We start from the raw sequence: 41,199 nt of genomic DNA, 5'->3' as shown, positions 1-41,199 counted from the left end.
TGCCTATCGGAACCCGGTGACAACACCCCCCGGATCATCAATGACTGGGGGCATAAGTCATGCCGGGCCCGACGGGCCAGCAGTCCTGATCCTGTCACGAACCAGGGCTACTAAAAAGGTAACGGGGGGGACTTGAACTGATCCGTTCCCCCTCGCACACGAAATCGTGAATCGGCGTTCTGCCGCATGATTCCGCGGTTTCTGCGAGGCCCACCTGTGGATAACTGCACCGCGATTCACAACCTAGCAGCGTCGGTAGCACATGAGTTAGCACATGAAAGCGGGCCGGATCACGAGAAGCGGCCTATCCGATGGCCACGCCAAAGAGTGCCCCAATGGCGTATGTGGCGATCATGGTCGCTGAGCCCATGACCACGTTCCGGAGAATTGCGCGACCGCGCGGCGCGCCACCGAGCGCAGCGCTGATCCAACCGGTGAGGAAGAGGCCGATCACAACTGCGATGGCTGCGATCCAAACTCGGTGTCCGCCGACGGGGAGCAAGATCATGATGAGTGGGATCAGCGCTCCAACGGCGAACGCAATGAACGATGACACGGCGGCTGCCCACGGGCTTGTGAACTCTTCATGGTCGATTCCGAGTTCGACCTCTGCGTGAGCGGCGAGAGCGTCCGTCTCGGTAAGCTGCACCGCGACCTGATGTGCGAGGTCATCTGAGAGGCCCCGCTGTCGATAGAGCTCGGTGAGTTCTTCAAGCTCCTCCTTGGGCATGGTTTCGAGCTCCCACCGTTCTTTTGCGATGAGCGCTTTCTCTGTGTCGCGTTGGGTGCTCACCGAAACATACTCTCCGCCAGCCATTGAGAACGCCCCGGCAACTACGGCGGCGATACCGGCCGTCGCGATTGCCAGTACGTTGTTTGGTGTAGCGGCAGCGACACCGACGACGACACCCGCGGTAGAGACGATGCCGTCGTTTGCGCCGAGCACCCCTGCACGTAGCCAGTTCAAACGTTGGCCCACGTTCTGCAGGTGGGCTTCGCCGGGATGCGGCGTGGTGCTTGATCCGGATGCCATATTGTTCATTTCCTGTCTTGGGTCGTGCTGAAGTGAAGTTGTTCCGTCGATGCGACTGGTGATGATCGTGTGATTCGCTCAGATCGTGGGCCGACTGCACGGAGTGCGCCGAGGATGGCCACCAGGTCAACGACTTCTTGCAGCCACGCGCCGAGGAGTGCGGGGAGGAACCCGAAGGCGGCGATGAGCATGAGGCCGACGCTGATGATGATGCCGAGCCAGATGCTTTGCAATGCGATGCGCACGGTGTCTTTGCCGATGCTCACCGCGCGCGGCAGGGCCGAGAGTGTGTCGTAGCGGTTCACGATGTCCGCAGACTCCGATGCTGCGGTTGCACCGCGCGCCCCCATCGCAAAGCCAATATCCGCAGCAGCGAGCACTGGGGCATCGTTGAGGCCGTCACCGACCATGATGAGCGGGCGGGGCTGCACGCTACTGACAATGCGAACTTTGTCGCCGGGGCGGCACTCGGCGTGCACCTCGCCGATTCCAAGGTGCTGTGCGATGGGTTCGGCGGTGGCTGCAACGTCTCCGGTAACCATGAGCGTGCGCACGATGCCAAGTTCGCCCAGATCTTGGAGCGCTTGGCTTGCTTCTTCGCGCACTTGGTCGCGCATGACGATGGCTCCGGCGAAGCGGTCATCGACCGAGACGTAGATCGCGAGTTCCCCTGGAGCAAGGTCTGCCAGCACGAGGTCGGGCGCGGAATCGCGCACCCAGGAGGGCTTGCCGATACGAACCGTCACTGCCTCAGATGCGTCAGGAGTGCGGAGCACAGCCGCGACTCCGTTCGTCGCGATCTCCTCGGCATGTTCGGCTTCGATGAGCGACAGACCGTGCTGTTTCGCGGCCTGCACGACGGAGCCCGCGAGCACATGGGAGGAGTACACCTCCGCTGAGGCTGCGAAACGCAGCAGTTCGTCTTTGCCGGTGCGGGCGGCGGGCAGGATGCGTTCGAGCACCGGTTTGCCGGTAGTGATGGTGCCGGTCTTATCGAATGCCGCCGAGCGGGCTCGTGAAAGCTGTTCGAGAGTGCCGCCACCCTTCACGATCAGCCCGAACCTCGCGGCACGGCTCATGCCCCCGAGAAATGCGACCGGCGCGGCGATCAGCAGCGGGCATGGCGTCGCCACCACCAGCACCTCGGCAAACCGGACAGCCTCTCCACTGACCGCCCACGCGATCCCAGCGATCACGAGCGCGAGCACTGTGAACGGCACCGCGTACCGATCTGCGAGCCTCACGACTTTGGCTTTGCTGCCCGCGGCCTGTTCGACGAGCCGAACAATCTGCTGATACTCGCTCTCGGCGGCCGGAGCCGCGGCCCGCATGGTGACTGCGGCTTGTCCATTCACCGCACCGCTCGACACTTTCTCTCCCGCGTCACGCTCAACGGGCAGGCTTTCACCGGTCAATGACGACTCATCGAACACGGCGTGCTCGGAGACGAGGATCGAGTCCACAGGCACGAGTGCACCCGGCCGCACCAACAACAGATCACCCACCTCGACTTCTTCGACCGGTATGTCCTCGGTCGTGACCTCGGCAGTATGCCCGTGCATGTCCGCGCCGAGTGCGCTTGGGGCGAGAATGCGCGTGGCCTGCTGGGGTGCCTTACGCAGCAGCGCGGTCAGTTCCCGCTTCGAACGGTTCTCAGCGTAATCTTCGAGGGCCGCCCCGCCGGTGAGCATCAGCACCACCACGAGCGCCGCCCACGGCTCCCCAACGAGCACTGCAGCGGTGATTGCCGTCACCGCAAGAATGTCGAGCCCGGCGTGCCCTCGGATGAGCTGCCGGATCATCCCGACCGCCTCCCACCCGGCAATCACGAGCGCATACGCACCCACAATCCAGCTGGCCGACTCACTGGCCGGAGTCGCTAAGAGAACCAACCCGATCATAGCCACCAACAGTGTTGCGATCACGAGTGGATATGCCCTGACCAGAGATGAAAAACGGCTCATGCTTCAATCCTCCCAGGCGGGCACGCTTCTCGCATTGCAGGCCAGCCTCGTCTGAGTATCCGCGTAGCGCATTCAGAGCAGCAATGCCCCGGCTCCTGCGGCCCCGAGCACTACCGCCCATGCCGGTGTTTTCCAGGACGTGAGTGCGACGAACGCGAGTGCCGCGACGACGAGTGATGCGGCGTTCGTGACACCCGCGGTGAATACGGGGTCGTACAGCGCGGCGGCAAGCAGCCCGACGACTCCGGAGTTCACGCCCGTCAGCACACGCTGCACTCTCGGCGCACGACGCAACCGCTCACAGAAGGGCAGCACCCCCATCACGAGCAGCGCAGACGGCAGAAAGATCGCGAGCAGCGCAATGGATGCGCCGAGCAGCCCACTCGGGCCGCTCGTGGTGACCGCTCCGAGAAACGCGGCGAAGGTGAACAGCGGCCCTGGCACCGCCTGCGCGGCACCATACCCCGCGAGGAACGCACCCGGCTCCACCAGTCCAGTCTGCACTGTCTCAGCCTGCAAAAGCGGGAGCACGACATGCCCGCCGCCGAACACGAGCGACCCCGCACGATAGAAGGTGTCAATCAGGCCTACCGTGGCGTTGCCGGTGAACGCAGCAAGAATCGGCAACCCTGCGAGCAGCATGACGAACACAGCCAGGCTCAACCATCCGACTGCGGGCCGCAGGCGCACCCGGAAACGCGGTTCATCGTTCTCGGCCGTGCTCGGGGATCGACAGACGAAGAACCCCGCGATCCCGGCCAAGGCCATCGCGCCGAACATCGTCAGCGGGCCGGGTACGAGCAGCACGACAGTGAGCACCCCGACAGCAATCGTCGCTCGTCGCGCATCAGGCGTGAGTGACTTTGCCATCCCGAGCACAGCATGACCCACGACCGCGACCGCCGCAGCCTTCAGGCCCAGCACCCATCCAGCCTGCGATACGTCGCCAAGGGTCGATACGCCGAGCGCGAACCCGAACAGCAATACCGCAGATGGCAGTGTGAACCCGAGCCATGCCGCGACAAGACCGAGTATTCCAGCTCTCTGCAAACCGATCGCCATGCCGACCTGGCTTGATGCCGGGCCGGGAAGAAACTGGCACAATGCGACAAGATCCGCATACGCGCGATCACCCAGCCACCTGCGTCGCTCGACGAACTCTGCTCGAAAATATCCAAGATGAGCGACCGGGCCACCGAACGACGTGCACCCTAACCTCAAGAACACCAGAAGGACCAGCAATGGCGCGCCAAAGTCGGTTCGACGGCCACCTTCTGCGGATAACATTTCTTACTCAGAATGGGGCACCGTCCGGGACTGGCGCTACTCGCCGCGCTGCATTCACGCAGTGTTCACTCGCGGCTCAGAAGCCGTCACCGACTTACGCGAACCTTCCGTGTCGCACAGTGCGATTCTAAGATCGCTCTGCTGACTTCTGAATGAACGTATGTTACCGTGGTAGGTAACACAGTTTCTGTATTAGAAACATCAGGTGGTGGTCCTCATGCATGGCGGCGTGATCCTGTTCCGGAGAACCGGAGCCGACGCGCGCCACTATGTCGAAGCTGACCGTTCCCGCGCTGACGATTACTACCTCGGGGACGACGCCTCTGTCGCGCAGTTCACGACCCTCGACAGTAAGGGCAACGTCACCGCTGCTCTCGGGCTCGACCCGGAGGCCTACGCCGGATGGGTGGACTGGGTGAACCCGGTCACGGGCGAGTCGATGGGAAAGCCGCGACTGCCTGGTCAGGGGCGGCAGGGATCGCCGCGGTTCGCGGAGATGGTCGTCAACGCCCCCAAGTCTTTGTCGATCGCCGCCGCACTCCACCCGGAGGTCTCCGATGCCCTCGACCTGGCGGAACAGGATGCCGTGGCGGAGATTCGGCGATGGATTGCCCAGCACTCCGTTACTCGCGTCGGCCCTCGCGGGAAGCAGGAGGTCGTGCCCGCCCGCGAGGTGCAGACGGTTGCCGTGTCGCACCGCACGAGCCGTGCGGGTGATCCGCATCGGCATATCCATTTCCAGATCGGCACCCGCGTGCAAGCGGCCGGGAAATGGCGCGCCTTGGATACGGCGGCGTTGTTCAAGCAGCAGGGAGCGATCCGTGCCCTCGGCACCGCCGTCATCGCCGCACACCCCGAGCTCGCCGAGGTGCTCGACCGGCACAGCCTCACCCTCGACACCATGACGGGTGAGGTGGTCGAGCTCGAACGGTTCAACCCCGTGATGAGCAAACGCGGCGAGCAGGTGCGCAAGCATCTGGAACGGTTCGAGGCCGAATGGGAGGCGGCGCATCCGGGCGAGACGATGGGGCCGGTCGTCTCCGCCCGCCTCGCGGCGAAAGCGTGGGCGCACGAGCGCCCCGCGAAGAAGACCACCACCCTGCACGAGGAACAGGCGTGGATCGCGGAGTTACGGGAGGCCGGCTACGACCCCGACACGTTGCAACGCCCCGCCCCACGTGCACGGGTATCGCTCGATGACCTCTCCGTGCAAGAGGTGGCGAGTCGTGCACTCGATCGCTGCGCGGCAGGCGGGTCGGCGTGGACGCGGCACAGCGTGCAGGGGCACGCGACTCGCGTCATGACCGACTACGGCGTGCACGCCACCCCTGCCGAGATACGCGAGTTCGTCAGTATCGCAACGGGGTTGGTGTTGGAGGATTGCTTATCGATCCTCCCGCCCGGCGCACCGACGCCCGAGCATGTTGCGCACCTCACGAGCGTGCGGGTGGTGCAGGCCGAGACCGAGCTGCGCGACCTCCTCACCCAGTGCGCACCGAAGCGCGAACCGCGTCACCCCGACCTGGACGAGACCGCGCACGCGCACGGTCTGGACGCCGGGCAGACGATCGCGGCTGCCGCGGTCGCGTCGCGTGATCCGCTTGTGGTCGTGGAGGGTGCGGCCGGTGCGGGCAAGACCACGATGCTCGGCGCTGCAATCGAGGTCGCAGCGCAGCACGGTCGGGCGGCTCGAGTCGTGGCGCCGACGTTGCGTGCCGCGCAGGTCGCGCACGACGAACTCGGCGTGCCCGCGACGAGTGTTGCAGCGCTCGTGCACGCCCACGGCTGGCGCTGGAACGACGACGGTGTTTGGACGCGCCTCACCCCCGGCGACACCGACCCCGAGACGGGCCGCACCTACAACGGCCCGAACATGGAGGCGCGGCTTGCGCGGGGTGAGCGGGTGATCGTGGACGAGGCCGGGATGCTCGACCAAGACACCGCCCTCGCCCTCCTCACCATCACCACCGAAGCGAAAGCGACGGTCGCGCTCGTTGGGGATCGTGCGCAGCTTCCCGCGGTCGGTCGTGGCGGGGTGCTCGACATGGCCGCGCAGATTCGGGGTCGCACGTTCGACATGGCCGAGGTGCACCGCTTCACCGACCCCGCCTACGCCGACCTCACCTTGCGCATGCGCGACGGCACCGACCCCGGCGATGTGTTCGACCGACTCAACGCCGAGGGGCTTGTACGGCTCCACGCCAGCGGCGAGGACGCGCACGCCCATGTCGCCCGGCAGCCGGAGGATGGTGAGGCGGTGACAGTGAGCACGAATGACGAGGCCCGCACCGTCAACGCCGCCATCCGCGAGGTGCGTGTCGCTCAGGGTGTCGTCGACGATACCCGCACCGTCTACGGCAGCGATGATCTCGCTATCGGGGCGGGTGATCTGATCCAGACGCGACAGAACGACTCCGGTATCGGGGTGGCGAACCGGCAGCAATGGATCGTGCAACACGTCGAGGACGACGGTGCGCTCCGCGTCCGCGAACACGGGAACGGGCGCAAACAGCAGCACACCGTCCGCCTACCCGCCGCATACGTGGCCGAGCACGCCCACCTCTCCTACGCGGCAACCTCCTACGGGGTCCAGGGCGCAACCGTGACGGGAGCGCACACGCTCCTCACCGACGCCACGAGCGCCGCGAGCGTCTACGTCGGCATGACCCGAGGCCGCGACCACAACCTGTTGCACGTGGTGGCGGAGAGCGAGGCGGATGCGCGGGCGCAGTTCATCGAGGCGATGGCACGCGACCGCGCCGACCGCGGCCTCACCACCGCCACACGGCGCGCCACGGAAGCCGTAGCTGGGCTGACCGACGACGGGCCGGTGAAGTTCGTCAACGAGAAGATCGCCGCGCTGATGCACCGCGCCCAGACCGCCGAGGTGCAGGCGGCACGGTGGCAGCAGGTCGGCACCGCCCTCGCCGACCTCCGCGAACGCGAGACGGCTAGCCGGGAAAGGGCACGCGCGGCCGAGGAGGCGGCAAGGCAGCGGGCCGTTGAGGTGCGTGCCGAGGTCGCCGCCCCGGTCGTATCAGCGGCAGAGGCGGCGCTGAGCGACTGGCAGGATGCCGACGCCGCCGAGCAGAGAGCAGCCGATCAAGTACAGGCGGTGTCGTGGTTCGGGAAGCGTCGTGCCCGCACCGACCACGAAACCGCGCAGGCTCGCGCCCAGCAGGCACGCCAGCATCTCACGGACGAGTGGGGCGGCCCGCCGAAGTGGATCGAGAACAGCGAGGCGTGGATGCAGCGCGTCACCGGGCCGTTGGTCGACGGCGACTCCCGCGTGACCGAGGCTGAGCGCGAGCACCGGGAAGCGCGCGACGCCCTGGTCGGTCGGCCCGAGCAGGCGCAGATGGCTCGGTTGGCAGCGTACGCGCGCGCGTTCGGCACTGAGAGAGTGCACCGCAATCGAGAGAACTACCTCAACGCCAATCCCGCGCAGCAGGCGGCGCGGGCGGCACAGGCGGCGAAACAGGCAAGGGAGGACGCCGAGCTGCTCGCCACCCTCACTCCTGCAGAGGCGACGGCGAGGATCGAGCAGAGCCAGTCTGAGCAGGCCGCGCGCGAGGCGCGGCGTGTCGAGCGGGAGCGCGCGCTTCTGCACGATGTCGAACAGGAGCACCGCACCACGCCCCGCCGCGAGGGACCGGGCCTGAGCTTCTAATCTGTCGTGAACGCGGCTACCGACGGTGGTCCTCGACTAGAGTTCCTTGTCTCTCAGCAGGAGGAAGCCGGGATTCCGGTTCCGAGTGTCCGCGGGTCTAGAGCTGCCGCGAGCATGGTCAGGATCTCGGGCACGATCGCGTAGTAGGCCCACTTGCCACGCTGCTCGCGGGTGACGAGACCGGCGTCGACGAGCTGCTTCATGTGATGGGAGACGGTGGGCTGGGAGAGGCCGACCGGCTCGGTCAGATCGCACACGCACGCCTCCCCGTCGGACTGCGCGGCGATCATCGACAACAACCGGACCCTGGTCGGATCACCCAGCGCCTTGAACATCCGCGCCAACCGCTGCGCGTCCTCGACCGCGAGCACACCGCCCGTCACCGGGGCGCAGCATCCTCCGGCATCAGTCGCGATCAGCGGTAATGAGGTCGTCATGATCCTGATCCTACGGCACGCATTGACAACTGTCGATACATCGAAGAGTATCAATGCGTAGAGATGCACGATCCCGAGGAGTAGATGATGAGCGAGAACACCGAGCTGCGCGAACAGATCCGCGCCCGCTATGCCCAGGCCGCGACCGCGGTCACCGGCGGCACCCGCAACGCCGACCTCCTGATCGAGGAGACGCCTGTCACCTCGTGCTGTTCGAGCGTGCCTGCTGCCGAGGGCACGGGCTCGGATTCGGGTTCGTGCTGCGCCCCGACCGAGCGGAGCTTCGGCGCGGGCCTCTACGACGAGGCCACCGCGGCCGGTCTGCCCCTCGAAGCTGTTGAGGCGAGCCTGGGCTGCGGCAACCCCACCGCGGTCGCCGAGCTCCACGAGGGTGAACGCGTCCTCGATCTCGGCTCCGGCGGCGGCATCGATGTGCTGCTGTCTGCCCGTCGTGTTGGGCCGACCGGGTTCGCCTACGGGGTGGACATGACTGACGAGATGCTCGCCCTGGCCGAGAAGAACAAGACCGAGGCCGGTGCGGAGAACGTCGAGTTCCTCAAGGGCACCATCGAGGAGGTGCCGCTTTCGGACGGGGCGGTGGATGTGGTGATCTCCAACTGCGTCATCAACCTCTCCACCGACAAGCCCGCCGTGCTCGCCGAGATGTTCCGCGTCCTCACCCCCGGCGGGCGGATCGGGGTCTCCGATGTCGTCGCCGAAGACCGCCTCACCCCCGGGCAGCGGGCCGAACGCGGCTCCTACGTCGGCTGCATCGCCGGAGCCCTCTCCCAGACCGAGTACCTCGACGGACTCGACAAGGCGGGGTTCACGGATGCGAGCGTGAAGTTCACCCACGAGGCCGCGGACGGGATGCACGCCGCGATCATCCGAGCCACCAAACCCACCAACTGAACTGACGAGGAGATAGAGCGTCCCGATGCCCGCACCCCAGAACACCACGAACACTCCAGCGCCTGCGGCTGCGGCGACGCGGCGGTTGTCGACGCTGGATAAGTGGCTGCCCGTCTGGATCGGGCTGGCCATGATCGCCGGCCTCCTCCTCGGACGCTTCATCCCCGCCCTGGCCGACGTGCTCGCCCGGATGGAGGTCGCGGGCATCTCGGTGCCGATCGGCCTGGGCCTGCTGGTGATGATGTACCCGGTGCTGGCAAAAGTCCGCTACGACAAGATCGCCGCCGTCACCGGCGACAAGAAGCTCTTGGCGTCGTCGCTGGTGCTGAACTGGCTGCTCGGCCCCGCGGTGATGTTCGCCCTCGCCTGGGTATTCCTGCCCGACCTGCCCGAGTACCGCACCGGCCTCATCATCGTCGGCCTCGCACGCTGCATCGCGATGGTCGTGATCTGGAACGACCTCGCCTGCGGCGACCGGGAAGCAACAGCGGTGCTGGTGGCGATCAACTCGATCTTCCAGGTCGTGATGTTTTCCGTGCTCGGCTGGTTCTACCTCACGATACTCCCCGGCTGGCTCGGCCTCGACACGCAGGGCTTGGACGTCTCGGTGGGGCAGATCGCCCTCAACGTGCTCGTCTTCCTTGGTGTGCCGCTGGTCGCGGGGTTCGCGACCCGGTGGATCGGCGAGAAGCACCGCAACCGCGAATGGTACGAAGAGAAGTTCATCCCGCGCATCGGGCCGTGGGCACTCTATGGACTGCTGCTCACGATCGTGCTGCTCTTCGCCCTCCAGGGCGAGGCGATCACGCAGAATCCCCTCGATGTGGCCCGGATCGCGCTGCCGCTGCTGGTGTACTTCGCGCTCATGTGGTTCGCGGGCCTCTTGCTCGGCAAGGGCATCGGCCTCGGCTACGCCCGCTCCACGACGCTGGCGTTCACCGCGGCGGGCAACAACTTCGAGCTCGCCATCGCCGTCGCCATCGGCACGTTCGGCGCCACCAGTGGACAGGCTCTCGCTGGGGTGGTCGGGCCGCTGATCGAGGTGCCCGTTCTTGTCGGTCTCGTCTACGTCTCCCTGTGGGCTGCACGCCGTTGGTTCCACACCGACCCCTACCAGACAGAAACGAGCCCCCGATGACCGCCGAAGCCATACCGTCCGTGTTGTTCGTCTGCGTCCATAACGCCGGACGCTCCCAGATGGCCGCCGCCTTCCTCACCCACATCGCCGCGGGACGCATCGAGGTTCGCTCCGCCGGGTCCGAACCCGCCGATCACCTCAATCCGGCTGTCGTGGAGGCGATGCGTGAGGTCGGCATCGACATCACGGCCGAGCGTCCGAAGCTGCTCACCATCGACGCCGTGGAGACCGCCGATGTGGTCATCACGATGGGCTGCGGCGACACGTGCCCGATCTTCCCCGGCAAACGCTACGAGGACTGGCAGCTCGACGATCCCGCCGGCCAAGGCCTCGACGCCGTGCGTGCTATACGCGACGACATCGCATCCCGCATCCGCGACCTCGTTTCTGAGCTCACCTGACACCAGATCGCGCCTATACAGAGGGCTCGTCTCTCGGATGGGTTGTCCTACCGTCCGAGGGTCGGCGGTTCGCGGCGGCTGGTCGGGCCAGGGTGTTCCGGCCAGTCTGGCAGTTCAGGCGGCGCTGCGAGCCGTCTTTGGGGCGGCAGTAGCCCGGTCGGTAGCACCCGTTCCAGAGGCTTCCGCCGTGCCCGCTGTTCCCGTTCCAGTTGACCGAGCGGCGCGCCGGGCGTCTGACTCAGGGTGCGAATCATGGTCTGCGCGTCACGTTGGAGACCGATGTAGGCCGGAGCGGTCTCCCGTCCGAGGTAGCCGGGGCGTGCCTGGGCTTTGGCAAAGACGGCGGCGTAGCCCTGCAACCAGTCAAACGCCTCGCGCACCCTAAATGGGCGGTGCTGTTCCCGGCGAAGCACGGCTGCCGCCTCAGCGGGCCGTTCCCAGTCCCCGGCGTCGGTGCGCGTGTTGTCGAACAGGAGCTGTTCGCGGGAGAACACCTGCATCCGTTGGACGTGCGGGAGCGCTTCGAGCGCGGCCACAACGCCCGCCGACTCCAACAGCGCGCTTTCGTGAGCTTGGGGCGGTGTCCAGCGACCCACGGCCGGGTATCCGGCGTCGAGGGAACGCATCTCCGCCGACAGTCGGGAGACCGCCGCCGGGGTCGCCACCGCGACGACCTCGACCCGGTACCCGGCTTCGGCGAACCGGGTCGCGGTGGCGGTGACCATGCCCACGTCGCGGAACGTGCCCTCCAACAGCACCGAGTACCGATGTGCGAGCGCGTAGTCCAGGGCCAGGCTGACGAGGCCGCCCGAGACGGGGGCGGTCGCGGCGGGCATCTCCAATGGTGCGTGATCGGCCAGGCGCGCATAGTCGGGGTGGTACTCGCGCAGATCATCTCCGGTGATCTCGACCAGATCATCGGCGGCGTGCTCGCGGAGGATCACTCGCTGTGCCCGTGTCTTTCCCGGCGCCGGTTGCCCGCCGAGGAGCACCAGAACGGGAGCTGCTTGGTCGGGAGCGTGCCCGGTAAAGAGTTCGTCGCGAACGTCAGCGTCGAAGGCCTGGGCGAGCCAGGCGTGGGAGCCGACCGGTTCGGTCACTCGGTGCCAGTGAGGGCGAGCTTTTCCAGCCGCCACACTTCGTCTTGTGCGATGAGCCCGGCCCGGTCGTCCGCGTCCAGTGCCCGGACCTGCTTCTTGACCAGGCGGCGTCGCGCCGCCCAGTGATCGCGCTCAGTATCATCGGCGGCGTCGTTCTTGCGGGTGAGGAGGATCGAGGAGAGCACCGAAGCGGTGTGCCGAGCGATGTCGTAGACCATCGCGTCGGAGACATGCTCGAAGTCCGCCCGCGCCTGCGGCGGCTGGGTCAGGATCGTGTCACTCATGCGCTCCTCCGTTCCTCATCTACTAGGAGTTTACCGCGGTCGACTGACCGTGCCCAGGGCGGTGGTGCCGATTCGGCACGCCCGGCAACGTCTCATCCGTCCTCGGGGCGGACATCGGCGAACAGGGCGAGGAACTTCTCGCGCGGGATCACGACCCGGCGGCCGAGCCTGACCGAGGGGATCGTGCCCTCGTTGATGCTCGTTGTGATCGTGCGGGGATCGACCCCGAGGGCTTCGGCGGCTTCTTTCCGGGTGATGACCAGGCTGCGCCGCCTGCGCAAGTCTTCCATGTCGAGAGTGCTCTGCCGCATCATCACACCATCCGTTCCAGTTACGCGCGCGCGGGGTGCATACCAAGATAGAACGACCGGGCTTGCGCTGTCAAGCATCGCGTTGTAGATTTCTTACATGGAAACAGAACGAGTACGGGGCAACCCCGCAGGCATCACGAACACGCACGTCGCCAACAACATCCGCACCGCCCGGCAGGCGATCGGCATGGACTTGCGCACCCTCTCCGACGGCATGGCACAGGCCGGGCGGAAACTCTCCCCGTCGGGGATCAGCAAGCTAGAGGCCGGAGACCGCCGCGTCGACGTGGACGACCTCATCGTCATCGCCTACCTGCTGCGCACCAGCCCCGCCGCGCTCCTGACCCCGCCAGGGCAGGCGACGACGCTCACCGGCGTACCCGACGACTACGAGCCGGAGGAGATCGACCGGTGGATGCGCGGGGAACTCGTGCTCACCGACGAGGGCCTGTTCAACTACTGGCAGCAGGAATGGGTCATCTGCACCGACCGCATCCACTACCTCGAAACCACGCTCGCGGGCATGACTGCACCGAGTCAGGACGATCCTGAGAAGCCGCAGGCGCATCCCAAGACGATTGCCGCCTACCAGGAGCGCTTGGAGACAGCGCGGGCGCGAGCGCGGGCGATCCGGGAACGCGGCGTGCAACTCGATCCCGAGGGGCGCGTGTTCAACGCCGCCGACTACATCGACAACTACGCCCAGACCCACCAGCCCGGACAGACGACAGCAAGGAGCACCCTGTCATGACCATTAAGACCCCATCCGGTGCCGATGAGCGCGGCGGGGGTGAGAAAAAGCAGCGGCGTTCCAGGTCGCGGCATCGGGGATCGCTGGGCGACTACCAGACCCGCAAGGGCAAGCGGTGGAAGTTCCAGATCTATGTGCTCATCGACCCCGAGAAGCCCGAGCTGGGCGAGAAGCGAGTCACCCGTGGCGGGTTCACCGACCTCGAAGAAGCCCAGGCCGCCCTCACCGAGGCATTGAAGAAGAAAGCGAAGAACGAGAAGTTCCTCGGCAAGGTGCCCACCCTCGCCGTCTACGCCGATCACTGGGCCGACAGCCTCCGGTTGGCGGACTCCACGATCAAGGGGTACCGGAAGATCATCCGCAACCACATCACCCCCGATCTCGGCAAGATCAAGCTCGACAAGCTCACCGCAACCCGCATCGGCTCCCACTACCGAGAGCTGGAGAAGCACGGCCGCAAGGACGAGCATGGCAAGGGCAAGCCCCTCTCAGCCAACAGCGTCCACAAGGTGCATGTCGTGCTCGGAGCGATCCTCGATGCCGCGATCGACGACGGGCTGATCTCGGTGAACCCGTCGAAGAAGCGCCGCACCGTCAACGCGCCGAAATCGAGCGAGGTGCGGGCGCAGAAGCCCGAGATCGTCACCTGGACAGGCGAGCAGTTGCACACGTTCCTCACCTGGAACCGCGACGACCGGCAAGACGAGATGTTCCCGCTGTGGCGGCTCATCGCCTACACCGGTATGCGACGCAGCGAAGCCCTCGCGCTGAAGTGGAACGACATCAACACCAGAACAGGTCGTGTCAGCATCCGTCGCGCGGTCAACACCGAGGACTGGACGGAGACGAAGACCACGAAGACGGGCAACGCCCGCGTGATCGACGTGGACGCCGCGACCCTTAAGGTGCTCGCCTCGTACAAGGTCGCACGCGCCGAGGTGTCGTTCGAGCTGGCGAAAGCCGACGCCTATGTCTTCGGTGACGATGACGGGAAGCTGCGCTCACCCGACGCGATGACGAGCCGCTGGGATCGCCGCATGAAGTGGCTGAGCAAGCAGCACCCGAGCCTCCCGCGGGTCACGATCAAGGGGCTTCGCCATACGCACGCCACGCTCCTGCTGGAGCTGGGCGAGCATCCCAAGGTGGTGCAGGAGCGCCTCGGGCACTCCACCATCACCACCACGATGAACATCTACAGCCATGTCACCCCGACGATGCAGAAAGCCGCAGCCGACCGCTTCGCACAGCACCTCGGGAACGCTTAGCACATATTTCAGCACATGGCATGAAAATGACCCCCGGCCCGGTTTTCAAAACCCCAGGTCAGAGGCCATTTTCCATTCGTGCGCGAGGGGGGACTTGAACCCCCACGACCTTGCGATCACTGGCACCTGAAGCCAGCGCGTCTACCAATTCCGCCACTCGCGCGAACTCGTCCAACATTACACGACTCCAGCGCCCATGCAAAATCGGGTTCCGGCAACATCTTCCGTGCCGAATCATCCCTCATAAACGCCCCGCCCTCGAGCACAGCTCCACCGATTTTCGGCGCACGTTCAGGCCCAACACATATTCTGAGGTTATGAGTACGCCGCCTACCCCACAGGAACCATCAGCAGAGCAGCCTTCAGAGCAGCCGCCAGAACAATCCCCGGCTCAGCCCGTGGCACCGGCCTCCACTCCAGCCCCCTCGGTCGTTTCAGTCGCCCCGACCGCCCAGGACATCGACCCGGCACGCATCCACGCTGCACCGGAGAAGAACGCCTTCCGCCGCGCCTTCGCCAAACTGCATCCGTCCCTGCAGCTGGTACTCCTGCAGTTCTGGATGCCCGCCTTCATGGCGATCATGTTCGTCCTGTGTTACGTGGGCGGCTTCCAGCACCTGTCCCCACACGATGTCCCGGTGGCCGTCGTGGGCGACTCCGTCTCCGATTCGCGCAGCACCGCCGCGCAGTTCCAGGAGATCACCGATAAGGCGATGCCCGGCGGCTGGGACTTCAGCGTTGCGAAGTCCGAGGCCGCGGCCAGGGAGGACGTACGCACCGGCGAGGTGGCGGCGGCCTATGACGCCCAGAAGAACACCCTCATCATGGCCTCGGCCCATCAGGCGCAGTTGACCACGCTGATGCCCAAGTACCTGGACACCCTGCTGTTCTCCAAGGCCCCGGCCACCATCGAGGACATCGCTCCCCTGCCGGCCGGCGATATGGGCATGACGCCCATGTACCTCATGCTCACCTGGTGCATCACCGGTTATCTGGCCGCCATGTTCATCGGCCTGATGGGCGCGCCCCTGCGGCGTATGACCCGCTTCGCCATCATCGTCGGCGGATCGGTCTTCCTCACCGGGATCTCCTGCATCCTGGTCGACCCGGTGCTGGGCGCCATCACCGGACACTTCTGGGCCCTGTGGGGCCTGGGCGCCTGCTGGGCGATTGCGATCGGCACCGCGGTCAACGGTCTGAGCTACTTCTTCGGCAGGTTCATCGCTGCACCCGCCATGATCCTGTTCATCTTCCTATCGATCCCCGCATCCGGGGCCGCCATGCCGCAGTGGTTCATCGGCCAGCCCTTCAACTGGCTCAACCACGTGGTGGTGGGCTCGGGGATCACGGAGATGCTCAAGCGCCTGGTCTACGACGTGGGCCCCGGCTACAACCGCGGCTGGATCATGCTGGCCTGCTATCTGGTGATCGGCGTCCTGCTGACCATAGTGGGCAAGCCCTACTGGGAGGCCCGCCGCGTCCGCCATATGCTGCGGGGCCGGACCACGATGTTCCAGGACGCACAGCGCGCCAACGGCCGCCTGCACGAGGCGGAGCGCAAGGCGATCCTGGGCCGCTACAATCTGGAACCCGGCCCCGAGGGCACCGTCATCAAGCAGGAAGCCGACGATGAGGAGCTCTACGATCAGCCCTCCGACGCCTTCGGCTTCGGATCCGCGCTCGAACCGGACATCGACGAGTCCCCGCGGGCGGGCCATCCGCGTCACTGAGACGGCGGTGTCCATGCCCCGCGCTAGGCTGGCGGCACGATGAACACCACATCCGGACTCCCGTTCGCGCGCGCCACCAGGGACTGGTTCGCCGCGGCCTTCGCAGCGCCCACGCCCGTGCAGCTGCAGGCCTGGCGCGCCATCGACGCGGGCGAGAACGCCCTGGTCATCGCCCCGACCGGCTCCGGCAAGACCCTGGCGGCCTTCCTCCACGCGATCGACCGACTGGCCGCCGGCGGAACCGAGGCCGCAGCGGCTACCGCTGCCACCGCATGTGCCGCCTTGGACGAGTCCGGCGCCGCGGCCTCGGCCACCGCCGCGGGCGCGCGGAATGCCGGCACCCGCGTCCTCTACATTTCCCCGGTCAAGGCGCTGGCCGCCGATGTGCGCAAGAACCTGGGTATCCCCCTGGCCGGGATCGACGCCCGGCGGGCGGAACTGGGCCTGGACCCGCACGGCATCTCCGTGGGGATGCGCACCGGCGACACTCCGCCGAACGAGCGCGCGCGGCTGGTCCGCCGGCCCCCTGACATGCTGGTGACCACCCCGGAGTCCCTGTACCTGATGCTCAGTTCGCGGGCACGGGAGACTCTGCGCGGGGTCGACACCGTCATCGTCGACGAGGTGCACTCGGTCGCAGGGACCAAGCGCGGAGCCCACCTGGCTGTATCACTGGAGCGCCTGGACGATCTGGTCGGATCGCCCGTGCAGCGCATCGGCCTGTCGGCCACGGTCAGTCCCGAGGCCGAGGTCGCCGCTTTCCTGGGCGGGCCCCATCCGGTGCGGATCGTGCATCCCCAGGGCTCGAAGGCCCCGCAGCTGGACATCATCGTCGCGGTCGAGGACTTAGGCGACATCGCAGCCGGCAGCGGTTCAACCGGCGGCACATCCGAGCTGTCCGAGTCCGCGGCGGCCAGAGCCGGCTCGATCTGGCCGCATATCGAGGCCCAGGTGCTGGATCGCGTGTTGGACCACGGTTCGACCATCGTGTTCGTGAATTCCCGCGGCCTGGCCGAACGCCTGGCCGCCCGGCTCAACGAGCTGCACGCCGAGAGGCTGGGACTGCCATTCCCCGAGGCGCGCCATTCCGCCTCGGGACCGACCACCGGCAGAACCGAGGACGGAGACCGACCCCGGGCCGGCCGGACCTCGGACCCGCCGGCCGAACGCGATTCTGTGGCGGCCAGTGCAACGGCTGCGGCGACTTCGACAACTGCGGCCGAATCGCCCATCATCGCCCGGGCCCACCACGGCTCCATATCCAGGGAACAGCGTCTGCTGGTGGAGAACCAGTTGAAGTCCGGGGAGCTGCGCTGCGTCGTGGCGACCGGTTCCCTGGAGCTGGGCATCGACATGGGCGCGGTCGACCTGGTCATCCAGATCGCCCCTCCGCCGGATGTGGCCAGCGGCCTGCAACGGGTAGGCCGGGCGAACCACCGGGTCGACGGAGTGGCCCGTGGGCTGATCTTCCCCCGCACCAGGCGCGATCTGGTCCAGGCCCAGGTGATCGCCGAGCGAATGTCCGAGGGACTGCTCGAGCCACTGTCCCCGCCCCGCAATCCCCTTGACGTGTTGGCGCAGCACACGGTGTCAGCCGTGGCGATCGCGGACGCGGACTCCGCTGCGTCGCTGACCGCGGACTCCTGGTTCACCACGGTGCGCCGGGCCCATCCCTTCACCGCCCTGTCCCGCAGGTCCTTCGACAGTGTGCTCGCGATGCTCTCCGGCGCGTGGACCACCAGGGAATTCGCGGGGCTGCGGCCGTCCATCGTGTTCAATCGCTCCACCGGAGAACTCCACGGACGTCCCGGCGCCCAGCGCCTGGCCGTGACGAACGCCGGAACGATCCCCGACCGCGGCGCGTATTCGGTGGTGTTGCCCGCCGGCGTCGAGGACACCGACAACCGGCGCGTCGGTGAGCTGGACGAGGAGATGGTCCACGAATCGCGGGTCGGCGACATCATCACCCTGGGGGCCTCGGCCTGGCGGATCCAGGAGATCGCGACGAATCAGGTGGTCGTCGTGCCCGCGCCCGGCAGGTCCTCGCGCCTGCCGTTCTGGCATGGCGATGGGCCCGGCCGGCCCCTGGCGCTGGGCCGGGCGATGGGCGCCTTCGTCCGCACGGCCTCGACGCAGCCCGCCACGCAGTCCGAGGCCGGCGCCGAGCGGGTCCGGGAGAACCGGGTCAGGGCGAACACCGTGCGCTTCCTCGACGAGCAGCGCGAGGCCACGGACGTGGTGCCCGGCGATACCGATCTGGTACTGGAGGTCTGCCCCGACGAGACCGGTGATCAGCGCCTGGTGTTGCATTCGCCGTTCGGCCGAAGGGTCCACGCGCCGTGGGCCCTTGCCCTGTCGGAACGCCTGCTGGCCGCCTACGGATCGGATGCCTCGGTCATGGCCGCAGACGACGGGATCGTCGCCCGGATACCCGCGGATGCCGCCGTGCCGGACGCGCGGTTCTTCCAGTTCGATCCCGAATCGCTCTCCCCGCGCATCGAACGGCTGGTGGGCGGATCCGCATTGTTCGCCGCGCGGTTCCGCGAATGCGCCTCGCGCGCCCTCTTGCTGCCGCGCCGGGATCCCGGCAAGCGGACTCCACTGTGGCAGCAGCGCCAGCGGGCCGGACAGCTCCTGGAGGCGTTGGCGGAGTTTCCCGATTTCCCAATACTGACGGAGACCGCGCGCGAATGCCTGCACGATGTCTACGATCTGCCGGGCCTGCAGGATCTGATGCGGGAATTGGGCTCCGGACACATCCTGTTTCACGTGAAACACACGCGCGTGCCCTCGCCCTTCGCCGGCGATCTACTGTTCGGCTATGTGGGCGAGTTCCTCTACGATTCGGACCGCCCGCTGGCCGAACGCCGCGCCGGGGCCCTCGCCCTGGACCCGGCCCTACTGGCCGAACTCCTGGGCTCCCCCGATGCCGAAATGCTCCTGGACCCCAGGATCCTGGCCCGTATCGAGGCCGAGCTCCAACGCCTGGCTCCCGACCGGCGAGCGCGCGGCATGGAGGGCGTCGCCGATCTGCTGCGCGACTTGGGGCCCCTGGACACCGCGCAGCTCGCCGCCCGGCTACGGGTTGAGGAGGGGACGGAGGTCTTCGGGTACGTGCGTGAACTGGCCTCCACCGGACGAGCGATTCCGGTGCGGATCGCCGGGCAGACCGCCTGGGCCGCAGCCGAGGACGCGGGGCGTCTGCGCGCGGCACTGGGCGAGGACACCGTACCGAGTACTCCTGGGGCCGGCGGTGCCGGAGCGAATGTCGCCGGGGTGGACTGCGTCGATCGACCCACACTGCCCACAGAATTCCTGAACCAGGGCCCTGACCCCATGGGCGATCTCGTGGCCCGCTTCGCGCGCACCCACGGCACCTTCACGACCTCGGCCCTGGCGCGGGCGTTCGGACTCGGACCCGCCGTTGTCGAACCTGTCCTGCGCGGATTCCGCGACTCCGGCACACTCATCGCGATCGGGGCGCACGGCCAAGTCCCGGACACGGTCCCCCATGCGGCACCCGGCGAGGCGCGCAAGCAGGCCGGCGGGCCCTCGGCGGTGTGGATCGATGCCGAGGTCTTCGCCCGGGTGAGACGGTCCGCCCTGCGCGCCGCGCGGGAGGCCACACGGCCGGCCCCGGCCCCGGCCTTCACCTCCCTGCTACTCGAACGCCAGTTCATCACCCACCCCTTGCACGGTGCCGATGGCCTGGCCAGGGTGATCGAGCAGTTGGACGGCCTGGCTCTGCCCGCATCCCTGTGGGAGTCGCAGATCCTGCCCGCGCGAGTTGCGGACTATGGACCGCACCTGCTCGACGAGCTGCTGGCAGAGGGCTCGGTCACCTGGGTCCCCGTCTTCGCCGGCGGCGCGGCGGTGGGCGCCCGGGCCTCCGGAACCGGTGCTGCCGAGCCGCTCATCTCGCTGCGCCTACAGGATCTGGGACCGGTGCAGGCCGTCGACCCTGCACCACTGACTCCGCTGCAGGAGGCGATCCTCGATGTGTTGGCCAGCGGCGGCGCCTGGAGTGCCGCCGAACTGGGCCGGCGGGCAGATACCGGGGCCGATGCCGTGAACGCTGGAGCCGACCCTGGGGCCGGACCCGGCGCCAGGGCCGGTTCGGCCTCGGCCACTGCTGCCGAACCGCTCGACGCCGACGCCCTGTTCCGGGCCCTGTGGGGCCTGGCCGCGCGCGGAGCAGTGGTGACGGAGTCCTTCGCCCCGGTGCGGGGCCTGGCTGAGTTCGCAGCGGACGGCAGTGGGCGGGGCGCCCATGGTTCAGCGGCGGGTGGAACCGCCGGTCGCGGTGCACGGCGCTCGGGTCGCCGGGGACGCTCCGGCCGGGCCGCGGGCCGCTATGGCGCATCCGCGTACGGCTCCGCATACCGGTCCCTGCCGGGGGTCGGTGGTGCCGGTCCAGGTCACGAAGCCGATGGGAGCGGCCGGATACCGCGCAATCCGTTCATAACCTCGGCCGATCCCAGGCTGCGGGGCCGCTGGGCCCTATCACCGTGGTTCGGCGATGAGCCCAACGGGGACGGTATCGCCTCTGCCGGCGCCGGTCCGACCGCAGAGTCGAGTCCAGACGGCAGTGCCGAACAGCGCATCGTGGAGCGGGCCGAGGCCATGCTGGATCGCTACGGCGTCGTCACCCGGGCCGCCGCCGTACACGAATCCGTACCCGGCGGATTCCCCGCCCTGGCCCGCGCGTTGACCGCCTTCGAGGATGCGGGCCGGGCCATCCGCGGGCGCTTCGTCGCGGGTTTGGGTGGCAGTCAGTACGCCGAGCACCAGACGGTGGACCGCCTGCGCGATCTGTGGCAGGGGCTCGAGGGCCCGGTGGAGTCCGCGGCAACCGCCGGTGCCGTCTATGTGTTGGCCGCCAACGACCCGGCTAATCCCTATGGTGTTGGGCTCGCCTGGCCGCAGGCGGGGACGTGGACCGAGTCCGAAACACGGGATGGGACCGGGCACTGCGCGCCCCCGTCGGAGGGCGAGGGGCGACATGTCCCCAAACCGAACCGGGCCGCGGGCGCATTGCTCGTCCTCGACCCGCACGCGGGCGCGGTCGCCTGGCTGGCCCGCGGCGGAAAGCACCTTGTGACCTTCACCGAACGGCAGGGACGTGCAGCCGAGGCCCTGCTTGCCGCATTCGACCGGTACCGGCTGCCGGGGTTCGTCTTGGAGACGATCGACGACAGGCCGGCCCTGGGCCATCCCTGGGCCGAGGCCCTACAACGGGCCGGCCTGCGCCTGGCCCCGCGTGGCCTACGCTACTACGGGAATTAAGGGCACGGACTGGGCACACCATCCTATATGTTGAGGAAGCAGCGCACGGCCAGGGCCAGGATGATCACGAGCTCGACGGCCAGGACCACCATCGTCTTCCTCGACAGGCCGCGCCGGGCACCGCCTAAACGGCTCGCCTTTGCCAGGCCCTCCCCCGCCGGACCAGTCCCTGCCGGACTCGCCGGGCCCGCGCCAATCGAAACCCCACCGGCGACCACCCGCCAGACGGCGATCCCGGCCAGGACCGCTGCGAGCAGCCAGACGACCAGCAGCAGGGTGCCGGCCGGCCACAGGATGCGCACCAGCAGCATGCCGATCAAATAGCTGCCGGCCATCCGCGCACCGGCCTCCGGGTTCAGGGTGCCGCGCCGCAACCGGATCAGGGCCAGCACCGGCGGGCCCAGCAGCAGCCAGGCGGACACCAGGAGCAGAATCAGACTCATGACCAGGGACAGTGTGCCGTTCATGGTTCGATCACCTTCTGTGCTTCGTCGACCGAGGTCGCGGTATCGCTAAGCACCACGATTCCCCTCGCGCCGTCCTTCTGCTTGCGGTCACCGGCGAAACCCAGATAGCAGGAGAAGCCCCCGGTGCCGCCGTTGTGCCAGACAGTCCCCGCGCCCGTGTGCATCCAGGCGTAGCCGATGCGCTGGCCGGACCCTGCGTCCGCCCGGGCTTTGACCGCCTTGACCCCCGGCGCCTTTCCGGTCGCCACGGCTTGCAGCCACAGTCCCATATCGTGTGCGGTCGAGCGCATCGACCCGGCAGGGGCCTGCGCGCGCATCGTCCACCTGCCGGTGGGCAGGCCCGCGGCGTCGAAGCCGCGCGGAGCATCGGTCCCCAGGTCCGAGGCCTCGGTCGGCACCGTCGTCTCGTCCATTCCCAGCGGTGCGAGGATACGGGTCCGGATCAGCTCGGGATATTCCATCCCCGCACGTTTCGCCACGGCCTGGCCCAGCAGGGCGAAGCCCAGATTGGAGTATCCATACTCCTTCTTCCCACCCTGGCCCGTGGATACCCTGCTCTCGGCGGCCTGCGTCAAGAACTCTTCCTTATCCAGGGTGTAGGGGTCGAATCCCAGTAGCCCGCGGACGGTCTGCACGCCCACACCCGCCGCGCCGGATTCCAGCAGGCGGGACAGTCCCGAATGCTGAGTGGCCAGCTCCGCCAGCGTCACACTTCCCGCCGGACGGTCGCGGAAGTCGGGGAAGACCTCGTCAAGCCGGGTATCGGGGTCGACTTCGCCGCGGTCGATCGCATCCGCGAAGGCGGCGGCCGTGAAGGTCTTGGTCACCGATCCGATCTCGAATTCCGTATGCTCGTCCGCGCCCCAGCCGGCAAACGAGGTCTTACCGTCCTCGTCCAGGCGCAAAGCAACCAGGTGGTGGCGGAATCCGGTGCCCAGCAATCCGTCGATCTGGGACACCAATTCGGAATCTCCGTTGGCCTGGCCGCGCAATCCCAGGGGTTTCGGGGCCACGAGGGCGATGAGCAGGGCGGCCAGGAGTCCGGCCGCAATGGCTATTGTGTGTCGTCTCATGATGTCCTTCCTCGCACCGGCCGGATGCCGGTGCCGTGGCGGCCACTTCCGATGCGGGCACTGCAGTGCTGACACTGCGGGCTCCGGGCCTCAGTCGGTGGCAGCCATGATGATGACCAGCAACGGCACCACCCGGTCCGCGGGCACCCGCCAGTGGCCCCGGCGCGGGGACTGCAGCCAGCCGGTGGCTGCCAGCTGGTGTAAATGGTGGTAGACCTGCCCCGATGTGCCCATCCCCGGCAGAGCCGTCAGGTCCGCCGAGGTCGAGGTGCCCGCGAGTACCGCCTGGACCAGCGCCAGCCGCACGGGGTGCGAGAGCGCGGCCAGGCGTTCGCCCGCATCGGCGAAGTCGCGGCCCAACAGCTCGGCGGTGGGTCGCCCCCACTGCCAGGCCACCGGGCCCTCCGGCAGTTGTGCGGTGCCAGCGAAGTGCACGGCGTCCATGCCCGGATAGCGCCGGGCAGATTCCGTGAGGATCCAGGCCGATTCCGAAACTGCGGCCGATGTGGCCGCCGTATCGGCTCTGAGGCCCGGGGAGTCGGCATCGGAGCCAGTCAAGTCGGTGAAACCGGCACCGGGCGATTTCCCGCCGCGTTCCAGCAGCGCGAGCCGTTCCTCAAGCGCTCCGATCCGGTCTTCGAGCACCTCGACCCGATCCCGCTCGACATCATCTGCATCCGTCATATTCTCACTATAACGTAATTACGTATTAATTGACTAGAGGCAGACGGCAACAACTCTGCAACATTCCAGACACTTATTTATATATCTATCTGATATTCTTGTTGGCACAAGCAGCCGACAGAAAGACCAGGGAAGTCACAGAAGTGAGCGCAGAGACAGAGAACCTAGCCACCGGGCAGACACCACCGGGCACGCACGCCACCGCCGCCGAGGTCGAGCCCGGCTGGTGGATCCAGCCCAAGACCGTATGGGCGGTGGCGCTGGCCGCCGCAGTGTCCTTCATGGGCATCGGCCTGGTCGACCCGATCCTGCCTGCGATCAGCGCGGACCTGCACGCCACCCCAGCCCAGACCTCGCTCCTGTTCACCTCGTACCTGCTCATCACCGCCGTGGCGATGTTCTTCACCAGCTGGGTCTCCGGGCGGATCGGCGCGCGCAACACCCTGCTGATCGGCCTCGGCCTGATCGTGGTGTTCTCACTGGCCTCCGGCCTGGCCCCCAGCGTTCCGTGGATCATCGCCTTCCGCGCGGTCTGGGGCCTGGGCAACGCCCTGTTCATCTCGACCGCACTGTCGACGATCATGAGCGAATCGCGCAATCCCGACGGCGCGATCGTCCTCTACGAATCCGCACTGGGCGTCGGCATGGCCCTGGGCCCGCTGGTCGGCGGCCTGCTGGGCATGATCTCCTGGAAAGCGCCCTTCATCGGCACGGCCGTCCTCATGGCCGCGGGCTTCGTCGCCATCCTGACCATGCTGGACAAGAGCGCCGTCGAGAAGAGGCACACCCCGGTCTTCGCCGCGTTCGGCGCCTTCAAGAAGCCGGCCCTACTGAGCTTCGGCCTCATCGCCATCTTCTACAACATGGCCTTCTTCGTCGTCCTCGCCGTCTCCCCCTATCCTCTGGGCTTCGGGGCGCTGGGCATCGGCCTGACCTTCACCGGCTGGGGCGTGGGTCTGGCTCTGACCTCGGTCTTCGGCGCACCGGCGCTGTCCGCCCGGTTCAAGCGCACCACGATCATCGCCTCGGGCCTGGTCGCCCTGTTCATCGTCGTGGCCCTGGCGATCTTCCTCGTCAACGTGGTCCCGGCCCTCATCGCCCTCATCGTGGTCTCCGGTTTGATCCTGGGCGTGATGAACACCGTCCTGACCGAATCGTCCATGGAGTCCACCGACCTGCCGCGGCCGGTCGCCTCGAGCGCGTATTCCGGCATCCGCTTCCTAGGCGGCGCCATCGCCCCTCCGCTGGCCACCAGCCTGGGCCATGCCTTCGGTTGGAGCGCCTCCTATGTGTTCGGCGCTGCGGCACTCATCGTGGCGATCGTGCTCGTGTTCTCGCTGCACGGTCCCCTGTCGGCGGCCAATAAGCCCCACGACCGCGAGGTCGTCGCCGGCTGAGGCCCGCCCCTCCCCAACCCTTCGCGCCGAACCGTCGATAATGTGTGCTCTGCCCCTGGTGGAATCGCACATTATCGACGGTTCGACGCGGTTATGGGGTTCCCCTTGACCCGACGCCTGGGTAGATTCAGACCATGAGCGTTGTACAGTCGGCGAATCCGGTCACGACACCGCCAGAGGTACCCGCGACCATGCGCGCCTGGACCGTCACGGACCCCGCCCCGGTCCTCGCCGCTGATGGCTCCTCCCCTGCACCGGTTCCACCCTTGGAATTGCGCGAGGTGCCCGTCCCCACTCCAGGCCCCGGCGAACTGCTGATCCACGTCCACACCTGCGGAGTCTGCCGCACCGATCTGCACGTGGTCGAGGGCGACCTGGCCGTGCACCGGCCCCATGTCACACCCGGGCACGAGGTCGTCGGCCGCGTCGTCGCCTGCGGCCCGGGGACGGCCGGCCCCGGTGCTGCCGATCCCGGGACTACCCGGATCGGCCGCAGAGTGGGCGTCGCCTGGCTGCGCGGCACCTGCGGCCACTGCCGGTGGTGCACCACCGGGCGCGAGAACCTCTGCCCGGAATCTACCTACACCGGTTGGGACGCCGACGGCGGCTACGCGGAATACACCACGGTCCCCGCCGCCTACGCCTATGAACTGCCCGAGGTCGACGACACCGCCCTGGCGCCCCTACTGTGCGCCGGCATCATCGGCTACCACGCCCTGCTCAAGGCCGAACTGCCGGCCGGCGGACGCCTCGGCCTGTACGGATTCGGCGGCAGTGCCCATCTGTGCGCCCAACTCGCCCTGGCCCAGGGCGCCCGCGTCCACGTGCTGACACGTGACCGGGCGGCCAGGGAACTGGCGCTGGAACTGGGCGCGGCCTCGGCCGCCGGGGCCTACGATATGCCTCCGGAGCCGCTGGATTCGGCGATCCTGTTCGCGCCGGTGGGCGATATCGTCAAGCCGGCGATGCGGGCGCTGGACCGTGGCGGCGTGCTGTCGATCGCGGGCATCCACCTGTCGGACACTCCGCCGCTGAACTACGAGGACGAGCTGTTCTATGAGAAACAGATCCGCAGCGTGACCTCGAATACGCGGGACCAGGGCCGGGAGTTCCTGGAACTGGCGGCGCGCCACCAGGTGCGGGCCACGACCCACGAGTACCCGATGAGCCGGGCGCTCAACGCGCTGGAGGATCTGCAGGCCGGACGGTTCGACGGTGCCGCGGTGCTGGTCAACGACCTCTGAGGCTGCCGAGCCGGAGCCGGGCGTGAAAGACTGAGACGGTGAGTGACGCAACTGAATTCGACAATGCCTTCGGCCACGGCTTCGCGCGGATCGCAGCCTGCACGGTCCCCCTTGCCATCGCGGACCCGGCGACGAACGCGCAGACGATCATCGACGCTACCCGTGACCTGGACGAACGCTCCGTCACCGTGGCGGTGTTCCCTGAGCTGTGCCTGTCCGGCTATGCGATCGACGACCTGGTACTCCAGGATGCGCTGCTCGACGGCGTGCTGGCGGCCTTCCACCGGATCGCCCGCGAGACCGCCACGTACTCGCCGCTGCTGCTGATCGGCGCACCCCTGGCCCACGGCAACCGCCTGTACAACTGTGCGGTGGCGATCAAAGCCGGCCGCGTCCTCGGCGTCGCCCCGAAGTCCTATCTGCCGACCTACCGCGAGTTCTACGAGCGCCGCTGGTACGCCCCGGGCGACGATCAGCGCGGCACGATCACCCTGCCCGACCCAGGCACGGCGGGGCCGGCTGCAGCTGCCGAGGCGGCGCCCGGTTCCACAGCGCCCGGCTCCGGATCCTCCGCGGCCGGGGCACCCGTTACCGTGCCCTTCGGCCCCGATCTGCTGTTCGCCGCCACGGACCTGCCCGGCCTGGTCGTCCACGCCGAAATCTGCGAGGACATGTGGGTGCCCGTGCCGCCCTCGTCGCTGGCGGCCCTGGCCGGCGCCACGGTGCTGACCAACCTGTCCGGCAGCCCCATCACCGTCGCCAGGGCGGACGACCGGCACCTGCTGGCGCGTGCGGCCTCGGCAAGGGGCCTGGCGGCCTATGCCTATGCTGCGGCCGGCCTGGGCGAGTCGACCAACGACGTGTCCTGGGACGGCATGACGATGATCTACGAGAACGGCGCACTACTGGCCGAGACCGAACGCTTCCCGCAGACCGCCGGGCATTCGATCGCGGACGTGGACCTGGACTCCCTGGTCCAGGACCGCCGCCGCCAGGGCACCTTCGACGACAACCGCCGGGCGCTGGGCGAGGCCTCGGCGTTCCGGACCGTGGAATTCCAGGCGAACCCGCCGCGCGGGGATGTGGGCCTGCTGCGCACGCTGCCGCGCTTCCCGTTCATCGCCACGGACGCCGCCAGGCTCGACCAGGACTGCTACGAGGCCTTCAACATCCAGGTCTCCGGGCTGGTGCAGCGGCTGCGCGCGATCGGCGGGCCCAAGCCGGTCATCGGCGTCTCCGGCGGGCTGGATTCCACGCACGCGCTGCTGGTCATCGCCCGCGCGATGGATCTGATGGGCAGGCCGCGCTCGGACATCCTGGCCTACACCATGCCCGGTTTCGCCACCAGCGACCATACGAAGTCCAATGCCCTGGCCCTGGCGCGGGCGATCGGCGCGAGTGTGGAGACGATCGACATCCGGCCGGCGGCCACGGAGATGCTGCGCCAGATGCACCACCCGGCAGGCGATGGCGAGCCCGTCTACGATGTCACCTTCGAGAACGTGCAGGCCGGTCTGCGCACCGACTACCTGTTCCGCCTGGCTAACCACCTGGGCGGGATCGTGGTGGGAACGGGCGATCTGTCCGAGATCGCGCTGGGCTGGTCGACCTACGGGGTGGGCGATCAGATGAGCCATTACGGGGTGAACTCGGGGATCCCCAAGACGCTCATCCAGCACATCATCCGCTGGGTGATCGCGCGCGGGGACGTGGTCGACGCCGAAGGCGCCCGGGTGCTGCAGTCGGTGTTGGACACGGAGATCAGCCCCGAACTGGTGCCGGCCGGGCCCGATGGCCAGGTGCAGTCGACCGAGGACACGATCGGGCCCTACGCCCTGCACGACTTCACGCTGTTCCACATCATGCATGGGGCCAGGCCCTCGAAGATCGCGTTCATGGCCCGGCACGCCTGGGCGGGCGATCCACATGCGGGGCTGTGGCCGGCGGGCTTCCCCGAACCCGACCGGTACTCCTATGACATGGCCACGATCCTGAAATGGGAGAAAGTGTTTTTGAAGCGCTTCTTCGGGTTCTCCCAGTTCAAGCGCTCGGCGATCCCCAATGGGCCCAAGGTCCTGGCCGCCGGGGCGTTGAGCCCGCGCGGGGACTGGCGGGCGCCCTCGGACGGCAACGCCCGCCTGTGGCTGGCCGAACTCGAGGCGATCGAAGCGGCCATCGCATAGCCCGCCCCCGCCAGTGGGCCTCAGGCGGTCTTGGTGAAGCGGCGGACCACCTGGTCCAGGGCATCGACGGTCAGGTACAGGTCCTCCACTGGCAGGTGCTCATCGTGCTGGTGCAGTTGCGCATTGATGAAGGCCTGCGTGGTCGACCGGCGGTGCAGACCGAAGCCATAACCCACCCCGCCGAGCTTCCGGGCGAAGCGCAGATCCGATCCGCCGCTGGCGATCGTCGGCACGATCGCGGCATCCGGGAAGTGCTCGGCCACGACCTGTTCCATGGTCTTAAACAGCTCCGAGTCCGTCGGGCTGGCCGAGGCCGGTTCGCTGATGAGCCGCTCGATGCGCACCTCGTCGGCCAGCTCCCCCAGTGCCCCGCGCAGCACCGCGTCCACCTCGTCGTCCGTCTGGCCGGGCAGGGTGCGGATGTCCAGCTCCAGATAGGCCGCGCTGGGGAAGACGTTGATCGCCTCGCCGGCGCGCAGCACGGTGGGCGAAACGGTCAGATGGGACACCGCATGGGCATAGGGCGCCAGTTCGCCGAAGGCCTCGTAGGCCGCCTGGTCCGTGCCCTCGAGCAGGGCCAGTTCGGTGTCCTCGTCGAAGCGGAAGGCCTTGACGTATCCCTCCCAGATGGAATCCTGGGCGACGGCCGGGGCGAACCGGCCGATCGCCTCGGCGACGCGGCCGATCTTGGCCACCGCGAAGTCCCGGCCATAGGGCAGGGAGCCGTGGCCGGCGTCGCCGGTGACGTGCAGGCGGCGCTGGGCCGCGCCCTTCTCCCCCACGCCCAGAATCACGGCATCCGAGCCGTCTGCCACTGGCAGGTGCGAGCCGCCGGTCTCCGACAGGCAGTTCTTCCAGGAGAACAGCTCGGGGTATTCCTCCGACAGCCATTTGGCGCCCAGCCCTCCGCGCGCCTCCTCATCGGCCACACCCACGAAGGTCAGCGTGCCGGCCGGGCCCGCCGCCGGATCCGCCTGGGCGGCACGCGCGATCTGCCGGGTCACGACGGCCATCGAGGCGGTCAGGCACAGCATGTCGACCGCGCCGCGGCCCCAGATCGCCCCATCCTCGACCACCGCGCCGAAGGGGTCCTTCGTCCACTTGTCCGCATCCACCGGCACCACGTCCGTGTGCCCCAGCAGAGTCAGCGGCTCCGCTGCCGGGTCGGTGCCCGGCAGGGTCACGATGATGGTCGTGCGCCCCGGCCGTGGCTCGACCTTCTGGATCGTCACATTGTCCACGCCGGCGAAGAACTCCTCGAGCGTTTCGGCGCTGCGCACCTCCTGCCCGGAATCCGGGGTCAGGTCGTTGGCGCAGGCATTGCGGATCAGTGCCTGGAGCAGTTCCAGGGTCTCGGAGTGGAGTTGTTCGGCCGCAGGCGAGGTGGCAGTGGTCATCGGGCGGTTCCCTTTCGTTGGTGGATGGGCTGGGGCCAGTGGCTCAGCGGACGCCCGTTGGGCTCAACTGTCGGCTGGGCTCAGCGGGCGCGGGCTGGGCTCAGCGGCCCAGCGACTTGTAGAAGACCAGGCCGTTGCCCTGGTTGTCGTAGGCGACGGTGCGGCGTTCGTGCGCGTCGTCGTACGGGCCCTTGACCACGGCGCCGCCCAGGGCCTCGATGTCCTTGGCGTCCTGATCCGGATCGTCGGACTTGATCGCGACGACGGTCTTGCCGGGCAGCGGGTGGTCGACCGAGGTGGCCAGGGCCAGGGCAATCGGGCCGCCGTCGAGCTGGGCGTAGTGGGCGCCGTCGCGGAATTTCAGGCTGTAGCCCAGCTTCTCGTAGAACTCGATCGAGGCGTCGAGGTCCTCGGTGCTCAGGATGATCTGGCGGATCAGGTGTTCGGCCATGTGCGTTTCCTCCTGTTGTGTGGGGCGGTTCTCCTTCGACTCTACCGCCGGGCCGCACACTGCGCGGGGCCCGCGTCACACTCCGACCCCTTTGTGCGCCGGCCCGCTGCAAGCCCTTTGTGCGATCCGCGCGTCCGAGGCCGGCAAGTCCGTCGATTCGCACAAGGCCGGCGCCCGGCACGGTGCCGATTCGTCTGCTTGACTGGAAACGAGCTCGACCGCAGCACCTGAACCGACCCCCCTCGAAGGAGCCCCATGTCCCAGCGGCGCACCGGCACCGTCATCACCTGCGCCACCGGAACCCTGACCGGCCAGCTCAACATCACCGGGCTCAACATCGCGCTGCCCGCCATCCGCGCCGATCTGGGGCTCAGCGAAACCCAGTCCCACTGGCTGGCCACCTGCTATCCCCTGGTCCTGGCGACGCTCGTCATGGTCAGCGGGGCCGTCGGCGACAGGTTCGACAAGCGCCGCGTGCTCATCGGCGCGCTCGGCGTGTATCTGCTGGGCAGTGTGCTGGCATGCCTGGCCCAGGGCCCCGAGATGCTCATCGCCGGACGGGCGATCTCCGCGGTGGGCGGCTGCGCGCTGGTGCCCGTTGGCCTGGCCGTGCTGCGCACCGTCGCCCGGACCCCCGGCGAACTCGCCCGGTCCATGTCCATCTGGGGCCTGGCGATCGGCGTCGGCATGGCCCTGGGCCCGGTGATCGCCGGTCTGGCCGTCGCCGCAGCGGGCTGGCGGCTGTACTTCGCGGTGATGGTCGTCCTCGGCCTGGCCTATCTGGCCGGCGTGCTGATCTTCGTCCCCCACACCCGGCCCCAGCCCGCCACCCGGGTGTTCACCCTGTCCTATCTGCTCATGGCACTGTGGATGGCCGGGCTGACCGCCGCGCTGATCGAGCTACCCGGCGGACTGCCCGGCCCGGCGAAGGCCGCACTGCTGGCCGCCGGGCTGGGCGTGCTGGCGGTCTGGGCCATCCGCGAGTTCCGATCCCCACACGCGGCGATCCCCCGCGCCGCCCTGGAGAATCGGAACTTCACGGTGTCGATCGCCCTGGCGGTGTGCAACTATCTGGCACTGGGCATCGCCCTGTACACCGTGGCCGTGCTCGTCCAGGACCGCCTGCACATCCCAGCCGGCCCCGCGGGGCTGATCAACCTGCCGCTGGCCGCGACCATCGCGGTGGGCGCGCAGTGGTCCGGCCGCGCCCTGACCCGCCGGGGTCCCGCGTTCATCATGCGGGCCTCCGCCGTGCTCATCGTCGCGGGACTCGCGGTGGCCGTCGCCGGTTCCGCCCTGGCCGAGGCCACCGCCGGCCCCGCGGCCGCGCACAGTGCCGCCGCTTCCGGGACAGCCGCCGGCCCGGTGGGCGCAGTCGGGTGGGCCGTGGCCGGCCTTCTGATCGGCACGGCCCTGGCCGGGTTCGGCTTCGGCGCGGCGAACACCCCGGTGAATTTCCTGTCGATGTCCACCCTGCCGGCCGAGGTGTCCGGTGCGGCCGGCTCCATGGCCTCGGCCGCCCGGCAGCTGGGGCAGTCGGTCGGCACGGCCCTGGCCGCCGTGCTCATCGGCCTGGGCGCGCAGGCGGCGGTCGCCGCCCGGTCGGCAGCGGCGTCCGCAGCAGGTTCGGCAGCCGGGGCCGAGGCGCCCCAGGGCTATCTGCTCGCCGCGGCGGCCGTCGGGGTCATCGCGGTGCTCATGTTCCTCATCCCCGGCCTGTATCCCCAGCAGGGGCCGGACCCGGATCCGAACGCGGATTCCCGATGAGCAGGAGTTCTGCGGCGAGCCGCTGGCCGGCGTCCCCGATGTCCAGACCGCTGATCTCCTGGATTCTGCGCAGCCGGTGGCGCAGCGTGTTCGGGTGCAGGTGCAGCCGGGCCGCGGCTCGGGAGACCTGGCCGAACTCCGCGAAGAAGACCCTGAGGGTGCCCGTGAAGTCGGTGGCCTCCTGCGCGTCATGGGCCGCCAGGACGTCGATCGGGGTCGGGGTGCGGGGCCTGAGCGGAGTCCGGTTCGCAGACGGGTTCCGGGGACGGGCTGCCCCATCCGCGAGCCCGGCCGTCCCATCCGTTGAGCAGCCGTTGAGACAGTCGCCGACCCGTGCCAGCAGCAGTGGGGCCCAATGATCGGCCTCGACGAACACCTGCTCGGTTCGGCCCTCGGGCTCGGCGTGGCCGCCATCCCCGGTGGCTCCGGGGTTTCCGAGGTCTCCGGTGCCGGCCGCACTCACGGAACCGGCCGCGCGGATGTGGATCCGCAGCAGATCCTCGACCACCGCGCGTCCATCCGGGGCTCCCGCTGCGGACCCGAGGTGTTCGGCCACGGCCACCGCGGCCTCCGGCAGGACCCGTCGCATCCGCCCGAGGATGGCGCGGCACACTCCGATGAGTTCGGCGCGCAGGCTCGGCGGGCCCGGCACCACGATCCACACCACCCCGTGGATCGCCGCGACCCGGACCTCGGGGCTCAGCGCCCGGAAGGACAGCGCGAGGTAGTGGACGATCTGCTCCATATCCGGTTCCGGCGCCACGCCGTGCGACACTGTGTGCGCTGCGCCCGGCGCAACTGTGGACACTCCACTCGGCGATACCGCGGCTGCCCCGCCCGCCGGAGCGAATGCGCAGACGAACATGCCCCGATCACGGCCGGAGAGTTCGGCGTCCTCACGGCCGTGCCACAGCAGCCCGCGCAACTGCTCCGTCCGCTCGGTGCGCTCCCGGTCCACCACCCGCTGGTGGGCGCGCAGTGCGGGCACCGCCAACCGGCCGGCCCTGGCCAGCGCCAGTTCCGCCGCGGCGCCCAAGGACACTGCATCCTCGGACACGGAGAGTTCGCCGACCACCTCGCCGTCGGCGGTCACCGCGATGCGCAGGCGCGGGACGATGTCTTCGTACTCGTCGACGCGCACCACGCGCCCGGGCAGTTCCCGGGTCCGATAGGCGGTGCGGTCTGCGGTGAAGCGGGCGATCCAGTCGTCCGGGGTCCGGCGGCCCAGGATGGTGTCACGGCGCACCGCGTCGATCGGGAAGTCGCCGACGGAATGCGCGAGCACCCGGTGCGCCCGGTCATAGACCACCACGGCGCCGCCCACGGTGGCCCGGGTGTAGTCGGCGATGGCCTGGATCGAGCCCGGCCGGCCGAGCTCGTCGCCGGCGTGCAGCGCCGCTTGGAGCAGTCCGAACAGTTCGGTCGCGGCGCTGCCGGGAGCGGGAACCACGACCGGGGACTCCGGGACCGGTGGTTCCGCGCCGAGCGCAGCCGGAGTGGGCGGGGCGGAGACCGGCTCCCCGCCGGGCCGTTGAGCGCCGAGCGCAGCCGCGTCCCCGCCCGCAGCGGCCCCGGTCCCCGGCAGCGCGAGGACCAGGATGCCGGGTCCGGTGGGGCTGAGCCCGTCGGCGAGCACGACCTCGACGATGTCCGGGTCCGCGTCCCCGCTGCTGCCTGCGAGGACGCGCAGGCGCCCGGGGCCCACTTCGCGGACCAGTTCGGAGAGCTTCATGATGGTCTCAGGTTAACCGTCCGCCTCAACCGCCCCGTCTACCGGCACAGAGAGTCCCACCGGCACAGTGGACCCGGCACGGAGAATCACAGAGAGGATGCACAGGATGAACGAGGATTTCCCGCCACCGGCCGAGCCGAGCGCAACCGTGCCGGCCGCGAGCACAACCGGCCCGACCCGCCGCTTCACCGTGACCACACCGGACGGGGCCACCCTGGCGGCACAGGTCATGGGTCCCGCGAGCGCACCGGAGTCCGCGCCGCCGCTGCTCTTGCTGCCGGGCCAGGCGAACTCCCACCACTGGTGGGATGCCGTGCGGCCGGGCTACGCCGCGGCCTTCCGCACGATCACCTTCGACTACCGCGGCACCGGTGACAGCACCGGGCCCGAGCAAACCGGTACCGGAGCGGGTGCCGTCGGCGAGCCCGGCCGCGCAGGCAGATCCGCGGGCCACAGCAGCAGACCCGCCTGGTCCATGCGCACCTTCGCCGAGGACGCGGCCTGTGTGTTGGCCGCCGCCGGGTATGCGGCCTCCCCGGTTGCGGTCTTCGGGACCTCCATGGGAGGGCGGGTCGCACAGGAGCTCGCGCTGCTCCGGCCCGAACTCGTGGGCGCCCTGGTGCTGGCCTGCACGGGGCCCGGCGGCGCACACGAGGTCCGCTCCCCGGCCGGAGTCGGGCACCGACTGTTGGAGGCCTCGGGCGCGGATAAGCGGCGGGTGCTGTTCGAGTTGTTCTACTCCCCCGTCTGGCCCGGGGAGCCCGCCGACAGCACCCTGTTGGGCGATCCGGGGATGACGGCTGCGGCCCGATCCGCGCATCTGCGCGCCAGCCGGCGGCACGATGCCTGGGAGCGGCTACCCCGGATCGGTGTGCCGACCCTGGTCCTGCACGGGGAGGCGGACCTCATGTGCCCGGTGGACAATGCGCGGGTGCTGGCCGAGCGGATCCCCGGCGCGCGGGTGCGCACCTATCCGCAGGGCCGCCACGGCTTCTTCGAGGAGTTCAGCGCACGGGTCACCCCGGATGTCGTGGAGTTCCTGGCCGGATGCAACCTGGCTGGATGCAACGCGGATGCACCGGCTCGGCGCTACCTTTGAGTCATCCGGCACCGCTTGAGTGCCGGGCCGGCGGATCGGCATCCGACCGGCGATACAACAGCACACCATCGAACCGGCAATGAAGGCGGTCAGCATGAACACTCCAGACACCTCAGCACACTCCGATACCACCGCCGTCGATTTCGCCGGCATCGCCGACCGCCTCGACGCGGTCGTCCAATTGGCCCCGTCTGTGGGCGGCACGGTGCCCGGGGTGGTCGCCGGGGCCACCGGGCGCGACGGCGACCTGTACCTGGGCGCGGCCGGGGTGCGGGACCTGGGCACGAAGGAGCCGATGACCGTCGACACAGTCCACGCGATCTTCTCCACGACCAAGGCGATCACCGCCACCGCTGCGATGCAGCTGTACGAACAGGGCGATCTGGACCTGCAGGCGCCGGCCTCGCAGTACGCGCCATGGCTGGCCGAGGTCCAGGTGCTCGACGGGTGGGACGGACCCGGCAAGCCGCGGCTGCGCGCGCCCAAACGGCCAGTGACCACCCACGATCTGCTCACCCACCAGGCGGGCTTCGCCTATAACTTCTTCGATCAGGACTATCTGCGCCTGACCGAGGAATGCGGCCAGCCACCGGTCACGGACGCCTCCATGGCCGCGCTGCAGACCCCGCTGGTCTTCGATCCGGGCGAGAACTGGGAGTACGGGACGAACCTCGACTGGGCCGGCCAGGTGGTCGAGGGGATCACGGGGAAGAAACTGGGCGAGGTGTTCGCCGAACGAATCTTCGCACCCCTGGGCATGGAGTCCTCGAGCTTCGAGCCGGGCACTGAGATGACCGAGCGGGTCGCGTCGATCCACCAGCGCGGGGAGGACGGATCGCTCACTCCGATCGACGGCTATGTCATCCCGATCCGACCCCAGGTGCACCTGGGCGGCGCGGGTCTGTACAGCACGGTGGGCGACTATCTGAAGTTCATCCGGATGTGGCTCAACGATGGCAGTGCCGACGACGGCACGCAGGTGCTCAAGCCGGAGACGGTCGATTTCGCCACCGCCAATCACCTGGGCGACCGGCTGATCACGCCGCTGCCCGGGGTCATCCCGAGCCTGTCGAACGACGCCGAGTTCTTCCCCGGGCAGCCGAAGTCCTGGTCCTACGGCTTCATGATCAACGACGAGGACGCGCCCACCGGCCGGCCCGCGGGCTCCCAGGGCTGGGCGGGGCTGGCGAACCTGTATTACTGGATCGACAGGAAGAACGGACTGGGCGGCTTCTGGGCCACCCAGATCCTGCCGTTCGCCGACGCCGATTCCTTCGGCGGCTATATGCGCTTCGAATCGGCGGCCTACGACAAGTAGGGAGTAGGGTCCGGGCTGCCGCCGGCTCAGAAGAGTGCCGGCTCGGTGGGTTCTCCAGGGGAGCCGGTGGGCCCTGTCACCGTGCTCCCCGGGGCCGAGGCCTCGGTCGCGCCATTCTGCGCGAGTTCGCGGGCGAAGCGCCTGGCCTCCGGGGTGTCGCCGTCGGGCAGCCAGTCCAGCCCGGCGCGTTCCAACAGCGGCTGCATCCGGGCGTCGAGCCAGTCCCTGTACTCCCGCGAGGCATAGGCCGAGTCCGCGTACATCCTGCGATAGCGCGGGTACAGATCCGGACGGGTGTGACCGATCCAGCGCATGAACCACTCCTTGGCGCCGGGGCGCAGGTGCAGTGCGCCATAGGTCACCCGGGTGGCCCCGGCCCGGGCGACCGCCTCGACCAGGGATTCCAGCTGGGCGCGCGAATCGGTCAGCGCCGGCATGATCGGCATGAGGAACACGGTGACGTTGAAGCCCAGATCCGCGGCGGCCCGCACGGTCGCCAGCCGGGCCGAGGTGCGCGGGGTGCCGGGCTCGATCTGCTGTTGCAGCTCGTCGTCGACGATCGCGATCGACATGCCCAGTTCCACGGGGACGCGTTCGCGCGCCCGGACCAGCAGTGGCAGGTCGCGGCGCAGCAGCGTGCCCTTGGTCAGGATGGAGAACGGGGTGTGGTGTTCGGCCAGGGTGGTGATGATGCCCGGCATCAGACGGTAGCGGCCCTCGGCGCGCTGATAGGGGTCGGTGTTCGTCCCCAGCGCCACGTGTTCGCGGCCCCAGGACGCCCGCGCCAGTTCCCGTTCCAACACCTGGGCCGCATTGACCTTGACGATGACCTGCGAATCGAAGTCCCGCCCGGCGTCTAAGTCCAGATAGGTGTGGGTATTGCGGGCGTAGCAGTAGACGCAGCCGTGTGAACAGCCGCGATAGGGGTTGATGGTCCACCTAAACGGCATCGAGGATGTCTCCGGCACCTTGTTCAACAGGGACTTGGCGGTGATCTCGTGGAAGGTCAGGCCTGCGAACTCCGGGGTCTGCACGGTGCGCAGCAGGCCCTTGACGCTCACCAGTCCGGGAGCTCCCTCTGCCTGTCCGCTCCACCTCATGCATGTATTCGAACACTTATTCGGACATGAGTCAAGCGCCGGGCCTACCCCGCGTACACCCCAGACACGGCGGCGACCAGTTCCGCCAACTGCGGCGGCGCCTGACCGCGCCACCACATGAGCCGCACCGCGATCGGCGGACCGTCCTTGACCGGCCGGAACGTGATCCCGGCGCGCCCATGATGGGCCTCCGTCGCCTCGGACGTGGTCCCGATGCCACGACCGGCGGCGATCGCATCGAGCCAGGCGTCGATATTGTGCGTCTCCCGCGTCTTGGGCCGCGGTCCCTCGGCCGGCCACAGTGCGGCACTCGTGGTTCCCGTGTGCGGATCGACCAGCACCGTGCGCTCGGCGAGCTCCGCCATGCTCAGCTTGCGCCGCCTGGCCCACTGCGCATCGTCGGAGGCGAAGGCCGCCATCCGCCGTTCCAGGCCGACCACCGTCGTATCGAAGCGGGGGTCATGGGGTTCCGCGCGCACGATCGCCACATCGCAGCGACCCTCGGCCAGCCCGGCCGAGGCGGAATCGTAGCGGACCAGCTCCAGGCCGATCCCGGGATGGGCCGACTCCCAGGCCCGGATGAAGGAGGCCGTGTGCCGCCCCAAGCCCGCCCAGGAATACCCCAGGCGCAGGGTCTGCCCGCGGGTGGCCAGGAAGTCGTCGAAGTGCTGGGCCTCCAGCAGTAATCGTCTGGCGTGCTCGAGCACCTCCAGACCCACCCCCGTCGGTTCGCAACCACGGGCCGTGCGCAGCAGGAGGCGTTGGCCGACCGCGGCCTCGAGCCCGGCGATGGTCCGCGAGACCGCAGCCTGGGAGATGTAGAGTTCCGCGGCCGCATCCGTGAATGAGCCCAGCTGTGCGGCGGTGGCGACGACGCGCAGATCCCGCAGCGTCCACCTCCGGTGCCGCCGTGCACCCGGGCCCGGTTTCGGACTCTGCGACGACGCCTGTTCCGGCTCCTGCTCCTCAGCCATAACCACAGCGTATAGCAGGAACACAATATGCACTGGACGAATGTTGTGCCCGGACCGATGCTGGATGCCATGAGAAGAGGACACGATATCCCCGGCAGCGCTGCCCCGCATGCCGTGGAGCCCACTCCGGCGAGTGCTCGCGCCTCGGGCATCGCCCTTGCCCTGGCCGGCTCCCTGTCGAACCAGACCGGGGCAGCGCTGGGCGCCAAGGCGTTCCCGGTGATCGGAGTGCCGGGGGTCGTCGTGGTCCGCCAGTTCGTCACGGCCGCAGTGCTGCTCCCCCTGGCCCGGCCCCGCCTGGCCCGCCTGCACGCCGGGGACTGGCTGCGGTGCACACTGCTGGCGGTAATGTTCGCGGTGATGAACCTGGCGCTGTACCTGTCCGTGCAGCGCATCGGCCTGGGACTGGCCGTCACCCTGGAGTTCCTGGGCCCCTTGGCCGTGGCAATCGGCGGGTCCAGGCGCGGGCGGGACCTGACCGGCGCCGGGCTGGCAGCCGTCGGGGTGGTCGTCCTGACCCGGCCGGGGCCGGCCACCGACTGGCTCGGAATCGCGCTGGCACTGTTGGCCGGCGCGGCCTGGGGCACCTATATTCTGCTCAACCGGTCCCTGGGCCGACGCCTGCCAGGGCTCACGGGGCCCGCCGTCGCCTCGCTCATCTCGGCGCTGGCCTGGGCCCCTGTGGCCCTCTACTGGTTCGGATTCCACCTGCCGCGGCATGCTTCCGACGGTCAGGGCGGCAGCGCCGCGGCACAGTTCGCCGACCCGGCCTTCCACCGCGCCCTCCTGCTGGCCCTGGCGTGTGGACTCGGGTCATCGGCGATCGTCTACGCCGTTGACCTGTTGGCCCTGCGGCGGATGCCGGCGAACGCCTTCGGCGTCCTCACCAGCGTGAACCCCGTCTGGGCGGCACTGGCCGGCTGGGTGCTCCTGGGCCAGGGCCTGCACGCGGCCGAGTGGACGGGGATCGCGCTCATCGTCGCGAGCAATGTGCTCATCACCTGGCCCGCCCGCCGCACAGCCTCACTCCCCCGCCGGCACACCCACGATCGTCCGGGCCACCCGGTCGGTCTCGACCAGGAAGTTCGCTCCTGAGCGCGGATGCGGGCTGACGAAGCTGTGTCCGCTGACATCGTCATTGGGCAGCCCCAGGCTGAACAGTCCCGGCACCGCGCGGCCCGCCGGCCCGATCACCCGGTTGTCTGCGGTGATGTCGATGCTGGTCGTCGGAATGCTGCCCCCGCTGGCCGACTCCAAGCTCGATGAGCGGACCAGGCCCGCCGCATATAGTCCGCGCACCAGCGGATCCGCCGATTGGACCAGCATCGGATTGGCCAGCCAGCCGTCGATCAGCACGTCCGCAGCCACCGGCGTGGCACTGTGCGCGGACTCGCAGACGAACACCGACCCCGTGAGCGCCTCCCCGCTCGGGTGGGACGCGGCTCCCGGCGCTGCCGGCGCTTGGTCCGAACCCGTCAGGGTCTCGTCCGAACCCCTCAGTGCCCCGTCCGAGTCGGTCAGCGCTCGCACGGTGGGACGGGCACCCAGGCCCGCCACGACCTCGGCGTCGATGAGGGCGGCCAGCTGCCGGTAGCGTTCCGGGGGCGGGCCGCCGCCCAGCCTGGCTCCCAGGGTGCGGAAGGGCTGGTAGGAGGTGCGGAAGGATTCCTCTGTGAGCACGCGGCCGCGGGTGAAGGCCGCAAGCGGGCCGCGCGCGGCGGACACCGAGCCGATGGCGGCGTTGAATGCCACGGCGGGTCCGGCCTCGGCGCGGGCGGCGTCGGCGGTGAAGAAGTCGCGCAGCCAGGCCGTGTAGTCCTGCCCGACCGGCAGTGGGTTGGGCACCCGGGGGCGCAGCCGCACCGGGTCGAAGCGCTCTGCGGGGTCAGGGCAGGCGGCGGCCAACAGTTCCTCGTCCACGGCGCCGGGATCCACCGCGCCGAGGTCTCCGCCGGCGGCGATGGCCGCGCACAGTTCCGCGGTCGCGGCCACCGGAGCGCCGTCGAGCCGGACACGGGCACGGTAGTAGGCGATGGCGGCATCGGCGAGCACCGCGGGGTACAGCTCGGCGGCGAAGTCGACGGGCTCGCCGGTGGCCGCGCGCCGGGCCCCCGCGCGGGCGATGGCGGCGTGCAGCAGGGTGTGGTCGGCGGCCTCGGGGCCGTAGTCGGCGGGTTTGCAGCGGTAGGGGTTGCCCGAGTTCGAGGCCAGCAGCACGATGGGTTCGCGGCCCGAGGCCCGGTAGACCAGGGGTCCGCGCGGCAGGTGCACCGAGTCTTCGGAGCCACCGGAACCTGCGGAGGCGGCCGTGTAGACGCCCCCGCGGCCCTCGGTCAGGCGGGCGATGATGTCCATCGCGGTCAGGCCCAGGCCGCGCACCACCACGCGCGCCCGGTCAGGAATCGCCTCCAGGTCGTGGCGCAGCACATGGCCCGGCGGCAGCCAGGCGATCCGGGGATCGTCCGGACGGGCGGGGCCCGGATCGTTGGACACCCAGCCCAGGGCCAGGACCACCTCGTTCACGTGCAGGGAAGGAGCCGCTGCAGCCCGCTGCGTTCGTCCAGCAGAGCCTTGCAGGCCCTCGGCCTCCTGCGAGCCCACAGAGTCCGGCGGACCTGCAACCTCCGGCGAGCCCGCGAATTCCACTTCCCAGCCGGCTTCCCCCGCCTTTGCGCGGGACTCCTCCGCGCAAGAATCCGCATCCGCGCGTGGCCCCGACACCGGGCGCAATCCCACAACCCTGG

The 41,199-nt window shown here is 68.8% G+C and carries 31 protein-coding genes and 1 tRNA gene (1 of these 32 cut by a window edge); 15 read left to right on the top strand and 17 right to left on the bottom strand.

Annotated elements, in window-relative coordinates:
* Positions 1-304 precede the first annotated feature (304 nt).
* From NQ034_RS11385 to chrA, 3 genes are all read right to left on the bottom strand, one after another.
* A complete protein-coding gene (locus tag NQ034_RS11385) occupies positions 305-1,042 on the bottom strand; it encodes a VIT1/CCC1 transporter family protein (protein WP_373456828.1) in 738 nt (245 codons plus the stop codon).
* The gene (locus NQ034_RS11380) at positions 1,039-2,997 is read right to left on the bottom strand and encodes a heavy metal translocating P-type ATPase (RefSeq protein ID WP_257048963.1); all 1,959 of its coding nucleotides are present in this window, start codon (positions 2,995-2,997) and stop codon (positions 1,039-1,041) included. Before NQ034_RS11380 ends, NQ034_RS11385 begins: the two co-directional genes overlap by 4 nt.
* 72 nt (positions 2,998-3,069) lie before the next feature.
* Positions 3,070-4,284, bottom strand: coding sequence for a chromate efflux transporter (gene chrA / locus NQ034_RS11375; protein WP_257048962.1), 1,215 nt, complete (start codon positions 4,282-4,284; stop codon positions 3,070-3,072).
* A gap of 205 nt (positions 4,285-4,489) precedes the next feature.
* Here chrA and mobF point away from each other — a divergent pair, with 205 nt between their 5' ends.
* Entirely contained in the window at positions 4,490-7,954 is a 3,465-nt protein-coding gene (gene mobF, locus NQ034_RS11370; protein WP_257048961.1) for a MobF family relaxase, read from the top strand.
* A gap of 53 nt (positions 7,955-8,007) precedes the next feature.
* On the opposite strand, the gene NQ034_RS11365 is transcribed toward mobF, so the two are convergent.
* Positions 8,008-8,391, bottom strand: coding sequence for an ArsR/SmtB family transcription factor (locus NQ034_RS11365; protein ID WP_257048960.1), 384 nt, complete (start codon positions 8,389-8,391; stop codon positions 8,008-8,010).
* Between the two features lie 87 nt (positions 8,392-8,478).
* Here NQ034_RS11365 and arsM point away from each other — a divergent pair, with 87 nt between their 5' ends.
* From arsM to NQ034_RS11350, 3 genes are read left to right on the top strand one after another with little or no spacing between them, the layout of a single operon-like run.
* The gene (arsM, locus tag NQ034_RS11360) at positions 8,479-9,303 is read left to right on the top strand and encodes an arsenite methyltransferase (protein WP_257048959.1); all 825 of its coding nucleotides are present in this window, start codon (positions 8,479-8,481) and stop codon (positions 9,301-9,303) included.
* A 25-nt stretch (positions 9,304-9,328) separates the two neighbouring features.
* Positions 9,329-10,441: an ACR3 family arsenite efflux transporter gene (gene arsB / locus NQ034_RS11355; RefSeq protein WP_257048958.1), complete on the top strand. Its 1,113-nt coding sequence runs from the start codon at positions 9,329-9,331 to the stop codon at positions 10,439-10,441.
* Complete coding sequence (locus NQ034_RS11350) at positions 10,438-10,842, top strand: arsenate reductase ArsC (protein ID WP_054682427.1); 405 nt, start codon at positions 10,438-10,440, stop codon at positions 10,840-10,842. The genes arsB and NQ034_RS11350 overlap by 4 nt, the downstream gene beginning before the upstream one ends.
* Before the next feature lie 47 nt (positions 10,843-10,889).
* On the opposite strand, the gene NQ034_RS11345 is transcribed toward NQ034_RS11350, so the two are convergent.
* The 3 genes from NQ034_RS11345 to NQ034_RS11335 form a co-directional block, all read right to left on the bottom strand.
* A complete protein-coding gene (locus NQ034_RS11345) occupies positions 10,890-11,942 on the bottom strand; it encodes a zeta toxin family protein (RefSeq protein WP_257048957.1) in 1,053 nt (350 codons plus the stop codon).
* The gene (locus NQ034_RS11340) at positions 11,939-12,226 is read right to left on the bottom strand and encodes a hypothetical protein (RefSeq protein ID WP_054682425.1); all 288 of its coding nucleotides are present in this window, start codon (positions 12,224-12,226) and stop codon (positions 11,939-11,941) included. Before NQ034_RS11340 ends, NQ034_RS11345 begins: the two co-directional genes overlap by 4 nt.
* Before the next feature lie 92 nt (positions 12,227-12,318).
* Entirely contained in the window at positions 12,319-12,540 is a 222-nt protein-coding gene (locus NQ034_RS11335; protein WP_197281108.1) for a helix-turn-helix domain-containing protein, read from the bottom strand.
* A 94-nt stretch (positions 12,541-12,634) separates the two neighbouring features.
* Here NQ034_RS11335 and NQ034_RS11330 point away from each other — a divergent pair, with 94 nt between their 5' ends.
* Together NQ034_RS11330 and NQ034_RS11325 are read left to right on the top strand one after the other, a co-directional pair.
* Entirely contained in the window at positions 12,635-13,288 is a 654-nt protein-coding gene (locus NQ034_RS11330; RefSeq protein ID WP_156366452.1) for a helix-turn-helix domain-containing protein, read from the top strand.
* On the top strand, positions 13,285-14,553 hold the full coding sequence (locus tag NQ034_RS11325) for a tyrosine-type recombinase/integrase (protein WP_257048954.1): 1,269 nt from the start codon (positions 13,285-13,287) through the stop codon (positions 14,551-14,553). Before NQ034_RS11330 ends, NQ034_RS11325 begins: the two co-directional genes overlap by 4 nt.
* A gap of 79 nt (positions 14,554-14,632) precedes the next feature.
* On the opposite strand, the gene NQ034_RS11320 is transcribed toward NQ034_RS11325, so the two are convergent.
* Positions 14,633-14,716, bottom strand: a tRNA-Leu gene (locus NQ034_RS11320).
* A 235-nt stretch (positions 14,717-14,951) separates the two neighbouring features.
* On the opposite strand from NQ034_RS11320, the gene NQ034_RS11315 reads away from it, so the two are divergent.
* Positions 14,952-16,283: an ABC transporter permease gene (locus NQ034_RS11315; RefSeq protein WP_257048952.1), complete on the top strand. Its 1,332-nt coding sequence runs from the start codon at positions 14,952-14,954 to the stop codon at positions 16,281-16,283.
* 39 nt (positions 16,284-16,322) lie between these two features.
* Complete coding sequence (locus NQ034_RS11310; protein ID WP_257048951.1) at positions 16,323-21,569, top strand: ATP-dependent helicase; 5,247 nt, start codon at positions 16,323-16,325, stop codon at positions 21,567-21,569.
* Positions 21,570-21,592: 23 nt separating this feature from the next.
* Here the strand turns inward: NQ034_RS11310 and NQ034_RS11305 are convergent, their stop codons facing one another.
* The 3 genes from NQ034_RS11305 to NQ034_RS11295 form a co-directional block, all read right to left on the bottom strand.
* Positions 21,593-22,036: a hypothetical protein gene (locus tag NQ034_RS11305; RefSeq protein WP_257048950.1), complete on the bottom strand. Its 444-nt coding sequence runs from the start codon at positions 22,034-22,036 to the stop codon at positions 21,593-21,595.
* Complete coding sequence (locus NQ034_RS11300) at positions 22,033-23,109, bottom strand: serine hydrolase domain-containing protein (RefSeq protein ID WP_257048949.1); 1,077 nt, start codon at positions 23,107-23,109, stop codon at positions 22,033-22,035. The genes NQ034_RS11305 and NQ034_RS11300 overlap by 4 nt, the downstream gene beginning before the upstream one ends.
* A gap of 90 nt (positions 23,110-23,199) precedes the next feature.
* Complete coding sequence (locus NQ034_RS11295) at positions 23,200-23,793, bottom strand: ArsR/SmtB family transcription factor (protein ID WP_257048948.1); 594 nt, start codon at positions 23,791-23,793, stop codon at positions 23,200-23,202.
* A gap of 143 nt (positions 23,794-23,936) precedes the next feature.
* Here NQ034_RS11295 and NQ034_RS11290 point away from each other — a divergent pair, with 143 nt between their 5' ends.
* The 3 genes from NQ034_RS11290 to NQ034_RS11280 all read left to right on the top strand — a co-directional run bounded on the left by NQ034_RS11290 (position 23,937) and on the right by NQ034_RS11280 (position 28,617).
* On the top strand, positions 23,937-25,190 hold the full coding sequence (locus NQ034_RS11290) for an MFS transporter (RefSeq protein ID WP_257048946.1): 1,254 nt from the start codon (positions 23,937-23,939) through the stop codon (positions 25,188-25,190).
* A 134-nt stretch (positions 25,191-25,324) separates the two neighbouring features.
* Positions 25,325-26,434, top strand: coding sequence for a zinc-binding alcohol dehydrogenase family protein (locus NQ034_RS11285; RefSeq protein WP_257048945.1), 1,110 nt, complete (start codon positions 25,325-25,327; stop codon positions 26,432-26,434).
* 38 nt (positions 26,435-26,472) lie between these two features.
* On the top strand, positions 26,473-28,617 hold the full coding sequence (locus tag NQ034_RS11280; RefSeq protein ID WP_257048944.1) for an NAD(+) synthase: 2,145 nt from the start codon (positions 26,473-26,475) through the stop codon (positions 28,615-28,617).
* 20 nt (positions 28,618-28,637) lie between these two features.
* Here the strand turns inward: NQ034_RS11280 and NQ034_RS11275 are convergent, their stop codons facing one another.
* Together NQ034_RS11275 and NQ034_RS11270 are read right to left on the bottom strand one after the other, a co-directional pair.
* A complete protein-coding gene (locus NQ034_RS11275; RefSeq protein WP_257048943.1) occupies positions 28,638-30,014 on the bottom strand; it encodes a M20/M25/M40 family metallo-hydrolase in 1,377 nt (458 codons plus the stop codon).
* A gap of 100 nt (positions 30,015-30,114) precedes the next feature.
* Positions 30,115-30,465 carry a VOC family protein gene (locus NQ034_RS11270; protein WP_257048942.1) on the bottom strand — a complete coding sequence of 117 codons (351 nt, stop codon included), beginning with the start codon at positions 30,463-30,465 and terminating at the stop codon, positions 30,115-30,117.
* A 255-nt stretch (positions 30,466-30,720) separates the two neighbouring features.
* Here NQ034_RS11270 and NQ034_RS11265 point away from each other — a divergent pair, with 255 nt between their 5' ends.
* Positions 30,721-32,232: an MFS transporter gene (locus NQ034_RS11265; protein WP_257048940.1), complete on the top strand. Its 1,512-nt coding sequence runs from the start codon at positions 30,721-30,723 to the stop codon at positions 32,230-32,232.
* Here the strand turns inward: NQ034_RS11265 and NQ034_RS11260 are convergent.
* Positions 32,171-33,964, bottom strand: coding sequence for a helix-turn-helix domain-containing protein (locus NQ034_RS11260; RefSeq protein ID WP_257048938.1), 1,794 nt, complete (start codon positions 33,962-33,964; stop codon positions 32,171-32,173). The two genes, NQ034_RS11265 and NQ034_RS11260, sit on opposite strands and share 62 nt — an antisense overlap.
* A 106-nt stretch (positions 33,965-34,070) precedes the next feature.
* On the opposite strand from NQ034_RS11260, the gene NQ034_RS11255 reads away from it, so the two are divergent.
* Entirely contained in the window at positions 34,071-35,063 is a 993-nt protein-coding gene (locus NQ034_RS11255; RefSeq protein WP_257048936.1) for an alpha/beta fold hydrolase, read from the top strand.
* Between the two features lie 94 nt (positions 35,064-35,157).
* A complete protein-coding gene (acmB, locus tag NQ034_RS11250) occupies positions 35,158-36,381 on the top strand; it encodes a methyl acetate hydrolase AcmB (protein WP_257048935.1) in 1,224 nt (407 codons plus the stop codon).
* 26 nt (positions 36,382-36,407) lie between these two features.
* Here acmB and NQ034_RS11245 read toward each other — a convergent pair whose 3' ends face one another.
* Both NQ034_RS11245 and NQ034_RS11240 read right to left on the bottom strand, forming a co-directional pair.
* Positions 36,408-37,481 carry an Rv2578c family radical SAM protein gene (locus NQ034_RS11245; protein ID WP_257048934.1) on the bottom strand — a complete coding sequence of 358 codons (1,074 nt, stop codon included), beginning with the start codon at positions 37,479-37,481 and terminating at the stop codon, positions 36,408-36,410.
* Between the two features lie 44 nt (positions 37,482-37,525).
* The gene (locus NQ034_RS11240; RefSeq protein ID WP_257048932.1) at positions 37,526-38,455 is read right to left on the bottom strand and encodes a LysR family transcriptional regulator; all 930 of its coding nucleotides are present in this window, start codon (positions 38,453-38,455) and stop codon (positions 37,526-37,528) included.
* Positions 38,456-38,482: 27 nt separating this feature from the next.
* On the opposite strand from NQ034_RS11240, the gene NQ034_RS11235 reads away from it, so the two are divergent.
* A complete protein-coding gene (locus NQ034_RS11235; protein WP_257048930.1) occupies positions 38,483-39,550 on the top strand; it encodes an EamA family transporter in 1,068 nt (355 codons plus the stop codon).
* Here the strand turns inward: NQ034_RS11235 and NQ034_RS11230 are convergent.
* On the bottom strand, positions 39,479-41,199 hold the 3' portion of the coding sequence (locus tag NQ034_RS11230; RefSeq protein WP_257048928.1) for an FAD/NAD(P)-binding protein. 583 nt of this gene lie beyond the right edge of the window; only the last 1,721 of its 2,304 coding nucleotides appear in the window; its start codon lies off the right edge, out of view; its stop codon occupies positions 39,479-39,481. The two genes, NQ034_RS11235 and NQ034_RS11230, sit on opposite strands and share 72 nt — an antisense overlap.

Source organism: Brevibacterium moorei (assembly GCF_024580735.1).
In the GTDB taxonomy this organism is placed as follows: Bacteria; Actinomycetota; Actinomycetes; order Actinomycetales; family Brevibacteriaceae; genus Brevibacterium; species Brevibacterium moorei.
Note: the sequence above shows the minus strand (reverse complement) of the source record. Positions and strands in the feature narration are given on the sequence as shown.

What these genes read in the sequence shown, in the direction of transcription:
- NQ034_RS11385 (WP_373456828.1), bottom strand. Translation starts at nt 1,042, where the DNA reads ATGAACAATATGGCATCCGGATCAAGCACCACGCCGCATCCCGGCGAA.
- NQ034_RS11380 (WP_257048963.1), bottom strand. Translation starts at nt 2,997, where the DNA reads ATGAGCCGTTTTTCATCTCTGGTCAGGGCATATCCACTCGTGATCGCA.
- chrA (WP_257048962.1), bottom strand. Translation starts at nt 4,284, where the DNA reads ATGTTATCCGCAGAAGGTGGCCGTCGAACCGACTTTGGCGCGCCATTG.
- NQ034_RS11365 (WP_257048960.1), bottom strand. Translation starts at nt 8,391, where the DNA reads ATGACGACCTCATTACCGCTGATCGCGACTGATGCCGGAGGATGCTGC.
- arsM (WP_257048959.1), top strand. Translation starts at nt 8,479, where the DNA reads ATGAGCGAGAACACCGAGCTGCGCGAACAGATCCGCGCCCGCTATGCC.
- arsB (WP_257048958.1), top strand. Translation starts at nt 9,329, where the DNA reads ATGCCCGCACCCCAGAACACCACGAACACTCCAGCGCCTGCGGCTGCG.
- NQ034_RS11350 (WP_054682427.1), top strand. Translation starts at nt 10,438, where the DNA reads ATGACCGCCGAAGCCATACCGTCCGTGTTGTTCGTCTGCGTCCATAAC.
- NQ034_RS11340 (WP_054682425.1), bottom strand. Translation starts at nt 12,226, where the DNA reads ATGAGTGACACGATCCTGACCCAGCCGCCGCAGGCGCGGGCGGACTTC.
- NQ034_RS11335 (WP_197281108.1), bottom strand. Translation starts at nt 12,540, where the DNA reads ATGATGCGGCAGAGCACTCTCGACATGGAAGACTTGCGCAGGCGGCGC.
- NQ034_RS11330 (WP_156366452.1), top strand. Translation starts at nt 12,635, where the DNA reads ATGGAAACAGAACGAGTACGGGGCAACCCCGCAGGCATCACGAACACG.
- NQ034_RS11325 (WP_257048954.1), top strand. Translation starts at nt 13,285, where the DNA reads ATGACCATTAAGACCCCATCCGGTGCCGATGAGCGCGGCGGGGGTGAG.
- NQ034_RS11310 (WP_257048951.1), top strand. Translation starts at nt 16,323, where the DNA reads ATGAACACCACATCCGGACTCCCGTTCGCGCGCGCCACCAGGGACTGG.
- NQ034_RS11305 (WP_257048950.1), bottom strand. Translation starts at nt 22,036, where the DNA reads ATGAACGGCACACTGTCCCTGGTCATGAGTCTGATTCTGCTCCTGGTG.
- NQ034_RS11300 (WP_257048949.1), bottom strand. Translation starts at nt 23,109, where the DNA reads ATGAGACGACACACAATAGCCATTGCGGCCGGACTCCTGGCCGCCCTG.
- NQ034_RS11295 (WP_257048948.1), bottom strand. Translation starts at nt 23,793, where the DNA reads ATGACGGATGCAGATGATGTCGAGCGGGATCGGGTCGAGGTGCTCGAA.
- NQ034_RS11285 (WP_257048945.1), top strand. Translation starts at nt 25,325, where the DNA reads ATGAGCGTTGTACAGTCGGCGAATCCGGTCACGACACCGCCAGAGGTA.
- NQ034_RS11275 (WP_257048943.1), bottom strand. Translation starts at nt 30,014, where the DNA reads ATGACCACTGCCACCTCGCCTGCGGCCGAACAACTCCACTCCGAGACC.
- NQ034_RS11270 (WP_257048942.1), bottom strand. Translation starts at nt 30,465, where the DNA reads ATGGCCGAACACCTGATCCGCCAGATCATCCTGAGCACCGAGGACCTC.
- NQ034_RS11265 (WP_257048940.1), top strand. Translation starts at nt 30,721, where the DNA reads ATGTCCCAGCGGCGCACCGGCACCGTCATCACCTGCGCCACCGGAACC.
- NQ034_RS11260 (WP_257048938.1), bottom strand. Translation starts at nt 33,964, where the DNA reads ATGAAGCTCTCCGAACTGGTCCGCGAAGTGGGCCCCGGGCGCCTGCGC.
- NQ034_RS11255 (WP_257048936.1), top strand. Translation starts at nt 34,071, where the DNA reads ATGAACGAGGATTTCCCGCCACCGGCCGAGCCGAGCGCAACCGTGCCG.
- acmB (WP_257048935.1), top strand. Translation starts at nt 35,158, where the DNA reads ATGAACACTCCAGACACCTCAGCACACTCCGATACCACCGCCGTCGAT.
- NQ034_RS11245 (WP_257048934.1), bottom strand. Translation starts at nt 37,481, where the DNA reads ATGAGGTGGAGCGGACAGGCAGAGGGAGCTCCCGGACTGGTGAGCGTC.
- NQ034_RS11240 (WP_257048932.1), bottom strand. Translation starts at nt 38,455, where the DNA reads ATGGCTGAGGAGCAGGAGCCGGAACAGGCGTCGTCGCAGAGTCCGAAA.
- NQ034_RS11235 (WP_257048930.1), top strand. Translation starts at nt 38,483, where the DNA reads ATGCACTGGACGAATGTTGTGCCCGGACCGATGCTGGATGCCATGAGA.